The organism is Thioclava sp. GXIMD4215, from assembly GCF_045291555.1.
Classification (GTDB): Bacteria; Pseudomonadota; Alphaproteobacteria; order Rhodobacterales; family Rhodobacteraceae; genus Thioclava; species Thioclava litoralis.
Genome location: NZ_CP149517.1, coordinates 57,672 through 114,318, shown reverse-complemented (window position 1 = coordinate 114,318; position 56,647 = coordinate 57,672). Strand labels below are relative to the sequence as shown.

At 61.0% G+C, this 56,647-nt stretch carries 52 protein-coding genes, 1 tRNA gene and 2 pseudogenes (1 of these 55 running past the window's edge); 39 read left to right on the top strand and 16 right to left on the bottom strand.

The annotated features are described in order from the left end of the window. The first annotated feature begins 348 nt into the window (after window positions 1-348). The 9 genes from WDB86_RS17085 to WDB86_RS17045 all read left to right on the top strand — a co-directional run bounded on the left by WDB86_RS17085 (window position 349) and on the right by WDB86_RS17045 (window position 13,207). On the top strand, window positions 349-1,845 hold the full coding sequence (locus WDB86_RS17085; protein ID WP_406737104.1) for an amidase: 1,497 nt from the start codon (window positions 349-351) through the stop codon (window positions 1,843-1,845). A gap of 9 nt (window positions 1,846-1,854) precedes the next feature. After that, window positions 1,855-3,210, top strand: a complete 1,356-nt coding sequence (locus tag WDB86_RS17080) for a C69 family dipeptidase (RefSeq protein ID WP_341486101.1) — start codon at window positions 1,855-1,857, stop codon at window positions 3,208-3,210. A gap of 20 nt (window positions 3,211-3,230) precedes the next feature. Next, on the top strand, window positions 3,231-4,337 hold the full coding sequence (locus tag WDB86_RS17075; protein ID WP_406737103.1) for a phosphotransferase: 1,107 nt from the start codon (window positions 3,231-3,233) through the stop codon (window positions 4,335-4,337). 143 nt (window positions 4,338-4,480) lie between these two features. Next, window positions 4,481-6,667: an excinuclease ABC subunit UvrB gene (gene uvrB / locus WDB86_RS17070; protein ID WP_341486099.1), complete on the top strand. Its 2,187-nt coding sequence runs from the start codon at window positions 4,481-4,483 to the stop codon at window positions 6,665-6,667. 183 nt (window positions 6,668-6,850) lie between these two features. Continuing rightward, window positions 6,851-8,161 carry an MFS transporter gene (locus WDB86_RS17065; protein WP_339110053.1) on the top strand — a complete coding sequence of 437 codons (1,311 nt, stop codon included), beginning with the start codon at window positions 6,851-6,853 and terminating at the stop codon, window positions 8,159-8,161. Window positions 8,162-8,342: 181 nt separating this feature from the next. After that, complete coding sequence (locus tag WDB86_RS17060) at window positions 8,343-9,599, top strand: NAD(P)/FAD-dependent oxidoreductase (protein ID WP_406737102.1); 1,257 nt, start codon at window positions 8,343-8,345, stop codon at window positions 9,597-9,599. A gap of 209 nt (window positions 9,600-9,808) precedes the next feature. Next, window positions 9,809-10,462, top strand: a complete 654-nt coding sequence (locus WDB86_RS17055; RefSeq protein WP_330629470.1) for an ATP-binding cassette domain-containing protein — start codon at window positions 9,809-9,811, stop codon at window positions 10,460-10,462. Then, a complete protein-coding gene (locus WDB86_RS17050; RefSeq protein WP_341486097.1) occupies window positions 10,446-12,254 on the top strand; it encodes a capsule biosynthesis protein in 1,809 nt (602 codons plus the stop codon). Before WDB86_RS17055 ends, WDB86_RS17050 begins: the two co-directional genes overlap by 17 nt. A gap of 146 nt (window positions 12,255-12,400) precedes the next feature. Beyond that, window positions 12,401-13,207, top strand: coding sequence for an SseB family protein (locus WDB86_RS17045; RefSeq protein ID WP_330629472.1), 807 nt, complete (start codon window positions 12,401-12,403; stop codon window positions 13,205-13,207). A gap of 84 nt (window positions 13,208-13,291) precedes the next feature. Here the strand turns inward: WDB86_RS17045 and WDB86_RS17040 are convergent, their stop codons facing one another. The 3 genes from WDB86_RS17040 to WDB86_RS17030 all read right to left on the bottom strand — a co-directional run bounded on the left by WDB86_RS17040 (window position 13,292) and on the right by WDB86_RS17030 (window position 16,974). Then, window positions 13,292-14,227, bottom strand: a complete 936-nt coding sequence (locus WDB86_RS17040) for an MYG1 family protein (RefSeq protein ID WP_341486096.1) — start codon at window positions 14,225-14,227, stop codon at window positions 13,292-13,294. Window positions 14,228-14,326: 99 nt separating this feature from the next. Further along, entirely contained in the window at window positions 14,327-15,628 is a 1,302-nt protein-coding gene (locus WDB86_RS17035) for an FAD-binding oxidoreductase (protein WP_341486095.1), read from the bottom strand. Continuing rightward, on the bottom strand, window positions 15,628-16,974 hold the full coding sequence (locus tag WDB86_RS17030; protein WP_330629475.1) for a glutamine synthetase family protein: 1,347 nt from the start codon (window positions 16,972-16,974) through the stop codon (window positions 15,628-15,630). The genes WDB86_RS17035 and WDB86_RS17030 overlap by 1 nt, the downstream gene beginning before the upstream one ends. A gap of 79 nt (window positions 16,975-17,053) precedes the next feature. Between WDB86_RS17030 and WDB86_RS17025 the strand changes: the two genes are divergently transcribed. Continuing rightward, entirely contained in the window at window positions 17,054-17,752 is a 699-nt protein-coding gene (locus WDB86_RS17025; RefSeq protein WP_339109972.1) for a GntR family transcriptional regulator, read from the top strand. A 40-nt stretch (window positions 17,753-17,792) separates the two neighbouring features. On the opposite strand, the gene WDB86_RS17020 is transcribed toward WDB86_RS17025, so the two are convergent. The 5 genes from WDB86_RS17020 to WDB86_RS17000 form a co-directional block, all read right to left on the bottom strand. Continuing rightward, window positions 17,793-19,715, bottom strand: a complete 1,923-nt coding sequence (locus WDB86_RS17020; RefSeq protein ID WP_341486094.1) for a methyl-accepting chemotaxis protein — start codon at window positions 19,713-19,715, stop codon at window positions 17,793-17,795. Window positions 19,716-20,316: 601 nt separating this feature from the next. Continuing rightward, the gene (locus tag WDB86_RS17015) at window positions 20,317-20,571 is read right to left on the bottom strand and encodes a DUF6455 family protein (RefSeq protein ID WP_330629478.1); all 255 of its coding nucleotides are present in this window, start codon (window positions 20,569-20,571) and stop codon (window positions 20,317-20,319) included. A gap of 58 nt (window positions 20,572-20,629) precedes the next feature. Then, complete coding sequence (locus WDB86_RS17010; protein WP_339109973.1) at window positions 20,630-20,938, bottom strand: DUF6455 family protein; 309 nt, start codon at window positions 20,936-20,938, stop codon at window positions 20,630-20,632. A 102-nt stretch (window positions 20,939-21,040) separates the two neighbouring features. Continuing rightward, entirely contained in the window at window positions 21,041-22,300 is a 1,260-nt protein-coding gene (locus tag WDB86_RS17005; RefSeq protein ID WP_339109974.1) for a DUF2254 domain-containing protein, read from the bottom strand. Between the two features lie 75 nt (window positions 22,301-22,375). Next, window positions 22,376-23,149: a M48 family metallopeptidase gene (locus tag WDB86_RS17000; RefSeq protein WP_339109975.1), complete on the bottom strand. Its 774-nt coding sequence runs from the start codon at window positions 23,147-23,149 to the stop codon at window positions 22,376-22,378. Between the two features lie 149 nt (window positions 23,150-23,298). Between WDB86_RS17000 and WDB86_RS16995 the strand changes: the two genes are divergently transcribed. From WDB86_RS16995 to WDB86_RS16970, 6 genes are all read left to right on the top strand, one after another. After that, window positions 23,299-23,574, top strand: a complete 276-nt coding sequence (locus tag WDB86_RS16995; RefSeq protein WP_330629482.1) for a hypothetical protein — start codon at window positions 23,299-23,301, stop codon at window positions 23,572-23,574. A 94-nt stretch (window positions 23,575-23,668) separates the two neighbouring features. Continuing rightward, the gene (locus WDB86_RS16990) at window positions 23,669-25,162 is read left to right on the top strand and encodes an ABC transporter substrate-binding protein (protein WP_341486092.1); all 1,494 of its coding nucleotides are present in this window, start codon (window positions 23,669-23,671) and stop codon (window positions 25,160-25,162) included. Window positions 25,163-25,193: 31 nt separating this feature from the next. Further along, window positions 25,194-26,144, top strand: coding sequence for an ABC transporter permease (locus WDB86_RS16985; RefSeq protein ID WP_341486091.1), 951 nt, complete (start codon window positions 25,194-25,196; stop codon window positions 26,142-26,144). Further along, complete coding sequence (locus WDB86_RS16980) at window positions 26,141-26,938, top strand: ABC transporter permease (protein WP_341486090.1); 798 nt, start codon at window positions 26,141-26,143, stop codon at window positions 26,936-26,938. Before WDB86_RS16985 ends, WDB86_RS16980 begins: the two co-directional genes overlap by 4 nt. After that, window positions 26,938-27,747 (top strand): ABC transporter ATP-binding protein, encoded by an 810-nt coding sequence (locus WDB86_RS16975; protein WP_341486089.1) that lies wholly within the window; start codon window positions 26,938-26,940, stop codon window positions 27,745-27,747. Before WDB86_RS16980 ends, WDB86_RS16975 begins: the two co-directional genes overlap by 1 nt. Continuing rightward, window positions 27,744-28,496 carry an ABC transporter ATP-binding protein gene (locus WDB86_RS16970; RefSeq protein ID WP_330629487.1) on the top strand — a complete coding sequence of 251 codons (753 nt, stop codon included), beginning with the start codon at window positions 27,744-27,746 and terminating at the stop codon, window positions 28,494-28,496. Before WDB86_RS16975 ends, WDB86_RS16970 begins: the two co-directional genes overlap by 4 nt. 192 nt (window positions 28,497-28,688) lie before the next feature. Here WDB86_RS16970 and WDB86_RS16965 read toward each other — a convergent pair whose 3' ends face one another. Both WDB86_RS16965 and WDB86_RS16960 read right to left on the bottom strand, forming a co-directional pair. Next, on the bottom strand, window positions 28,689-29,789 hold the full coding sequence (locus WDB86_RS16965; protein ID WP_341486088.1) for a ParB/RepB/Spo0J family partition protein: 1,101 nt from the start codon (window positions 29,787-29,789) through the stop codon (window positions 28,689-28,691). Window positions 29,790-29,791: 2 nt separating this feature from the next. Then, the gene (locus WDB86_RS16960; RefSeq protein ID WP_330629489.1) at window positions 29,792-31,207 is read right to left on the bottom strand and encodes an AAA family ATPase; all 1,416 of its coding nucleotides are present in this window, start codon (window positions 31,205-31,207) and stop codon (window positions 29,792-29,794) included. A 577-nt stretch (window positions 31,208-31,784) separates the two neighbouring features. Here WDB86_RS16960 and WDB86_RS16955 point away from each other — a divergent pair. The 4 genes from WDB86_RS16955 to WDB86_RS16940 all read left to right on the top strand — a co-directional run bounded on the left by WDB86_RS16955 (window position 31,785) and on the right by WDB86_RS16940 (window position 36,410). Further along, a complete protein-coding gene (locus WDB86_RS16955) occupies window positions 31,785-32,984 on the top strand; it encodes a replication initiation protein (protein WP_341486087.1) in 1,200 nt (399 codons plus the stop codon). A gap of 1 nt (window position 32,985) precedes the next feature. Then, window positions 32,986-34,221: an AGE family epimerase/isomerase gene (locus tag WDB86_RS16950; RefSeq protein ID WP_341486086.1), complete on the top strand. Its 1,236-nt coding sequence runs from the start codon at window positions 32,986-32,988 to the stop codon at window positions 34,219-34,221. 199 nt (window positions 34,222-34,420) lie between these two features. Beyond that, window positions 34,421-35,383 carry a 2-hydroxyacid dehydrogenase gene (locus WDB86_RS16945; RefSeq protein WP_339109980.1) on the top strand — a complete coding sequence of 321 codons (963 nt, stop codon included), beginning with the start codon at window positions 34,421-34,423 and terminating at the stop codon, window positions 35,381-35,383. Further along, window positions 35,370-36,410 carry a DUF475 domain-containing protein gene (locus WDB86_RS16940; RefSeq protein ID WP_330629641.1) on the top strand — a complete coding sequence of 347 codons (1,041 nt, stop codon included), beginning with the start codon at window positions 35,370-35,372 and terminating at the stop codon, window positions 36,408-36,410. The genes WDB86_RS16945 and WDB86_RS16940 overlap by 14 nt, the downstream gene beginning before the upstream one ends. 19 nt (window positions 36,411-36,429) lie before the next feature. Here the strand turns inward: WDB86_RS16940 and WDB86_RS16935 are convergent, their stop codons facing one another. After that, a complete protein-coding gene (locus tag WDB86_RS16935; protein ID WP_330629493.1) occupies window positions 36,430-37,044 on the bottom strand; it encodes a trimeric intracellular cation channel family protein in 615 nt (204 codons plus the stop codon). A gap of 256 nt (window positions 37,045-37,300) precedes the next feature. On the opposite strand from WDB86_RS16935, the gene WDB86_RS16930 reads away from it, so the two are divergent. Beyond that, window positions 37,301-37,663 carry a cupin domain-containing protein gene (locus WDB86_RS16930; protein ID WP_330629494.1) on the top strand — a complete coding sequence of 121 codons (363 nt, stop codon included), beginning with the start codon at window positions 37,301-37,303 and terminating at the stop codon, window positions 37,661-37,663. A gap of 98 nt (window positions 37,664-37,761) precedes the next feature. Here WDB86_RS16930 and WDB86_RS16925 read toward each other — a convergent pair whose 3' ends face one another. Then, window positions 37,762-38,949: an NAD(P)/FAD-dependent oxidoreductase gene (locus tag WDB86_RS16925; protein ID WP_341486085.1), complete on the bottom strand. Its 1,188-nt coding sequence runs from the start codon at window positions 38,947-38,949 to the stop codon at window positions 37,762-37,764. Window positions 38,950-39,054: 105 nt separating this feature from the next. Here WDB86_RS16925 and WDB86_RS16920 point away from each other — a divergent pair. Next, window positions 39,055-39,129, top strand: a tRNA-Gln gene (locus tag WDB86_RS16920). A gap of 634 nt (window positions 39,130-39,763) precedes the next feature. Beyond that, a complete protein-coding gene (locus tag WDB86_RS16915) occupies window positions 39,764-39,964 on the top strand; it encodes a hypothetical protein (protein WP_406737101.1) in 201 nt (66 codons plus the stop codon). A gap of 400 nt (window positions 39,965-40,364) precedes the next feature. Here the strand turns inward: WDB86_RS16915 and WDB86_RS16910 are convergent, their stop codons facing one another. After that, the gene (locus tag WDB86_RS16910) at window positions 40,365-40,940 is read right to left on the bottom strand and encodes a hypothetical protein (RefSeq protein ID WP_341486083.1); all 576 of its coding nucleotides are present in this window, start codon (window positions 40,938-40,940) and stop codon (window positions 40,365-40,367) included. A gap of 344 nt (window positions 40,941-41,284) precedes the next feature. Between WDB86_RS16910 and WDB86_RS16905 the strand changes: the two genes are divergently transcribed. From WDB86_RS16905 to WDB86_RS16885, 5 genes are all read left to right on the top strand, one after another. Then, window positions 41,285-41,671 (top strand): hypothetical protein, encoded by a 387-nt coding sequence (locus WDB86_RS16905; RefSeq protein ID WP_341486082.1) that lies wholly within the window; start codon window positions 41,285-41,287, stop codon window positions 41,669-41,671. After that, window positions 41,668-42,624: a TniB family NTP-binding protein gene (locus tag WDB86_RS16900; protein WP_341486081.1), complete on the top strand. Its 957-nt coding sequence runs from the start codon at window positions 41,668-41,670 to the stop codon at window positions 42,622-42,624. Before WDB86_RS16905 ends, WDB86_RS16900 begins: the two co-directional genes overlap by 4 nt. Further along, a complete protein-coding gene (locus WDB86_RS16895; protein WP_341486080.1) occupies window positions 42,621-43,676 on the top strand; it encodes a TniQ family protein in 1,056 nt (351 codons plus the stop codon). The genes WDB86_RS16900 and WDB86_RS16895 overlap by 4 nt, the downstream gene beginning before the upstream one ends. Next, window positions 43,628-44,416 carry a hypothetical protein gene (locus WDB86_RS16890; protein WP_341486079.1) on the top strand — a complete coding sequence of 263 codons (789 nt, stop codon included), beginning with the start codon at window positions 43,628-43,630 and terminating at the stop codon, window positions 44,414-44,416. The genes WDB86_RS16895 and WDB86_RS16890 overlap by 49 nt, the downstream gene beginning before the upstream one ends. Before the next feature lie 108 nt (window positions 44,417-44,524). Continuing rightward, complete coding sequence (locus tag WDB86_RS16885; RefSeq protein WP_341486078.1) at window positions 44,525-45,277, top strand: glutaredoxin family protein; 753 nt, start codon at window positions 44,525-44,527, stop codon at window positions 45,275-45,277. A 39-nt stretch (window positions 45,278-45,316) separates the two neighbouring features. Here the strand turns inward: WDB86_RS16885 and WDB86_RS16880 are convergent, their stop codons facing one another. Further along, window positions 45,317-45,484 carry a hypothetical protein gene (locus WDB86_RS16880; RefSeq protein ID WP_341486077.1) on the bottom strand — a complete coding sequence of 56 codons (168 nt, stop codon included), beginning with the start codon at window positions 45,482-45,484 and terminating at the stop codon, window positions 45,317-45,319. Window positions 45,485-45,914: 430 nt separating this feature from the next. Here WDB86_RS16880 and WDB86_RS16875 point away from each other — a divergent pair, with 430 nt between their 5' ends. Genes WDB86_RS16875 through WDB86_RS16860 form a run of 4 tightly spaced genes read left to right on the top strand, consistent with a single transcriptional unit; the run spans window position 45,915 to window position 49,616 of the window. Next, on the top strand, window positions 45,915-46,103 hold the full coding sequence (locus WDB86_RS16875) for a hypothetical protein (protein ID WP_341486076.1): 189 nt from the start codon (window positions 45,915-45,917) through the stop codon (window positions 46,101-46,103). 9 nt (window positions 46,104-46,112) lie between these two features. Beyond that, on the top strand, window positions 46,113-46,526 hold the full coding sequence (locus tag WDB86_RS16870) for a gluconate 2-dehydrogenase subunit 3 family protein (RefSeq protein ID WP_341486075.1): 414 nt from the start codon (window positions 46,113-46,115) through the stop codon (window positions 46,524-46,526). Window positions 46,527-46,543: 17 nt separating this feature from the next. Beyond that, window positions 46,544-48,307: a GMC family oxidoreductase gene (locus WDB86_RS16865; RefSeq protein ID WP_341486074.1), complete on the top strand. Its 1,764-nt coding sequence runs from the start codon at window positions 46,544-46,546 to the stop codon at window positions 48,305-48,307. 10 nt (window positions 48,308-48,317) lie between these two features. Further along, complete coding sequence (locus tag WDB86_RS16860; protein ID WP_341486073.1) at window positions 48,318-49,616, top strand: c-type cytochrome; 1,299 nt, start codon at window positions 48,318-48,320, stop codon at window positions 49,614-49,616. A gap of 35 nt (window positions 49,617-49,651) precedes the next feature. On the opposite strand, the gene WDB86_RS16855 is transcribed toward WDB86_RS16860, so the two are convergent. Then, window positions 49,652-50,653: a LacI family DNA-binding transcriptional regulator gene (locus WDB86_RS16855; protein WP_341486072.1), complete on the bottom strand. Its 1,002-nt coding sequence runs from the start codon at window positions 50,651-50,653 to the stop codon at window positions 49,652-49,654. Between the two features lie 144 nt (window positions 50,654-50,797). Then, window positions 50,798-50,977, bottom strand: coding sequence for a hypothetical protein (locus tag WDB86_RS16850; protein WP_341486071.1), 180 nt, complete (start codon window positions 50,975-50,977; stop codon window positions 50,798-50,800). Window positions 50,978-51,136: 159 nt separating this feature from the next. Between WDB86_RS16850 and WDB86_RS16845 the strand changes: the two are divergent. The 7 genes and pseudogenes from WDB86_RS16845 to WDB86_RS16815 form a co-directional block, all read left to right on the top strand. Next, window positions 51,137-51,454, top strand: a pseudogene (locus WDB86_RS16845) (IS110 family transposase); the annotation flags it as partial. 82 nt (window positions 51,455-51,536) lie between these two features. Next, window positions 51,537-52,597, top strand: a pseudogene (locus WDB86_RS16840) (IS110 family transposase). Between the two features lie 527 nt (window positions 52,598-53,124). Then, window positions 53,125-54,027, top strand: coding sequence for a MurR/RpiR family transcriptional regulator (locus tag WDB86_RS16835; RefSeq protein ID WP_341486070.1), 903 nt, complete (start codon window positions 53,125-53,127; stop codon window positions 54,025-54,027). Window positions 54,028-54,044: 17 nt separating this feature from the next. Beyond that, window positions 54,045-54,827 carry an ABC transporter substrate-binding protein gene (locus tag WDB86_RS16830; protein WP_341486069.1) on the top strand — a complete coding sequence of 261 codons (783 nt, stop codon included), beginning with the start codon at window positions 54,045-54,047 and terminating at the stop codon, window positions 54,825-54,827. Between the two features lie 70 nt (window positions 54,828-54,897). After that, complete coding sequence (locus WDB86_RS16825; RefSeq protein ID WP_341486068.1) at window positions 54,898-55,611, top strand: ABC transporter permease; 714 nt, start codon at window positions 54,898-54,900, stop codon at window positions 55,609-55,611. Further along, a complete protein-coding gene (locus tag WDB86_RS16820; protein WP_341486067.1) occupies window positions 55,608-56,330 on the top strand; it encodes an ABC transporter permease subunit in 723 nt (240 codons plus the stop codon). Before WDB86_RS16825 ends, WDB86_RS16820 begins: the two co-directional genes overlap by 4 nt. A gap of 2 nt (window positions 56,331-56,332) precedes the next feature. Further along, window positions 56,333-56,647: the 5' portion of an amino acid ABC transporter ATP-binding protein gene (locus tag WDB86_RS16815; protein ID WP_341486066.1), read on the top strand. It continues 444 nt past the right edge of the window; only the first 315 of its 759 coding nucleotides appear in the window; it begins with the start codon at window positions 56,333-56,335; the stop codon falls past the right edge of the window.

The following is a 56,647-nucleotide window of genomic DNA, read 5'->3' as shown; positions in this document are numbered from 1 at the left end:
ATATATGATAATCAAGATTATTATTTAGGCAGATTTATTCAGGGAATATTTTGCCATAGGCCTCCATAATACACCTTATAAATTCAATCTATTCGGCAATCTTTTCAGTACCTTAACAAAAAATCTCTCACTGATGCCAAATCTGCAGGCCGTGGCAGAACCGTTCTGTAAAACAGGCCAAAATTTTTGACATTGATTATTGTCGACAATTTTGTAGCGTCGATAGAGAGACAGGATCGGGGGCAGAACAATCGCTCCCTCTCCGCATATCCCCCATGCCACTGGCACCTGTACCTCCCCGCTCAGGGGCTGGCAGGGCCTGCTTGCCACCAAGCGCCGGAGACCCGCATGACCGACACAATAGACGCCTCCCTTACAATGAGTTGGGACGAATGGTACGCCCATGACGGGCTGGGGCTGGCCCAGCTTATCCGTGCGGGCGATGTCACCGCCGAAGAGGTCGCCGCTCAGGCGGCCCGCGCGATCCGTGCGGTCAATCCCGAAATCTGTGGCGTTGTCGAGGTCTTTGACGATGCCGTGGCCGATAGCGCGGGACATGGCACCAATACCCAAGGCCCCTTCGCTGGGCTGCCCTTCCTGATGAAGGATCTGGGGCCGACCGTCGCGGGGCGGCTGCAGGAACAGGGCTCGCTTTACCTGAAAGGCAACCGGCCCGAGAAAGACGCCTTTCTGACCACGAAGATCAAACAGGCGGGGCTGAATATCATCGGGCGCAGCACAACGCCGGAATTCGGCTGCTGTAGCTCGGCCGAGAACCCTGCCGTCTATGTCACCCGCAATCCTTGGGACACGGGCTTCACCAGCTGCGGGTCTTCTGCGGGGTCTTCGGTGATGGTGGGCGCGGGCGTTTTACCGCTTGCGCATGGCACTGACGGGGGTGGCTCGATCCGGATTCCCGCGGGCTGCTGCGGGGCGATCGGGCTGAAATCCTCACGCGGGACCTTCTCGATTGCGCCCGCCAATTCCGATTTCTCCTCGGTGGTCTCGACGCAAGGCTGCATCTCGCGCACGGTGCGCGACACCGCCGCCTTTGTGGACAGCTGCCGTGGCGGAGCGCCGGGGGAATTCATGCCCTTCTGGCACCCCGAGACGCCCTTCCTTGAACAGATCCAGAATGACCCGCGGCGGCTGAAGATTGCTGTCTCGCATGAATGGGGGCCCTATGCGGCCACGCCCCATATTGCAGCCGAACTCACCCGCGTGGCGGAGTTCTTCGAGAGCCTCGGCCATTATGTGGAATTCGTCACGCCCAAGGTGGATTTCGAAAAAGCCTATGCCGCCCAGACCACCTGCTATATCTCGAATTTCGCGCAGGTGGTGAATAACCTCTTGCGGATGAAGGGGTTGGACACCCCCCCCGAAGACCTTTTCGAGCCGATGAACATCCGCATCTGGGAACAGGGCAAGGATATCAGCTATACGACCCGCGCCGATATGCAGCTGGATTTCAACGAAACCGCCCGAGCCTTCGGCGCAGCCTTTCAGGAATGGGACATCCTGCTGACCCCCACCACCGCGCGCGAGACCCCCACCATCGGCACCACCGAATATCTGACCACCACCGATAACCCTTCGGCACTTGACTGGTTCGAGAACCTCTGGGGGTTCTTCGCCTATACGCCGCTCAACAATCTCTGCGGCACCCCCGGTATGTCGCTGCCGCTGGCCGTTCATGCCAATGGGTTGCCCTTGGGGATGCAGATCCATGCCGCCCAAGGCAATGACGGGTTGCTTTTGCAATTGGCCGCTCAGGTCGAGCGCGCGATCGAAGGCAAGTGGAATCAGGGCCGCCTGCCGCAGGTCCATGTGACCAAGCTCGGCTGAGGGGACCCCATGTGCGACACAATACTGGTTCTGGGCAGCCTCACCCAAGACGGGCGCAGCTATTTTGCCAAGAACTCGGACCGCGCGCCGAATGAGGCACAATATCTGACGAAGGTGGAGGCCGCAAGCCATGCCTCTGATGCCCGCGTCCAAGCCACCTATATCGACCTGCCGCAGGTCGGGCACACCTATGCCTGTATCGGCTCGCGCCCGTGGTGGATCTGGGGGTTCGAGCATGGCGTCAACGAACATGGGCTGACCATCGGCAATGAGGCCGTCTGGTCGCGACTGGCGGCAGATCAGGGGCCGAACCTTCTGGGCATGGATCTCCTGCGCCTCACGCTGGAACGCGCCCGTGATGCCGATGAGGGGCTGAAGGTGCTGACCGGCCTGATCGAGACCTATGGTCAGGGGGGCCATGCCGCTTTGACCCGCGAGATGGTCTATCACAACGCCTTCCTGCTGGCCGATGGCCGCTCAGGCTGGGTGGTGGAAAGCGCGGGCCGCCATTGGGTGGCCCGCAAGGTCACGCAATGGGCCGCCATTTCCAATGTCTATTCGATCGGGCGCGATTATGACCTGATCTCGGATCAGGCCGAGGCTTTTGCCACTGAACAGGGCTGGCATCCGGCAGGCACGCCCTTTGACTGGGCGCGCGCCTATACCGATAGCACCCGCGCCAATCTGCCCGCCTGCCATGCGCGGCTTGCCATGTCGCGCGCCAAAGTGGCGGGCCTGCCCAAGGGCCGGATCGGGCTGACCGAGATGATCGACGTGCTACGCGATCATGGCGGCGATCCGGACCGGCATCCGGCGGCGGGCGGTCAGGCCTGTGTCTGCATGCATGGGGTCAGCGCCAGTTCCGGTTCGGAAACCGCCGCTTCGATGATCGTGGCCCTGCCAGCCACGCCGCAGACCCCGCGCGAGATCTGGGTCAGCCTTGCCTCGCCCTGCCTGTCGGGCTTCATTCCGGTCTGGCTCGATACCGATCTGCCCAAAGGCTGGAGCCAGCCCGCCCACCATACCGACCCCGATCAATGGTGGGATATCGAGCGCCTGCAACGGCTGATCGACCCCGATTATACCAGCCTCGCCCGAGGCTTGCGAGCGCAGTTCAACGGCATGACCCATAAGGCGAGGGCCGAGCTTTCCCTTGCCAGCAAAGCCGATGCCGCCACCCGTAACGCCGTATCCCAACGCGCGGCCCGCAGCTATCGCGAGATCGTCGATGCGGGATTGCAGGACCGCGCCGACCGCCCGCGAAGCCCCGACCCGCGCGGAGACTATCTGGCGGACATCAATCGCGCCATCCCCCGCACCAGCCGCGATGCACGCGAAGACCTTGCCTTGCACGCCAGCCCCTAGACCTCAGGACGGAGCCCGCCTTGCCCAACCCCGATCCCTGCCTCCCCCCTGTTTCCGGCCCGCTTCCCGCTTTGCCTGCGACAGGCGCGCCGGAAAGGATCGACCTCGGGTCGCTCTCGACCCGCTGTCAGACGGTCGGGCCGGAACACGCCGCCCGTCTGGCGCAGGAGCTCTGGGGCCTATCCGGCGATATCACGCGGCTGGACACCGAAAAGGACGATACATTCGCGCTCCGCCAACAGGATCGCAAACTGATCTTCAAGATCGCCAATCCGGCAGAGCCGCCCGCCGAACTCGACCTTCAGATCCAGACGCTCGCCCATCTGAACCGCCACGCCCCCGATCTGCCTGTGCCGCGGATTGTGCCCGCGCTGAATGGTGCCGCGCTTGTGGCTTTGCCGCTGGCCGACGGGATAAGGCATGCGCGGATGATGACCTATCTTGAGGGCGATCTGCTCGACACTCTGCCCCCGCTTGGCCCCGAACAATACCGGATTGGCGAAATGAACGCCAAGCTACGGCTGGCCATGACCGATTTCCGCCACCCCTTTGCCGCCCGCCAGCTGGCATGGGATATCCGGCACCTGCCGAGGCTGGCAGAGCTTCTGGACCACGTGCCTGACCAGAGTCAGCGAAGTGCCCTGACCCGTGCCTTTCGCCAGATCCTGTCCCTGCGCGACGACATCGAGGCCCTGCCGCGGCAAATCCTGCATAATGATTTCAGCCGCTCGAACCTGCTGGTTGACCGCCGCAAGGCGCAACCAATCACCGGCATCATCGATTTCGGCGATGTGGTCGAAACGGCTGTGGCCATCGACCTGTCGACCGCCATGCTCAACCAGCTGCCTCGCGATGCCGCCGAACAGGGACAGGACGGGATGTTTGCCGGACCGACCCGCCTTTTCGAGGGCCATATTGCCCATGCCCCGCTTTCCAAGGCCGAGCGCCGCCTGTTGCCGCATCTGGTCTTCGCCCGCGTCGTGACCCGCGCGCTGCTCACGCTCTGGCGGGCCGGTCAGTTCCCCGAAAACCGTGCCTATATCCTGCGCAATACCGCGCAGGGCTGGGCGCAGCTTGACTGGTATCTCAGCCAGAATCCGGCGGCGCTCTCTGCCCGTCTGCTGTAAGATCGCCCCGCCCTGCCCGCTGCGGGCGGCGGCTGGAAAAAACGAGGAAATATCGTGAACATTTTTCCCCTGATCGGGCTTATCCACTTGAAAGCCCCGCCGCCTATGCCACATCTATGGGCGTCCCCGATAGGTAGAGGTTCATGCCCCATAACAACACCAATCTGCCCACCGAACGCCCCGATGTGCTGACCAAGCCCAAGCTGGAAGGCGGTCGGCGCTTTGTCATGCATTCGGAATTCTCGCCCGCAGGCGACCAGCCCACGGCCATTGCCGAGCTGTCTCAGGGCGTGCGGGACAACGAGCGCGATCAGGTGCTGCTGGGGGCGACGGGCACGGGCAAGACCTTCACCATGGCCAAGATCATCGAGGAGACCCAGCGTCCCGCGATCATCCTTGCGCCCAACAAGACGCTGGCCGCCCAGCTTTATGGCGAGTTCAAGGGCTTCTTCCCCGAGAATGCCGTCGAATATTTCGTGTCCTATTACGACTACTACCAGCCCGAGGCCTATGTGCCGCGCTCGGACACCTATATCGAGAAAGAATCCCAGATCAACGAACAGATCGACCGGATGCGCCACTCGGCCACGCGGGCGCTTCTAGAGCGTGACGATGTGATCATCGTGGCCTCGGTCTCCTGTATCTATGGTATCGGTTCGGTCGAAACCTATTCCGCCATGACGCAGGATCTGAAGGTGGGCGAGCTTTACGAGCAGCGCAAATTCCTCGCCGATCTGGTGGCGCAGCAGTATAAACGCCTTGATGCGGCCTTCGTGCGCGGGTCCTTCCGCGTGAAGGGCGATACGGTTGATCTTTGGCCGGCCCACCTTGAGGACCGCGCTTGGCGCTTTGCCTTCTTTGGCGAAGAGCTTGAGGCGATCACCGAATTCGACCCGCTGACGGGGGCGAAATCCGACAGTTTCGACCAGATCCGGATTTACGCCAATAGCCACTACGTCACCCCGCGCCCGACGCTGAACCAAGCGACCAAGGGCATCAAGAAAGAACTCGGGTTGCGGCTGAAGCAGCTCAATGACGAGGGCAAGCTTCTGGAGGCCCAGCGGCTGGAACAGCGCACCAATTTCGACCTCGAGATGCTGGAAGCCACGGGCGTCTGTAACGGGATCGAGAATTACTCGCGCTATCTCACGGGCCGCGCGCCTGGCGAGCCGCCGCCCACTTTGTTCGAGTTCATCCCCGATAATGCGATTGTCTTTGCCGATGAAAGCCATGTCACCGTGCCGCAGATCGGCGGCATGTATCGCGGCGACTACCGGCGCAAATTCACGCTGGCCGAACATGGCTTCCGCCTGCCGTCCTGCATGGATAACCGGCCCCTCAAGTTCGAGGAATGGGACGCCATGCGCCCGCAGTCGGTCTTTGTCTCGGCCACCCCCGGCAAATGGGAGATGGAGCAGACGGGCGGTATCTTTGCCGAACAGGTGATCCGCCCGACGGGTCTTCTGGATCCGGTGATCGAGATCCGCCCTGTCGAGACTCAGGTTGATGACGTGCTGGATGAGATCCGTCTGGTCGCCGCCAAGGGGCTGCGCACCCTAGTCACCACGCTGACCAAACGTATGGCCGAGGATCTGACTGAATATCTGCACGAACAGGGTGTGCGGGTGCGCTATATGCATAGCGATATCGACACGATTGAACGCATCGAGATCCTGCGTGACCTCCGCCTTGGGGCCTTTGACGTGCTGATCGGGATCAACCTTCTGCGCGAGGGTCTGGATATTCCCGAATGCGGGTTGGTGGCGATCCTCGATGCCGATAAGGAAGGCTTCCTGCGCTCCACCACCTCGCTGATCCAGACGGTGGGCCGTGCGGCGCGGAACGCCGATGGCCGCGTGATCATGTATGCCGATAAGATCACCGGCTCGATGCAGGCCGCCATCGACGAGACCGACCGCCGCCGTGCCAAGCAGATCGCCTATAACGAGGAACATGGCATCACCCCGCAAACCGTGCGCAAGAATGTCGAGGATGTGCTGGCGGGGCTTTATCAGGGCGATACCGATATGTCGCGTGTCACCGCCAAGGTCGATAAGGTCAAACCTGGGGCGAACCTTCAGGCGCATCTGGACAGCCTGCGCGCCGAGATGCGCAAGGCCGCCGAGAACCTCGAATTCGAGGAAGCCGCCCGCCTGCGCGACGAGGTCAAGCGGCTTGAGGCGGTAGAGCTGGCCGTCTCGGATGACCCGATGGCGCGGCAATCGGCGGTGGAAGAGGCCTCTGACGCTGCGGTCAATTCGCGTGGCAGATCCACCGCAGGCCGCCCCGGCCAGCGCGGCGGCAACGTCCAGCGGCGCAAAAAACGCTAACCTCCCTATCTCCGACACGAACACCGCGCAGGGCAATCTTGCGCGGAGGGCTCCCCTTTGCCGCGAGAAGGCGCGCAACGGACGGCAATATTGTGCGCATGCTCACAAAATAGCGGGTTACAGAGACTCTTTTATTCCGATAACCCGCCAAGGTTAGCAATTTTGCAAACAATACACACTGGAATAAGAAATAAAATGTCGGACATATCCTCAGCCAATGGCTTCGCCGACGCAAAAGCCCCCGCCAGAAACTCGGCGGGCAAGGTTTTGCTGGCCAGCCTGATCGGGACCACGATCGAATTCTTCGATTTCTACGTCTATGCCACCGCCGCCGTGCTGGTCTTCCCCACGCTATTCTTCCCCAATGAAGACGGCATGACCGCTCTGCTGGCCTCTTTCGCGACCTTCTCCATCGCGTTCTTCGCACGGCCTATGGGCGCGGTCGTGTTCGGCCATTTCGGCGACCGGATCGGACGCAAGGCCACGCTGGTGGCGGCGTTGCTGACGATGGGCGTCTCGACCGTCGTCATCGGGCTTTTGCCGACCTATGCGCAGATCGGGGTCGCCGCGCCGCTTCTGCTGGCGCTGTGCCGCTTTGGCCAGGGCTTCGGTCTGGGCGGCGAATGGGGCGGGGCGGTGCTGATGGCCACCGAAAACGCCCCCGAGGGCAAGAAGAACTGGTATGGTATGTTCCCGCAACTGGGCGCGCCGGTGGGTCTGTTCCTGTCCTCCGGCCTGTTCTGGCTGCTTTTGCAATTCATGCCGAAAGAACAGTTGCTTGGCTGGGGTTGGCGCATTCCCTTCGTCGCCTCCATCGCGCTGGTGGTGATCGGGATGTGGGTGCGCCTGTCGATCACCGAGACCCCCGCATTCCAGGAGGCGATCGAGAAGGACGAACGTGTGGCGGTGCCGGTGTTCGAACTCTTTGCCAATCACAAACTGTCGATCTTCCTTGGCACATTCGTGGCGATGGTGACCTTCGTGCTGTTCTATATCGGCACGGCCTATCTGCTGTCCTATAACGTGAAAGTGCTGGAAATCCCCTTCACGGACGCTTTGGTGATGCAGCTCTGGGGCGCCATCATCTTCGGGTTGGCGATCCCTGTTGCAGGGCTTGCGGCCGAGCGTTTCGGTCGCCGCGAGGTGCTGATTGTCACCACCATCCTGATCGCCGCCTTCTCCTTCCTCGTGCCGGTTCTGATGGTGGCCAATGAAGGCGCGATCCTCTTGTTCGTCACGCTGTCGATGATGCTGATGGGCCTGACCTACGGCCTGATCGGCACCGCATTGGCCGCCCCGTTCCCGACCCGCGTGCGCTATAGCGGCTCGTCGATCACCTTCAACTTTGCCGGCATCGTAGGCGCCTCGCTTGCCCCCTATGCCGCAACATGGCTGCAGGCCAATTACGGGCTGGCCTATGTGGGCTACTATATGGGGGCTGCGGCGCTGATCACGCTGGCCTGTATCTTCGCGATTGGCCGCGAGAAGATCTAGGACCAACCGCCCTATCTGTCCGAACTGCCCCGGCCAATGGCCGGGGTTTTTCGTTGAACTGCTCCCGAATTGGGCAGGCTCGGCCCGGTCTCCGGCACAGCCATGCGAAACCGCCGATCCGGCTCGACATTGGCGAAGACCCTGCCCAATCTGCACCGGAACACAGCCGAAAGCCTGCCCCATGCCGATGTCATCGCTCTGGTCCGCCACCGCCCCCGCAGGGCCAGCACTGCCCGCCCTGCAAGAGAGCCTGCACAGCGATGTGCTGGTGATCGGCGGCGGCTTGCAGGGCCTGTCCACCGCCCTGCATCTGGCCGAAGCGGGCACGGCGGTAACCCTTCTCGAAGCGGCAGATCCCGGTGAGGGCGGCTCGGGGCGCAATGGCGGGCAGGTCATTCCCGGCCTGAAGGACGACCCCGACACGCTGGACCGCCTCTTCGGGCCGGAAGCGACAGAGTTTGCCGGATCGACCGCGACCATGCTCTTCGATCTGGTCGCGCGGCTCGGGCTGGACTGCGATGCCGAGCGCACCGGCTGGATTCAGGCGGCAGACAAACAGGTGCTTCTTCCGGCGCTGGAACGGCGCATGTCCGAATGGCAGGCCCGCGGGGCCGATGTCGGTTGGCTCGACGCCAAGGCGATGGCCGCGCATACCGGCAGCCACCGGTTCAAGGGCGGCTGGATAGACCGGCGCGCCGGCCAGCTGCACCCGCTGAAACTGGTGCGCGCCCTGACCGCTGCGGCCTTGGCCGCAGGCGTGCAGATCTATGCCCGTTCGCCGGTGTGCAGCATGGCACGGCAGGGCCGCCACTGGGTCGCCACCCTGCCCGAGGGCGCGCAGGTCACAGCCGAGCGCGTGCTGCTGGCCACCAACCGCTACACCCCGCCGGATCTGCATCGCGGGCTAAGCCGCGCGACACTGCCCGCGCATAGTTTCCAGATCGCGACACGACCGCTCAGCACGTCAGAGCGCGCCCGTATCCTGCCCCGCCGCACCCCCGTCTCTGAAGCGCGGCGGGTCGGCACCTATTTCCGGCTGGGGCCGGAAAACCGGTTGCTGCTGGGCGGACGCGGCGATTTCACCGCCCCCGAGGGCCCGCGGCGCTTCCGCATGATCGAAGCCGAGATCCGCCGCCTCTATGGTGCGGGCCTGACGATGGAGCATTACTGGTACGGGCGTATCGCGATGACCCCCGACCACCGGATACGGCTTGTGACCCCTGCCCCCGGTCTTTTTGCGGCCACGGGTTTCAACGGGCGCGGGGTAGCGCTGGCCACGGCGCTAGGCCAACGCATTGCCGAACATTTCCTGACCGGACGCCCGATGCCACTGCCGGTCCAGACCCAAATGACCCAGATGCCCCTCTACGGGCTGCATCCCCTCTATGGCACCCTCGCCCTCCATTATTACCGCCTGCGCGATGCACTGGACCGCTAGGCAAACCGAATCGCTCGCGCGGCGCAAAATGCAAAGATCCGCGTCGTCGTTGCCTCTGCGTGAACAATAGCAAAATTACACCGCATATATTTCGGCCAACCCGACATAATCTTGCCCGATTGTGATCTTAGGAGCTTTGTTAACGACGATAAGCTAGTTGTAAGACGAGCCGACCGTCGCAGAGCGTCACAACCAGGGGTGGGAGGGAAATGCTCGAGTTTGAAAATGTCAGCAAGTCCTTCTGGACGGGCAAGCAGCGCAAAGTCATCCTTGATCGCGCCAGCTTCCGTGTGGAGCTGGGCAATTCGCTTGGCATCCTTGCCCCCAACGGCACCGGCAAGACCACCATTATCAACATGATGGCCGGTCTGGAAAAGCCCGACGAAGGCACGATTCGCAAAACCTGCCGCGTGTCCTTTCCGCTGGGATTCATGGGCGGCGTGGTCACCAAACACACCGCCCGCGAAAACGCGCGGTTCATCGCGCAGCTCTACGGTCTCGACCCCGATTACGTCGAGGCCTTCTGCCGCTGGCTTTGCGGCATTGCCGAATATTTCGATATGCCGGTCGGCACCTATAGTCAGGGCATGAAAGCGCGGTTCACCTTCTCGCTGCTGCTGGCTCTGGAATTCGATATTTACCTGATTGACGAGGGAATGCCCTCGACCACCGATGTGGTGTTCAACCGCAAGGCAGGGTCCATCCTGCGCGAAAGGTTGCAACGCTCGACGGTGATCGTCGTCTCGCACCAAGCCGAGACATTAGAGAAATTCTGTCGGACGGCTGCCGTGCTCCGCGATGGCCAACTTTATATGTTCGACACTCTGGAAGAAGCGAAGCGGATGTATGACTACACAGCCTAGGACCACCAAATATCGCATCCGCCGTCACGCGCTTCAGGCCAAAGCCACGCCGGTCGCAGCCCCCGCAGGAACGCCCGACGCCGCCCTAACCAGTGCGCCCCAAACCGACGCGACCCTGTCGCGGGATGCCGCGCAAGCCGGAACCGTTGCCGCGCAACCGGCCAAACCGCAGCCGGAGCGGCCCCGCAATGCCGCTTTGGGCGCGATGGAGGAAAAGGACGCAGCCAAGGATCCGGCCGCCATTTTCGAACAGCATGATGACGGGTTCGGCGATATGAAATTTGCCGATGCCCAGCGGATGCAGCAGGAAGCCGAGGCCGAGCAGGTTCTCGGCAAGGACGAGCTGACGCTGGAGGAAGAGATCGAGGCCATCCGCAAGGAAGGCCTGACCGGTCGTCAGCTACGCCTTGCCCGCCGTATGGCGCAAAAGCACAATATCGCGGCGACCTCGGATTTCGAGGCGGTGCTGCTGCTGCGTCGCAAGGGCATCGACCCGCTGGACCGCTCCAATATCCTGTCGCTGGTCAAACCGGGCAAAACCGAAAACCTGCCCGCCGTGCCGCCCAAACGCAGCCTGACCAAAACGAATGCGATGGCCGTCGCCACCGCGACACCCTCGCCCGCCGATATGATGACCGAGGAACATCGCGCCAGCGAGATCCTCGCCATCCAGCGCGATATCACCCGCAGGCGGCGGCGCAAGCTGATATTGCTGGCCACACGGCTGGCGTTTTTCGTCCTGCTGCCAACGGTGGTTGCGGCCTATTACTATTTCGTCATGGCCACGCCCACCTATGCCACCAAGACCGAATTCGTGATCCAGAAAGCCGATGGCGTCGCCTCCAGCGGGATCAGCAGCCTGTTCTCGGGCACGCAGCTGGCCACAAATCAGGATAGCGTCACGGTCCAGAGCTTCCTGCAATCGCTGGAAGCCATGAAGCGCCTCGACGCGGAACAGGGGTTCAAAAAGCACTTCCAGCAGGCATTCATCGACCCGCTGCAACGTCTTCCCACCCCCGCCAGCGATAACGAGGCCTATGCGCTTTACAAGAAGGTCGTCAAAATCGGCTATGATCCTTCGGAGGGGGTGATCAAGATGGAGGTCATCGCCGCCGATCCGGAAACCTCGGCCCGCTTTGCCAAGGCGCTGATCTCCTATGCCGAAGAACAGGTGGACCAGTTGACCTCCCGCCTGCGCGGCGACCAGATGCAGGGCGCGCGCGACAGCTATGATGATGCCGAGGCCAAGGTTCTGGCAGCACAACAGAAAGTGCTGGAGCTGCAGGAGAAACAGGGGGTGCTTGACCCCGTCTCCGAAAGCAGTCTGGTGATGGGGCAGGTGTCGGCCTTCGAAACGCAGCTCCAGCAGAAGCGGCTCGAACTGGGCCAGTTGCAAGACAACCCCAGCCCCAATGCCGCGCGCGTGGCCGGTGTCCAAGGCGATATCAGCCGCCTCGAAGCCCTGATCGCCAATCTGCGCAAGCAACTGACGCAGAAGACCTCCTCCACCGCCTCGCTCGCCGCCGTGACCGGTGATCTGCGTATCGCAGAGGCGGATCTGGCCACCCGTCAGGGCCTTCTGGCACAGGCAGCCCAGCAGATGGAAACCGCAAGGCTCGAAGCCAATAAACAGGTGCGCTATCTGGAAATGGGCGTGCGCCCCATCGCTCCGGATGCCCCGACATATCCCCGCGCGTTCGAGGATACGGTGGTGGCCTTCCTGATCTTTGCGGGGATCTATATGATGCTCTCTCTCACAGCCTCGGTGCTGCGCGAGCAAGTCTCAAGCTGACCCTCCCCGCCTGCGCAAAATGCCAAAATGCCACAAGCCCGCAGGTCCACAAGACCTTCGGGCTTGCCATACTCCAACGCGCGCAATAGGGCTTTGGGCCGAAGCCGCCCGCCTTGCCTGCGGCCCGCCTCTCGGAAGGATTCCAGATGACCCCCTATGACCGCGCCCATGCCGCTATGACCGCCGAACCGGAAAACGATGCCCTGCGTCTGGCCGTTTACGACCGCCTTGCCGATGCCGAACTCTTCCTGCTGCTGGAAGACGAGGTCGAGGGGCAGGACATCCGCCCGCAGGTCTTCGAAGCCGAGGACGGGGCCTTCGTGCTTGCCTTCGATACCGAAGAACGCATGGCCGACTTCTGCGACGGCCCGATGCCCTATGCCGCCCTGCCCGGCCGGATCATCGCGCAGAATCTCGTGGGAGAAAATATCGGCCTCGGCATCAATCTGGGCGTGGCCCCCTCGGCCATGCTCCTGCCGCCCGAAGCCCTCGACTGGCTCAGCGAAACGCTGACCCATAGCCCGTCCCATATAACAGGCCGCCCCGTCAGCTTCGAGGCCCCCGCCCTTCCGCCCGCCATCCTCGGGCTACTGCTTCCGGCCTTCGAAGCCAAATTCGACCAACTGATCGGCGCGGCCACCCACGCGCTTCTGGGCGGCGTCACCTATGAAGACGGTCATAAAGGCCATGTTCTGGCCCTGCTGGGCACCCCTGAAAGCGCGCGTCCGGCCATCGCCAAAGCGATGGGCGAGGCGCTGACATTCTCCGGCCTTGATGCGGGCGAGCTGGATGTCACCTTCCTCGACGAGGACAGCGAGGCCGCCCAACGCCTGCTGGCCAAGGCGCTCGTGCTGCACCTCCCCGAGCATGAGCATGAGGAAGCTCCCGCCGCGCCGCAGGAAAAACCCAAAGGCCCCGGCATGGACCCGTCCAAACCGCCCATTCTGCGATAGGACGGCCTGCGCCCACCCGTTCCAACTGCTCTAAATATCCCGGGGTGAATTGGGGCCGTCAGGCCCCAAGAGGGGCAGCGCCCCTCACACGACCCCGCGCGCCAAAGCGTCGTCCACCGCCAGCCGCGCCATCTCCATGACCGCCTCGCGCGAATTGGCGGCGGCGATGAACCGCCCGTTATGGCAGAATTTCGCGCCCTTGACGCCCGAGGCCTCTTCCAGCGCCACACCGTTCAGCCCCGCCCAAGCGGCAGGCAGATCGGCTCGGTTCTCGAACCCCTCGTCAAATTTGCGGATCGTGCCCAAGGTCCAGTCTTCCGGACCGCGCGGCGTCACGACAAACCAAAGCTGGTCAGCCCCCGCCTTCACCACTGCCGGACGGAACGGCATGCCCGTCGGCAGTTCCAGAATACGCCCCTCACCGGCGGCGACAATGGCCTCTGCCACCATGCCCGCCGCCCGCAGCTTCGCCGCAGAGCGCGCCACCCGCGCTTCCAGAAAGGCGCGCGCAATGCCTACAGCCTGCCAGAATGTGCGGATTTCCCCCTCGGGGTCCTTATCGTCAAAGACCGGACGCAGGGTCTCGATCAGCCCCGGCAGGGTCATCGCCTGAAGCGCCCCCGCCTCGCCAGGGGACAGTTTGCCATTATCGACCAGATCAACCGGCTGCACGAAGCTGCGGTCCACGCCGTCATGCACCTCGTCCAGATGGGCCTCCGGCACGCCGGAGCTGCGCAGATAATCGCGCCCGAATTGTGCCCAGACCAGCCCGAAAGAACTCAGCGGCGCACCGTCCTCGCGCACAGGGGCCTCGCGCTGATGGTGATCGTAGATATTGCGGGCCGGATCGAAATCGCCGCCCACATCGTAAATCACACGGCCCTCTGCCGGCACCAGCCATTGCGGATCACGCGTGCGCACCAGTTCGGCCTGAGGGAAAAGCCGTGTCAGAACGACTGTCGAAAACACTTCATCGGCATGGAAACCGCCCGAATGGGTCACAAGATGGGTGATGGTCATGGCGCGCGACCTCCAATAAACAACAATGGCCGCAAATAGGCAGGGCTTGCGTCGAAACACAAGCCCTGCCCGCAGCCGATCTCAAAGCCGGTCGTCCGGTCAAAGCCCCAGACGGTCGCGCAATTCGTAATACCACGAACCGATCACCGAATAGGGCACGCGGAAGGTCCGCCCGCCGGGGAAGGGGATCCAGCGCAGCTTGGCGAAGACGTCAAAGCGCGAGGCATCCCCGTCGATCGCTTCCGACAGAATCCGCCCGAACGTATGCGATCCCGTCACGCCGTGGCCCGAATAGCCATGCGCGTAATAGGTCGCATTCCCCAGCCGTCCCATCTGCGGCACGCGCGAGAAGGACAGCGCGAAATTGCCCGACCACGCATAGTCGATCTTCACATCGGAAAGCTGCGGGAAGACCTTCATCATATTGCCCCAAAGCTTGGCCTTGATGTCCTTCGGGTCGGTCCCGCCATAAACGGTGCCACCCCCGAACAACAGCCGCTTGTCGGCAGACATACGATAGTAATCAAGGATATAGCGCACATCCTCGATACAGGTATCGGCGGGCATAAGCTCGGCCGCGCGGGCCTCGCCCAAGGGCTCGGTCGCCATCACCTGCGTCGAGACCGGCATCACGCGGTTTTCCAGATCGGGCACCACATGGCCCAGATAGGCATTGCCGCACAACACCAGAATGCGGCAGGTGATCTGCCCCTTTTCGGTCTTGATCACCGGACGTGCCGCCTGCGTGTCCACCGATACCACCGGAGACATCTCGTAGATCGTGCCGCCATTGGCCTCGATGGCCGCCGCCTCACCCAAGCACAGGTTCAGCGGATGCATATGCCCGCCCGTGGGGTCGATCATCCCGCCCACATAAAGATCGGTCGCGGCATGCTCGCGGATTTCCGCCTTGGTCAGCATCCGCTGGTCGCACAGACCATAGCTCTCCCAAAGCTGCTTTTTCTCCTCAAGCTCGCGCATATGCATGTCGTTGAAGGCGGCAAACACATTGCCATCCTTCAGATCGCATTGAATGCCATAGGTCGAGACGCGCTCGCGGATGATCTTGCCACCCTCGGTCACCAGCCCCGCCACAAAGCGCGCGGTGTCCTTACCATAGGATTTACCGATCTTCTGCAGGCTGGCGTTCAGCCCGTTGACGATCTGCCCGCCATTGCGCCCAGACGCGCCCCAGCCGATGCGCGCGCCCTCGACGACCGTTACCTGATAGCCCTTCTCGGCCAGATGCAGCGCGGTCGAAAGCCCCGAAAAGCCTGCGCCGACGACGCAGACATCGGCCTCCTGCGCCCCTTCCAGCTGCGGGCGCAGCGGTGCGGGGTTGGCGGAAGCCGCATAATAGCTGCCCGTATGGGCACCCGTTCCGGCGTAAGAAACAGACATCAGACTGCCTCCAGATAGCTGTGGAATTCGAAATCGGTCACATGGCGGGTGAAGCGGCGCAGCTCCTGCTGCTTGCACTGCACGAACATCCGCTTGAGACGTTTGGAGTAGATCTGCTCGATATGCGGCCCGCGGGCAAAGGCGTCAATAGCCGAGGCCCAATCCAGCGACAGATGGTCCAGATCCAGCGAATAGGCATCGCCCTCGATCGGTTCCGGCGGCTGCCATTCGCCCTCGATCCCCAGAAGCGCGCCCCCCAGGATAGAGGCCAGCACCAGATAGGGGTTGGCATCGGCGCCTGCCACACGATGCTCGATCCGGCGGGCCTTATGGTGACCGCCCGGAATACGGATCGCGGCGGTGCGGTTCTCATAGCCCCAAGCCACCGAGGAGGGCGCGTGGCTTCCGGGCAGCAGACGGCGGAAGGAGTTCTCATGCGGTGCGAAGACCAGAGCATTCTCCTGCATGGTGCGCAACAGCCCCGCGACCGCATGGCGCAAGAGGGGCGTGCCCTCCTCACCGCCATTGTCAAAGGCGTTATTGCCGTCCTTGTCCTGCAGCGAGAAATGCACATGCATCCCCGAACCGGCGCGGTCGCCGTAGGGTTTCGCCATGAAGGTCGCGGCAAAGCCGTGCTTGCGGGTGATCCCGCGCACCAGCCGTTTGAACAGCACCGCATCATCGGCAGCCCGAAGCGGGTCATCGACATGCATCATGTTGATTTCAAACTGCCCTGCCCCGTTTTCCGAAATCGCGGTATCGGCGGGGATATTCTGCGCGCGGCAGGCGTCATAGATCTCGTTCAACAGCTCGTCAAAGTGCTGCAATTCGTCCAGCGACAGCGCGCCATCGCTATCCAGCCGCTTGCCGGTCACCGGCGAACAGGGCGGCTGCGGCGTGGCCTCGGAGGGGTCCACAATGTAGAATTCCAGCTCGGTCGCCACCACCGGCGTCAGCCCCAGCGCCTTGAAACGGTCGCAGACGCTTGCCAGCGCGCGGCGCGGATCGCCCATGAAAGGCGTGCCATCCTCATTGGCCATCCATAGCTGCGCGAAGGCCGCCGGACGCGAGGTCCAGCTGATCAGGCTCAACGGCCGCCCCGTAAAATCACCGATCCCGTCGGCATCGCCCGTATCGAAGACCAGCTCCGACCCTTCGATATCCTCCCCCCAGATATCCATCCCCAGCAAGGACAAGGGCATCCGCAAAGAGCCGTTCTTGACCTTGTCGACATGTTCAATCGGCAGGCGTTTCCCCCGCATGACCCCGTTCAGGTCGCAGATACAGGCAAAGACGGTCTCGACATCCGTCTCGTTTTCCAGGTCGTGTTTGACGCGGCTTGTCATGATTGCTCCCGCAAAAATGTGATAGCATTTTTTTCATTGTGATAGCATTATGAGAGTCTGTCAACTCGTCGTGGTGACCATGAGCAAAGAAACATGTATTCCAGATCTGCCTCCCTATGCCGGTGATACGGTGCAGGACCATTGTTACCGGAGGCTCCGCCATGCGGTGATGCTGGGGCTGATCGCCCCCGGCACGCAGCTGACCCTGCGCGGGCTGGCCGAGCAGATGAAACTCAGCCCGACCCCGATCCGCGAGGCCGTGCGCCGTCTCAGTTCCGAACGCGGCATCGAAGTGCTGGGCAACCGCCGCCTGCAAATCCCGCAGATGACGGCGGGGCGTTTTGAAGAGCTGATCGCGCTGCGGGTCATGCTTGAAACCCATGCCGCCCTGCGGGCGCTGCCGCATATCACGGACCGGCAGATCGACCAGATGGAGGCGCTTGACCGCGAGATGGATCTGGCCATCCAGCGTCAGGATCTGGACGAGCTGACACGGCTCAATCAAGTGTTCCACCGGATGCTTTATTGCGCCAACCCCGATCATGCGGCCCAACCGATGATCGAAAGCCTGTGGCTACAGCTCGGGCCGTTCCAGCGCCATGTGCTTGGCGGCATCACCGACCACTACAAGATCGACCGCCATAAAGAGATGCTGGCCGCCCTGCGCGCCCGCGCAAGCGAGGCCCTCAGTACCGCGCTGCGTGCCGATATCACAGATGGCTCGATTCGCGTCGGGCGCAGGGCCTTGGGCCTGCCCGAAACAGGTCCAACCTCATGAAAAAGGCCGCGAATTCGCGGCCTTTCCTCGGGTTTCCATCTTATGCCACGCGCTGTTCGCTTTCCTCTTCCGGCTCGATACGGAAGACCGAAACCTCTTCTTTCAGCGAACGGGTCTCGGCAGAAAGCGCCCTGACCGCCGCCGAATTTTCCTCGAACATGGCCGCGTTCTGCTGGGTCACCTGATCAAGCTGGTTGATCGCATTGGTGATCTCGGACACGCCCGCGGCCTGCTCGGAGGCCCCGGCCTCGATCGAACGCACCATACCATCCACCTCGCGGATAAGCGCCTCGATCTGGGTCAACGCCTCGGAAGAGCGGTTAGTCTGTTCGACCCCGCTGCGCACCTGCACTTCGGAGGTGGACAGCAACTGCGAGATATCGCGCGCGGCCTCCGACGACCGCTGCGCCAGCGCCCGCACCTCGGAGGCCACCACCGCAAAGCCGCGCCCCGCCTCGCCCGCACGGGCCGCTTCCACCCCCGCATTCAGCGCCAGAAGATTGGTCTGGAACGCGATATCGTCGATCACCGAGGTGATCCGGTTGATCTGCTCGGAGCTTCTCTCGATCTCGGCCATCGCCTCCACGGTGCCCTGCACGATATGGTGGCCATCGGTCGCGGTCTGCAAGGTGCGCGACACGGCCGAGGTCGCATTGCGGGCATTTTCCAGCGCGTTCGAGACCGAAGACGACATTTCGTTCATCGCCGCTGCCGTTTCCTCCAGCGATGCCGCCTGAGTCTCGGTGCGCCGCCCCAGTTCGGACGAAGCACGGTCGATCTGCACCGTCTCGGCCTCAAGCCGGATCGCGCTTTCGCGAATCGCTCCGGCCATGCGGGCCATATTCTTGATGGCCGCGTTGAAATCGCGCCGCAGCCCCTCGTAGGACTCGGGGAACGCCTGATGGATCGCAACCGTCAGATCCCCATCCGACATCCCTGCCAGAGCCTGCCCGAGCTGGCCCACCACCCGTTCCTGCTCTTCCATCTGGCGGCGACGTTCGGCATCGGCGGCGCGGCGCTGCGCCTCGTTTTCCTCGCGCAACCGGTCCTCTTTCTCGCGCGCTTCGCGTTCGGCGACCGCCTGCATCTCGCGCAGCTCCGTCTGCTTGCGCATCGCCTCTTCCTCGGCGCGATGACGCTCGGCCTCGGCCTGCGCCTGCAACCTGTCCAGATCGGCCTTCTCGATCAGCGCAATCCGGAATCCCTCGATCGCCCGCGCCATCGCGCCAATCTCGGTCTGGGAGGTTATATAGGGCACCGGCGTTTCGGTATCGCCCGCGCCCATCGCTTCCATCCGGCCCTTGATCCGGGTGATCTGGCGCACCGTATCCCGCGCCAGCAGCCCCGAGATCACCGCAAGTATTGCCAGACTGACCCCCATCGTGACCAGGCTCATTGTGCGCAGATGGGACAGGGACGCCGCAATATCGGAGACATAGGATCCGGTCCCGACGATCCAGTTCCAATCGGGGAACAGCGTGACATAGCCCAACTTGCTTTCCACCGCCCCCGTATCGGGATTGTTGAAATAATAGACCAGCGAACCACCGCCTTGTGTCTGGGCAATCTTGCCCATCTCCACAAAGATCTTCTGCCCTTTGACATCCTCATAGGCAGCCTGGTCCTTGCCGATCCATTCCGGCTTATGCGGATGGGCCTGATAGACCATATCGGTATCGAAAACGAAAAAATATCCGCTGCCTTCAAAATGCAGGGCCGTCAGTTCCTCGCGACCGGTCTCGCGCGCCTGATCGGGGGTCATTTTCCCTTGTTCGACCTGTTTCTGCAGATGTTCCAGAATACTGACCGCCGTCTGGGTCACATCGCGCAGGTGCTGCTCGCGCATATGATAGGCATTATCGACAGAAAACTTCAGCAAAAGTTCAGACGTCCCGAACAGGGCTAAAGCGGCAAGCAGAACGATCCCGTAAAGGCGCGCCCGCAGTGATTTGAACCAAGCCAATTTGTTACATCCCGTGTGTAATCCGATTGGAAAGGTTATCGCCTGATAAACTTAATATAAGCCGAACACCGGAATGGTCACAAAATAACACATTGTAATATTTGTATTTATTGAATCCGCCCACCACTATGCCGCGAAAACAGGCAGCGCCAGAAGGCCCCGTTTCCCCACGGAGTTGCAGAATCACCATGCGTCAACACAGCGGCAGATCTTGAGGCGAAGGGAGAAAAGGAAACGGCGGCTTCCAGGGAGGAGGAGAGGAAGCCGCCGCGTAGTCCCGAGGCTCAGGGAGGAGGAGGAGCCTCAAGAATTCCTTGAGACCTTTCTAGCCTGTCCTGACGCGAATGAATACTTCGGAATGAGCATGGCAGCACTTCGCCACGCGCATGGCCCAAGCCGATGCGCGCTGCGATACACCTCTCGAAGAGGCAGGCAATCTATGGCTAGCTCACACCGACACGGATCTGCCCGACGGGAAGACCCCAAACACCTTGCCATGTTCCACCCCCGCTATACTGCCCTTGCAAAGACACTGCGGCACCGGACCATGTTCACCGAGCGCATACTTGAAGGCCGAAGAACAAAAGGCAAGCATTATTTATCAGTTTCGCAATATTGTTAGATTACGCGCGTTCTTGCAGAAATTCGGAGGGGCTTCGGGATGTGCCGGATAATAGGACAGCTCCGACAGGCAGTCGCAGGCATGCGAACAGGTTCTGCACAGATCGACCATCCGGTCGAACTCGTGGCGCGGCAGCGCCTGACGGTGCAGCAGGTCGGTGACATCCATCCCCGCCCGCCGCGCCATCCCGCGCAGCAACCAAAAATGCAGACTGTTCTCTTGATCAATGATCATCAAATTCTTTCTGGAAATAAAAAGGCCCCGAGGCGGGGCCAAGGCAGGTGTCTTGCCGCTATTCCGCCGCGATCGGTCGGTCATCGGTGTCGATAAGGCGCCGCAAACGCGACATCAGCAGGCGGTTATTGCAATAATCGGGGGCCTGCGCCACGACGCCCTCGCGGTCTTCCGGCGCCTCCTGTGCGGCCAGAAACCCCTGACATGCCTGCGGATTCGCGCATTTCGTGCAGCGCGTGACCGTCTCGCTCCATCCCGTATCCGACATCAGGCCCTTGGCTTTGGCCTGCGTGAAATCCACCCCCACGACATCGCCCATACGGGAGACAAGCGCGGCATGTTTGTTCAGCGTTCTAGGATCGGTCATCAGCGCCCCCATACATAAAGGGCCGCTTTGGCCCCATGCCGCCAAAGGTGCACCACCGGCATCGGTTAAACTTTGATATGGATCAACCGGCGCTTCGCAACCCTACGTTACATTTCCCAACGCCGCCGCGCGGGCGCGAATGGACGCCGCATCTTCGGGCAGGGCCATCTGCTGTTCCGACAGCGCCGCCGCCCGTTGCGCCATCGCACGGGCCGGCACCACAAAACGGCGGTCGGTCATGCAAAGCCCCGCCAGCACATCCTGCAAACGCGTTGCCACCTCGATCTGGGCCGCCCCGTCGCGCCCGATCGCATCGAACGCATTGCGGATCAGCCCCTCGGGATCCAGTTCGCGGGCCATGACCCGCAGGCAGCGCACCTCCTGCGGCGCGGGGCGATGGCGGGCCCAATCCACCAGCACCACCATCAACCGCCCCAGAATATCAATCGCCGTGCCCGGATCATTGACCGCAGGCGACAGCGCCCGCGACGCAATCTCGGACATGGCGCGCAGCCCGAATTCGGGGTCCTGCTCATAGGAACGCGCATGGCCGATGCTGAACCCCGCGCGCATCTTGTCCTCCGCCGCGCGCCGCGCCTGCGCATCCTCCAGCAGCGCATCGCACCGCAAAAGCACCGTTCCCGGATGCGCGAAGGTGCCCGGTTGCGCCAGTATCCAGATCCGGCAATCCATCATCTGGGCGATCTGCTGCAGATAATCGGGGTCCACATGCTGCACATGCCCTGCCCCTTCGGCCATCACCGGCCAGCTTCCCACGGGCGGCTCCTGCCAGTCGGCGCAGCCCAGCACCGGATCCTCGGCACGCCGCATCAACGCCTGTCGCGTGGCCTCCTCCACCCGCGAGGCGGTGTCCTCGAGGCGCCCGAACTCGCTCAGGTGCTGGATCCAGCGCAGCAGCATGATGACAATCACCGCCACCACCGCAATGGTCACCGCAAACAGCACCAGCCGACCGGAATCGCCATAAATACCGGTTTCCAGAGTGATGATCCCCACCAGCGCATAGACAAAGGCCCCGATGAAAGAGGCCAGCACATGCTGGGTCAGCCGGTCCGATTGCAGCAGCGTGATCGCCCGAGGCGTCGCCGATCCCTGCGCGGCACTGAAGGCCGAGACCATGATCGACAGCGAGAAGGTCGACACCGTCAGCATCGACGAGGCGATGATCTCCAGCAGGCTCTCGATGGCATTGGCACTGACGCTGAACCCCAGATCCTCGGGCACCAGCCGCCCGATGGCCGCAGCCCCCAAGGCGGTCAGAACCCCCAGAACCCCGAAGGCGCTGACCCGCACCCAGATCCGCTCGAACACCCGTTTGATATGCCAGCGCCAACGCGACATGCCGCCTCCTTCATCGCGCATGTCCCCATGCCATGCAGTGCGGATCTAGCGCATCAGCCCCGCCTGCCAAGCCTGTCAGACCTTGGACGCCACACGCTTTTTCTCGATTGCCCGCATCGTGGCGCGCACATTGGCCATGCGCGCGCGGTTCGAGGGATGGCTGCTGAAGATATCCTGCTCGGGGTCCGAGATGCGCTTGAAGAACTGCGCCCCGCGGATCGGGCTGTAGCCCGCGCGATAGGCCAGAACCGTGCCCAGACTATCGGCCTTCATCTCGTAATCCTTGGCCCGCGTCAGCGCGCCCATCTCTGCCCCCAGATGCTGCGCCTGCCGCACCTGACGGTTCGAGGCCCCCTGCGAGGCGATGATCGTGCCCATCAGCACGGCCCCCGTCTCGGAATCATCGGCCTTGAGCGCCAGATGCCCCAGAATATGATGCGCCGCCTCATGGCCCATCACAAAGGCCAGCTCGTCCTGATTGATCGCCTGCGAGATCAGCGTCAGGTTGAAGGCCAGAACGGGGCGGCCCTGCTCGTCAAGGGTCTGGAACGCATTCGGCTCGGGATCGGGGCGGTCATCCACCATGATCCGGAAATCGCAGCTATGGGTCTGGGCCAGCTGGTGATGGCGGCAGTAATCCTCGATCACCGGCTCCATCCGATGCGCGGCGGCCATGAAGTTCTTTGCCGCGGCCTCGGGTGACAGAAGCTGGGTGCTCTGGGTGAAGTTCATCGCTTCCCCGTCGCGCCCCGCAGCCCCGCTGGTTGCCATCGGATCGGTCGCACAGCCCGCCAGTGCCAGAAACGCAGGCACCACAAGAGCCGAAACACACAAGACCGAAATTCGCATAATGGGCAGGTCCTTTCCAAAGGGGCATCCGTTCAGCCTAGCCCCCTTCCCCATAGGTGGGAAGAGCCTGTGCGATCAATTTTCAAGGCAGTGTAAACAAGGCACGATTTGCTCTGGCGGGCGGCAGGAATATCTGCCAGACTTTCCTTATGTTCACCATCGAGCACGAATTTGACGCCACCGTGATCACCCTCGTTGACGAGGGCGATGACCCACGGGATTACCTGCAGGAAGACATCAAGATTGAATCCTTCGAGGATTGTGTTGTTGTCGAGCAGCTAGACGAACAGACGGACACGGTCCAACGGGTCGTGTTCTCTCATGCACAGCTTCGCGAACTGGCGGCCTCCCTCAACCTGCCGGAGGGCGTCTATCGCATGAAGCAGATCGATACCACCGAGGGCGACACCGCCTCCGAAGACTGACCCCTGCGCGCCGCGCGCTTTCTGTTTTCTATGGTTTCTTGCCCTGAAAAAGGGCATTCAGAAACCAGCCGGACCGGTTAGAACAGGAACGCCCATGTTTTCAACGCTCAAACGCGCCCTCGCTGTCTCGCTTTGCCTTGCAGGCCTGACCTCGCCCGCCTTGGCCCGATCCGGCACGGATGTCACCTTCGTGCAGGCGGTCGAGCCGCAGGGCCTTGACCCCACCTCTGGCTCGCCCGTCGCAGCGGGACAGGTCACATGGGAAAACGTCTTCGAGGGGCTCGTCGCGATCGACCGGAACGGCCAGATCCAGCCGCAACTGGCCAGAAGCTGGCAGATTTCGGAAGACGGGCTGACCTACCGTTTCGCGCTCCAGCCCGATGTGCAGTTCCACAACGGCGCCCCCTTCAGCAGTGCCAGCGCGAAATTCACACTCGACCGGCTGCTCTCGGATCAGTCTACCAACGGGCAGAAGGCGCTGTTTTCGGCCATCGAGACGGTCGAGGCCCCCGATCCGCAGACCCTTGTGCTGCATCTGTCCCACCCCGATTCAGACCTGCTCTACTGGCTGGGCTTTCCCGCAGCCGTCATGGTCGACCCCGCCTCTGCCGCCAGCAATGCCACGCAGCCTGTGGGCACCGGCCCGTTCAAGGTCGATGAATGGCGCAAGGGCGACCGCGTCCTGATGTCGGCATGGGACGGCTATTGGGGCACCAAGCCCGCCCTGTCGCATGTCACCGCACGGTTCATCGCGGACCCGCAGGCGCAATCCGCGGCGCTGCAATCGGGACAGGTCGATATCATCTCCGAATTTGCCGCGCCTGAGCTTTTCGACCGTTTCACCAAGGATGCCCGCTTTACCACCCATGTCGGCAGCGGCGAGATGGAGGTGGTGGCCGGCATGAACAATGCCCGCAAACCCTTCGATGACCTGCGCGTGCGTCAGGCGCTACAGATGTCGATTGACCGCTCCATGCTGATCGAGGCGGTGAAGTCGGGCTATGGCACGCCCATCGGCACGCATTTCTCGCCCGCCAGCCCCTATTACGAGGATCTGACCGGCGAATATCCCTATGATCCGGCCCGCGCCCGACAGCTTCTGGCCGAGGCAGGCTATCCCGATGGTTTTGCCTTCACCTTCAAGGTGCCCACCCGCAGCTATGCCCAGCGATCTGCCGAAATTCTTCAGGCCTTTTTCCAGCAGATCGGTGTGACCGCAACGATCGAGCCCTCGACCTTCCCTGCCACATGGATTCAGGATGTCTTCAAGGACAGCAATTACGACATGACCATTATCGGCCATGCCGAGCCGATGGATATCGGCATCTATGCGCGCTCGCCCTATTACTTCAACTATCACAGCGAGGCCTTCAGCGCCGCGCTTTCCGCAATCTCGCAAGCGCGGGACGAGGCCGCACGTGCCGCCGGTTACCACAAGGCGCAAGAGATCCTCGCTCATGACCTGCCCGCGCTTTTCCTCTATTCCGACCCCAAGCTGGGGGTGTGGAAGGCCGGACTGACGGGGGTCTGGGAAAATGGTCCCGTGCCCGCCAATGACATGACGGATGTGCGCTGGACCAGCGACTAACAGATTTTTCCGTAATTTCAGGAAAATGCGAATGCCTTGGGTTAAAACGGTTTTCAAACGTCTTGCGGGGCTGGCCCTGACGGTTCTGGCGGCCTCGGTGGTGATTTTTCTGGCGGTTTCGCTGGCGCCCGGAGACCCCGCACAGATCATGCTGGGCACCTCGGCCCAGCCCGATACCCTTGCCGCCTTGCGCCGCCAGCTTGGCCTCGACCAGCCGCTCGTCTGGCAATATCTGCACTGGCTGGGGGGCATTGTGACGGGCGATCTGGGGCGCTCCTATACCTATGGCACGCCAGTGGCCACGCTGATCGGCCAGAAGCTTCTGGTGACGCTGCCGCTGACGGCGCTGGCCACCGCCCTCGCCCTTGCCATCGCCCTGCCCCTTGGGGTCTGGTCGGCGGATCGCCCGAATGGCCCTGTCGATATTCTGGGCCAGATCCTCAGCCAGTTCGGCATCGCCATCCCGAATTTCTGGATCGGCCTGCTGCTGATCCTCGGGCTGGCGCTTGGCATGGGCTGGTTTCCGTCCGGTGGCTTCGAGGGATGGGACACGGGGCCCTCGGCGCTGCTGTCCCTGATCCTGCCCGCCATCGCACTGGCCCTGCCGCAGGCCGCCGTTCTTACCCGCGTCACCCGTACCGCCGTGCTCGATATCACAGGTCAGGACTTCATCCGTACCGCCCGCGCCAAGGGCCTGTCGCGCCAGCGCGCCCTGTGGCAGCACGTGCTGCCCAATGCGCTGGTGCCGGTGGTGACCATGCTGGGGCTGCAAATTCCTTTTCTCATCTCGGGCGCGGTGCTGGTGGAAAATGTCTTCAACCTGCCCGGCATCGGCAGTCTGGCCTATCAGGCACTGGCGCAGCGGGATCTGATCGTGGTGCAAAATACCGTGCTGCTCTTTGCCACCCTCACCCTTGTGTCGAACGCGCTTGTCGATCTGGCCTATCTCGCGCTTGATCCGCGCCTGCGGAGCCGGTCATGAGCCGCCTCTCCCTTGCCCTTGGCGGCACGCTGACCGCAGGCTTTGCCGCCACCGCCCTCCTGTCCCGCCTCTGGACCCCGCAGGACCCGACCGCGATGAACCTCCTCGCCCGCCTGAAAGCGCCGCTGGAACACGGGCTTCTGGGCACGGACCAGATCGGGCGCGATGTCGCCTCGATCCTGATGGCGGGCGCGTGGACCTCGCTGGGCACAGCCTGCCTTGCCACCCTCGCGGGGGGGCTGGTGGGCACCGCCCTTGGCACACTGGCCGAGGGCCGCATCGCGCGCGCGGTCATGGCCGCCAACGCCATCCTCTTCGCCTTTCCGCCGGTGCTGTCGGCGATCCTTCTGGGCGCGGTCCTCGGCCCCGGAGGCCCCACCGCCATTCTGGCCATCGCGCTCTTCATGATCCCCGTTTTTGCCCGCATCACCCGCGCCGAGGCCCTGCGCGTCTGGACACAGGACTATATCCTTGCCGCGCGCATGGCCGGAAAATCGCGCGCCCGTATCACCCTCGACCATGTGCTGCCCAATATTTCGGGCCAGATCATCGCGGAACTCTCGATCCAGACAGGGCTGGCCATTCTGGCCGAGGCGGGGCTGAGCTTTCTGGGCATGGGCAGCCCGCCCCCGACCCCAAGCTGGGGCCGGATGCTGTCCGACGCCCAGACCTATCTCACGCAAGCCCCGCATCTGGTGCTGGCACCGGGGCTTGCCATCGCGCTTACGGTGCTGGGGCTCAACCTGCTGGGCGACGGCATCCGCCACCGGCTTGATGCAAAAGGGCGGGCGTGATGCTCCATATCGACAACCTGTCCATCCGCTTTGGCGAGATCTGCGCCACACACCGGATCTCGCTCTCGGTCGCCAAAGGCGAAACCCTTGGCATTGTCGGGGAATCGGGCTCGGGAAAATCCATGCTGGCTCTGGCAACCATCGGCCTGTTGCCCGCCAAAGCCCGCGCGACGGGGCGCATCCTGTTTGACGGCACCGACCTTCTGGGCCTGCCCGACAAGGCCCTTGATGCCTATCGCGGCGCACGTATCGGCATGATCTTTCAGGAACCGATGAGCGCGCTCAATCCCGCCATGACCATCGGGCGGCAGATCACCGAAGGCATGCGCCTGAGCGGCCTGTCCCGCGCCGCCGCCCGCAGCCATGCGCTCGGGCTGCTCGACCGCGTGCAGATCCCGCAAAGCCGCGCCCGCAGCTATCCGCATGAACTGTCCGGAGGGCAGCGCCAGCGCGTCTGCATCGCCATCGCCCTTGCCCGCCAGCCGGACCTGCTGATCGCGGACGAACCGACCACCGCGCTGGACACCACCGTGCAGGCCGACATCCTCGACCTGCTGGACAGCCTGCGCCGCGAATTCGGCCTGACCATGCTCTTCATCTCGCATGATCTGGGCGTTATCAACCGCATAGCCGACCGCGTGATGGTGATGTATCGCGGCACCCATGTCGAAACCGGCCCCACCGCGCAGGTGCTGCACGCCCCCGCACAAGACTATACAAAACGCCTGATCGCCGCCCTGCCCCGCCGCCAGCCCCCCCGCCAGCCCCAGCCCCGCCGCACCGCGGCCCCGCAAAGCCCCGCCTCATGACCCTGCTGCGCCTGCATCGCCTGACCCGCCATTACGGCGAGACGCCCGCGCTCAGCGCAGTGGACCTGCAGCTTGCGCAGGGCGAGATCCTCGGGCTGGTGGGGGCGTCCGGCTCGGGCAAATCGACGCTGGCGCGAATCGTCATGGCGCTCGATTCCCCCAGCTCGGGCGAGGTGCATCTGGCGGGCCGCAATCTCTTCGCCCTGCCGCCCAAGGCCCTCAGGGCCGCGCGCGCCGATATGCAGATGGTCTTCCAGGACCCCTATAGCTCGCTTGATCCGCGCCGCAAGATCGGCACCAGCGTGGCCGAACCGCTGCATCTGCGTCCCCTGCCCCGCGCCGAACGCAATGCCCGCATCGCGCAGGCCCTGACCGAGGTCGGGCTGGCCCCCGAAGATGCCGAGAAATACCCCCACCAGTTTTCCGGTGGCCAGCGGCAGCGCATCGCCATTGCCCGCGCCCTGATCCTGCGTCCGAAACTGCTGGTCGCGGACGAACCCACCTCGGCCCTCGATCTGGCCGTGCAGGCCCAGATCCTCGACCTGCTGCGCCACCTGCGCGACAGCCACGGCCTTGCGATCCTGCTGGTCACCCATAACCTTGCTGTGGTGGAGGCGCTCTGCGACCGCGTGGCGGTGATGCAGGCGGGGCGCATCGTGGAAACCGGCCCGACCGCACAGGTGCTGGAGGCCCCGACCCACCCCTATACGCAACGGCTCATGGCCGCAGAACTGCCCCTAACGCCCTGATCCTGTGCCGGATCGGAGCCGTTTTCGGGCCGGTTCGGCACCCCAAAGCCCTCACAAGCACCCGTTTACAGGAGCACCGTAAACGGGTGCCAAATGGCCAGCCCCACGCCATAGGTGCCCATATGCAGGAACCAGAAAGCAAAAGGGCCGCCCCTCCGGCAGCCCCCTGAAGCACCCGTTTACAGGACGGATCTATTGCGGGCTTTCCAGCCAGTAGGCCAGCTTCGCCAGCAGCGCATCGACCATTTCTCCATCCACTGGCCCGCCTTCGATCCGGATCGACCAGCCCGATTGCTCCGGCACAGAGCGCAGCGTGACCCCGCTTGTCAGCTTGCGCACCTCCCGCGCCTTCTCGGCCCGTGGCGTAGGCTTTTTCGGGCGGCCTCCGCGCGCAGGGTCGGCCTCGACCGGCTCAAGCTGGGCCAGCGCCTCCTGCACCATCTCCGCCTCGTCCGCGGCACTCTCCGGCTCTCTCTGCGCCAGCAGATCGCGCAGCCGCGCCTCCGCCCCGCCGCGCAATGCCGCGGCCAGTTTCAGCCCGTCACGCTCCTTCATCATCTCGGGGAAGCGCAGCATATCGCCCAGCTCTTCGAAGATCAGCGCGAAAGACCGGATTTTCGACCGCTTGCCTTTCGATGCCATCGGAAACAGCGCATCCACCGCCGCCTCCACATTGATAAACGCGCCCTGCTGGCTGGCAATCACGGCAATCCGGCCCCGTTCGAAATGGCTGAGATTGGCGCGGATCTCGTTTTCCTCGATCATCGCGGCAAAGGTGCCGCCCATCGCCTCGGGGTCGCGCAAGACGGCACGGATCGTTGCGTATTGCGGCTTGTCGGTCAGCTCCTGCAACGCCTGCACAGCGCGCAAACGGCGATAGCCCGACAACAGCCCATAGCGGAAACCACGCCCGTCCTCGGCCAGCGGATAGACCTCGACCGGCAGGCGCAACCCGTTGGCGGCAATCGACATCTGCAATTCCTGCATGTCTTCCGCATCCAGCACGACACGGTCGCGCACCAGCGCATCCGCATCAATCTCGGCCAGCGGAATCTCCAGCATCACCAGTCCGGCTTCGGTCTTCTGGCGGAAGCTTTCCGCATCGTTACGGTCGCGCGCGGCCCGTTCACGATCCTCTGCCGGACGCGGATCATAGGAACTGGCCGTCTCCGCCGCGACCTGCGCGATCGGGGCCGCCGTAAAGGCCCGCGAGGAGGTTTCGCGGCGAAACTCGTCTTCCAGACGGCTCAGATCATCAGCACTCGGCGCGATCAGTTTTCTCCGTTTAGCCATGCTCAGCCCTCCTCACTCTGGCCCGCCAGTTCGGCCTCATTCAGCTTCATATCACGCCACCAGGTGCCAAGGATCACCTCCTTCACCTCGGCCCAGGTGCGGTCGAATGTTTCCCGTCCGCGAATATAGGTATCGCGGTTGAAGTCGCGGTAATCGATCTCGTAGATCCCCGAAACCTGCTCGCCCGCCTGCCCGACCATAGCCGTCACTTCCTGACGGTAGGTCGTCATGAAATCCCCGAAATAGGCCTGCACCACATTGGCCAGATCGGTCTGCTGCGCCGCATCGAAACGGGTCACAATCGCCCGCACGGCATCCCATTCGAAGCCGATCTCCGGCAAACCATCCGCCCGCCGCTGACGGTTTTCACCATCCTCGATAGAGGCAAAGGTCGAATAGATCATATCGAAAAACCGGCCCGTAGAGTCGAATTCAAGGAAAGACGCCCCAAGCGGCACCAGCAGAATATCCGCCGCCGCAAGCGCATTGATCGTAAGGTACCCAAGTGCGGGAGGCGTATCGAGAAAGACCAGATCGTAGTCATCCAGAATGCCGCCGTCGCTCAGGGCATTTGACAGGGCATCCCACAGCGGCCAGCTCCGCAGCTGCATCCGCCAGACGGGGACCTGAAATTCGGCCCAATACAGATTGAGTTGCGCCCCGATCAGATCGATATTGGGCCAATGCGTCTTCTGGATAAGGTTTCGCGGCGAAACCTCCAGCGCCTCTTTCAGGGTTTCGTCCAAGGCGTAGGTCGGTTGGCCACCGGCTTCACGGATACGATTTTCGGCTTGTAATGCAGTGGCATAGTCTCGGGCCAGCAGCGGGAAGGCGGTCTGCCATTCATCGGCCACCTGACCGCCCATCACCGAAGTCATCGAGCCCTGGCTATCAAGGTCGATGACCAGCACCTTATAGCCGTCCAGCGCGGCGGACATCGCCAGATGCGCGGCAGTCGTGGTTTTGCCGACGCCGCCCTTGAAATTGGCAACCGCCACGACCTTCGCCGGCAAACCTTCCGGTCTCCACGGTTTATACTGCCGGTTCTGCGCGCCTTCTTCCGCGAAATGCTCGCGCAGGATCAGGATATCTTCCAGCGTGAACCATTTGGAACCACTGTCCCCGTCGCCCTGTGGCAGTTCGGGATTGGCCTTCAGCACGCGGCGCAGATGGGCGGGCGCGACAGGAATAAGATATTTACAGATTTCCCAGATCGAAAACTTCCGCAGGCGCTTTTTGCCATCGGGGGCATAGCCGCGCCGCGCCAGATCATCGCGCCCGCGCGAGGCGAAGGCCGCGGCACGGGCGAAACGGGCGGTGTCGATGCTCGCCGAGAGCTTCTCGGCGGCTTCTTCGGGGTCTATATTGAAATACGGGGGCAGATCGGTACGGCTGCCATTTCCAGATTTGCTTGCCATGAAACCTCAGCATGTTCGCTGTTTCTCGCGATATCACGGCAACTATCGCACATGCAGCGCGCAATGGGAATCATCTTGGCCGGAATATTCCTGAAATCGAGGATTTAGAGAACATACGAACGGGTGTTTTGAATCTTTATTGTAATATTTAGAATCTTTACGGCGGCTATTCTGAAATAAAAACATACTGTTAGATGATGTCTGGCACCTATCTACGGGAGGAACGGATACCGGATACGGGGGGCAGGGTACCCGATTCCGGTGGGAAAGGGTCCGATTCTCGGGGATGTGCGCGGTTTTGGCAGATTCCGGTTGCAAATCGGGACTCTGGCTGTGGATAACTGCCCGATTTTGAAAGGTACCGATTCACGGGAGCGGGCCTTCGGGCCGGATTTCTCCTGTAAGCGGGTACCTCAAACCGGCGGGTTTCGCCTTGGGTGCCCGTTTACGGGAGGTGAAAGAGGTGCCAGGAAATCTGTTGTCATGGGGTACCTTTTCGGCAAATAATCGGCTAGATCGCAAGGCTTGCGGGCGAATCTCTGCCCGCTTTCACAAGGCATAAAAAAGGCCGGGCAGGATGAACGAGCTGGATGATATCCCTAAGGACCATTTGAGTGGGTCCTTGCGCCGCGGCGCAGTCAAGAAACATGTGGCGGCGATCCATGTGTCGGGCAAGCTGACGCTCTTGCAGCGCAAACTGTCCAATGTATTGCTGCTCAACGCCTATGACACGCTGATCAGCCAGCAGGTGCACCGCATTGACGCGCGCACCCTGTGCCTGATGATCGGCTATAATTCCAACGACATGGACACGCTGAAGCAGTCGTTGCGTGGGCTGGCCGAGACGGTGGCCGAGTGGGATATGCTCGATAGCGAGGGCAAGCAGGAATGGGGCATCAGCTCGCTTCTGTCCTATGCCAAGCTGAAGGGCGGTGTCTGCGAATATGCCTATTCGCCTGCCTTGGCCGAAAAGCTGAATGATCCCAAGGTCTTCGCGCTGATCAACCTGAATATCCAGCGCCGGTTCACCTCTGGCCATGCCTTGGCGCTTTACGAGAATTGCTATCGTTTCGTGCGCACGGGATCGACCGGTTGGTGGAGCCTTGATCTGTTCCGGCGGCTGATGGGCGTGGCCGATAGCGATTATTACGAGGTGTTCAAACATCTGAACGCCAAGATCATCAAGCCTGCCGTAGCCGAGGTAAACAAGTCCTCCAACATCATGGTGACGCCGGAATTCAAGAAGATGGGCCGGTCGGTGACCGAGATCCGTTTCCGCATCGGGGAGAACCCGCAGCTGGCGATCCTTGATCTGGATGACGGGGAGGGGCTGCGCAAAACTCCGGTTTATGCGCGTCTCTTGGCTTTGGGCGTGTCGGACCGGCTGGCGCGGCAATGGATCACCGAGCATGGCGAGGACTATGTGCGCCAGAAGGTGGATTACGTGGCGGGGCAGGGGGCTGTGAAGAATGCCATCGGCTATCTGAGTGCCGCGTTGAAGGATGATTACCGGCCCGAACGCTCGGATAAGGTTTCGCCGCGAAACCCCGCCCCCGATCCGGCGCTGGCCGAGCGGGTGAAGCAGTTGACGGTGATCCGCGATCTGGCCGCAAGCCGCACGCCCACCCAGCGCGATGCCGATAAGCGGCTGTTTTTGTCGCGTCTTGAAGGCAGCGAGCGCGATGATTTCGAGCGTCACGGCTGGATGTCGGCGCTGAATGCGGCGGCTATTGCGGCCTTCTGGCGGGAATTGTCGCCCGATGCATTCGAGGTGTGAGATGGACCCTGTTGCCCCGCGCGAGATGCTGGAGGTTGACGATACGTGGCTTGAAAACCCGCATCATCACGCATGGTTACGCGAGGATGCCGAGCGGCAGCTGCGGTTTTTTCTGGCCTCGTTGAAGGGGCGCGGGCGGTTTGCGGTGCTGGACCATGCGGGGCAGCCGATCCCCGGCCCGCAAGAGCTGCACACCACCACGCGGCTGATCCATTCCTATAGTCTGGGCCTGTCGCTGGGCTTTACCGAAGGCGCCGATATGGTGGATGCCGGTATGGGGTTTGTGTGGCGCGCGCACCGAGACGCCAAGCGCGGCGGGTTTTTCCATGCGGTGCGCTCGGGCGTGGCGGATGGTACGAAGAAGGCCTATGGCCATATGTTCGTGCTGCTGGCGGCGGCTTCGGCCAAGCGGGCAGGGCATCCCGAGGCGGACCGGCTTCTGGCCGATGTGGCCGAGGTTCTGGAGCAGCGTTTCTGGGATGAGGGCGCGCGGCTGTTTGTCGAGGATTGGTCGGAAGACTGGGCACATTTGGACAAATATCGCGGTATGAATGCCAATATGCATGCCACCGAGGCGCATCTGGCGGCCTATGAGGCCACGGGCGAGGCGCTGTTTCTGGTGCGGGCGGGGCGGCTGATCGATGTGTTTATCCGCCGCATTGCTCCCCGATATAACTGGCGGATTCCAGAGCATTATTCCGAGCGTTGGGAGGTGGATCGCGGCTATGAGGGCGATCCGGTGTTCCGGCCTGCAGGCACGACGCCCGGGCATTCGGTGGAATGGGCGCGGCTGGTCTTGCAATATTGGGATCTGCGCGGGCGGGTCGATGAGGATTTGCCCGAGGCGGCGCGGTGTCTGGTGGAAGAGGCGCTCCGGCTGGCATGGGGGCGCAGGGGCGGTTTTGTCTATACGCTGGATTTCGACGGGCAGGTGGACCGTAACGCCCGCTATTGGTGGCCGGTATGTGAAGGGATCGGGGCGATATCGGCGCTCCTGAAAACGGGTACCTTTGCGGGCGAGGAGTGGTATCGCAGGCTATGGGCCTTTGCGGAGGCGCATCTGGTGGATCAGGCGCGTGGCGGTTGGTATCCGGAACTTGGGGCGGATGATCGTCCCGTGGAGGGGCAGTTCAAGGGCAAGCCCGATATCTATCATGCGCTACAGGCCGATCTGCTCCCCTTGGCCAAGGGGGTCTCGCGGTTGCAGGACGGGCTGGAGGCCCGCCTGAAGGGCTAGGTCTCTTGGATTGCTAATTGTAATCAATGTGTTACCTTTAACCTCTGGGGCTTTGGGCGCCGTTTTGGGGCATTGTTGCGGTGGGGTGTTTCCCAAGGAGGGGTGCCGGCAGGGGCTTTGCGCCCTATCATGATGTGCAAGCCGCCTTGGGCCGGGCGGCGCAGGCCTCGGGCCGCAGCAATGGAAGGGGAAGACACGCATGAACGACACAAGGGTGATGGTGCTGCGGCCTTTGCGTCCGCAGGCAATGGCACGGCTTGAGGCGGGATATCGGGTGCTGCGTGCCGATCTGGCCACGGATCGCGCGGCGTTTCTGGCGCGCGAGGGCGCGGGCTGTGCGGCCTTGGTGACCGACGGGCATTGCAAGGTCACGCCCGATATTCTGGCGGCGCTGCCGGATCTGCGGATTGTGGCCTGTTCTTCGGCGGGGTTTGACGGGTTCGATCTGGAGGGCTTGGCACGGCGCGGGATTGCGCTGACCAATTCCAGCCCTGCGCTTTGCGATGATGTGGCCGATTGCGCGATCATGCTGATGCTCGGGGCCGCGCGTGGTCTGGTGGCGGGCGAGGCTTGGGTGCGCGAGGGGATCTGGGCGCGTCAGGGTCCGATGCCGCTGGGGCGCAGTCTGAAAGGCAAGGTGCTGGGGCTTGTCGGGCTTGGCACGATCGGTCTGGCGATCGCGGAGCGGGCGCAGGCGATGAAGATGGACCTGCGCTACTGGAACCGGCGCAAGAAGGCGGTGCCCTATACCTATGTGCCCGTGCTGACCGATCTGGCCGCACAGGCCGATGTGCTGGTGGTGATTGTCGCCGGTGGTGCGGGCACGCGGCATCTGGTCGACGATGCGGTGATCGAGGCGCTGGGGCCGGAGGGGCTGCTGATCAATGTGGCGCGCGGATCGGTGGTGGATGAGGCGGCGCTGGTTGCGGCATTGCGCGACGGGCGGTTGGGCCATGCGGGGCTTGATGTCTACGAGAATGAACCAGATCCTAACCCCGATCTGGTAGCGTTGCCCAATGTGACGCTCTATCCGCACCATGCCTCGGGCACCGAAGAAACACGCGATGCGATGGCGGGGCTTGTGGTCGATAATCTGAATGCGCATTTCTCTGGCGCAGAACTGGTCAGTCCGGTCGATCTGGGCCGATATGTGGAGACTTGATGTGCTGAAATATTTTTACTGGCCCTTCGCGATAACGGTGCTGGCGCTGGCAGGGGCCTTCGGCTTGGGGCTGCATTATAGCGCCACGCTGTCGGGGGCGTTCGGGTTCCTGCTGATCGGGGCGATTCTGGCCGTGCTGGAGATTTCGCTGTCTTTCGACAATGCGATCGTCAATGCCAACAAGCTGGAACAGATGTCCGAAAAATGGCGCAGGCGGTTTCTGACCTGGGGGATCGTGATTGCGGTCTTCGGGATGCGGGTGGTGTTTCCGCTGCTGATCGTCGTGGTGGCGGCGGGGATCGGCCCGCTTGAGGCGGTGCATCTGGCCGCCACGGAGCCTGCGCGCTATGCGGCGATCATCCACGGGGCGCATCTGCAGATTGCCGCTTTTGGCGGCGCGTTCCTGATGATGGTGGCGCTGAGCTATTTTGTCGATGCCGAGAAGGATGTTGACTGGATCACCGGAATCGAGCGCGGGTTGCGCCGGTTCGGGGCGGTGAAGGGCACGGAAATCGTGCTGGTCCTGCTGGTGATGATGGGCTTTTCCACCGCGTTGCCCGAAGCCTCGCAGGATGAGTTCCTGTTTGCGGCGGTGTTTGGCCTTGCGACCTTCCTCTGTGTCGAGCTGCTGGGGGCCTATCTGGACCGGCGCGAGGCGGCGGGCATGGTGGCCAAGGGCGGTTTGGGGGCGTTTCTCTATCTCGAGGTGCTGGATGCCAGCTTCAGTTTTGACGGGGTGATCGGGGCCTTCGCGCTGACCCAGAACCTGTTCCTGATCGCGATCGGGCTGGGGATCGGGGCGATGTATGTGCGCGCGATGACCCTGATGCTGGTCGAGCAGGGCACTCTGACCGAGTTCCGCTATCTTGAACACGGGGCGTTCTGGTCGATTCTCGTGCTGTCGGTGATCATGTTCGTGCAGACCCTGATGCCGATCCCCGAGCTGGTGACGGGGCTGCTGGGGGCAGGGTTTATCGGTTTGGCGCTGCTGTCTTCGGTGCGCTATAACCGGCGGGTGCGGGCCTGAGCCCCCCCGAGGGGGGCGCTTAGCCGCGATAGGAGGGCAGCGACAATCCGCGGGCAATGGCCAGTGCGCGCAGGATAAAGCCGAAGACGGCGGCCAGCGGCCCCGCGATGGCGAAGGGGCAACCGGCCAATGTCAGCACCACAAACCCCGCCGAGGCGGCGGCGGCGGCGGTGACATAGATTTCGGGGCGGATGATGATGGAGGGCTGGGCCGCCAGCACATCGCGGAAAATGCCGCCCGCACAGGCGGTGATCACCCCCATGACCGCCGCTGTCAGCGGAGAGACCCCGAAGGCAAGCGCCTTTGCCGCGCCATAGACCGAATAGGCCGCCAGCCCGACCGCATCGAACCAGTCGATCGCGCGTTCGTTCCAAAACCGTTTGGGCGTCTTCCAGACCGCGAAACTGACCACCAGACAGGTGGTCAGCACCCATGAATTATGCACCCAGAAGACCGGTGCGTTGATCAGAAGATCGCGCAATGTGCCGCCGCCGATTCCCGTGATGGACGCGAAAAAGGCAAAGGTTACAAGCGTTTGCTTGGCTTTTGCCGCAGCAAGTGCGCCCGAGGCGGCAAAAACGGCAATACCGGCAATATCCAGCCAGAACAGGGCGGAAGAGGCGAGCGGTGTCATAACGGGCTCCGATAGGGTGGCGGGCACTTCGGGCTGGCATGTAATCCGGAATCTGGTGTTTTTAAATAGCCTATTTGTTGCTCTTTTGCGGTTACTTTATGGGCAAAATTTCGTGCGTCTGGTCTGTGGCGTATTTCGGGGGCGCGTCGTGGTCTGCCTTCGCAGGTTGCGTGCCGCGCGGGCGGAGTGGAATCGCGCTTGCGTCGTCCGGCGGCCTCATCGACACTGCGGTATCTTTTCCGGTTTCAGGACACTTATGATGATCGATTTTCAAAGCTTTCCCGATGCGCTGACCACGGATTTGGGCGCGTTCAGCCCGCTGGAAGGGGCGCTGACCGAGGGGATGAGCGAGGCCGCCAAAACGCTCTGGAGCAGTGCGGACGGACGGGTGGAGCTGGGCCTTTGGGCGTGCACTGCGGGCCAGTTCGAGCTGGAGATGGAGGGCGGGTCGGAATTCTGCCATTTTCTGCAGGGCCGCCTGAGGGTGGTCCAGCCCGATGGTCGCCATACCGAATATGGTCCGGGCGATGCGCTGATGATGCCCTTGGGGTGGCGTGGCCGCTGGGAGGTTCTGGAGCCGATCCGCAAGATCTACATGTATGATTACAAGCAGGCCTGATGGTCGGGCGGGGCCGGCAGGCTGCGGTCTGGCGGACGGGAGACCGCAGCCTGCGGCCCGTCCCCCGTCCTTCGTCCTCCGTTCGCGCGGAAGCCGGTCTAGGCCTTGCCTGCGGCAAAGCCCGAGGCCCAGGCCCACTGGAAGTTGTAACCGCCCAGCCAGCCGGTGACATCGACCACTTCCCCGATAAAGAAGAGGCCGGGTTGGGATTTGGCTTCCATGGTTTTGGCGTCGAGGTCTTTGGTGGAGACCCCGCCAAGCGTGACTTCCGCCGTGCGGTAGCCCTCGGAGCCCACCGGTTTGATCTGCCATTGATGGACATAGGTGGCGAGGTGTTCGAGTTTGGCGTTATTTTGGTCGGCCAGACGGCCTTGCAGGCCCGACTCGGCCACCGCCAGCGCCGCGATCTTCTCAGGGAGCCATCGGGCCAGCGCGTTATGCAGCGCCATGCGCCCTTTCTCCTGACGTTGATCCGCGAGCAGTCGGGCGATGTTCTGGCCCGGCAGGAGGTCGAGGGTGAGCGGGTCTCCGTCGCGCCAGTAGCTCGAGATCTGCAGGATGGCGGGGCCCGAGAGGCCGCGATGGGTGAAGAGCAGATCCTCGTCGAAGCGGGTCTTATTGTGCTGGATGGTGACGGGGGTGGCGGTGCCGGCCAGCGGTTTGGTTTTCACCAGCTCCTGTTCCGCGAAGGTGAGCGGTACGAGGGCAGGGCGGGTTTCGGTGAGCGAGAGGCCGAATTGCTCGGCGATCTTGTAGCCGATGCCGGTGGCGCCCATTTTGGGGATGGATTTGCCGCCCGTGGCGATGACGAGTTTGGGGGCTGTCAGGAGGCCTTGCGAGGTGGTGACGTGGAAGTCGGTGCCCTCGCGGGTGATGGTCTCGACGGTGGTGTCGAGGCTGAGCGTGCCACCGGCCTCGCGCAGGTCGCGGGTGAGCATGTCGACGATCTGCGAGGCCTTGCCGTCACAGAAGAGCTGGCCTTTGTGTTTCTCATGCCAAGCGATGCCCGCGCGGTCGAGGCGTGTGATGAAGTCCTGCGGGCTGTAGCGCGAGAGTGCCGAGAGGGCAAAGCGCGGGTTTTGTGACAGGAATCGGTCGCGGGCGGTCAGATGGTCGAGCTCGCGATTCGTGAAATTGCACCGGCCACCGCCGGAGATTCGGATTTTTTCCCCCGGTCTTGCGGTATGATCGATCAGGCAGACCGACCTTCCGCTACGTCCGGTTTCGATTGCGGCCATCAGGCCTGCGGCGCCAGCGCCAATGATTATTGCGTCAAATCTCATCATGCGATCTTCCCTGCACGAAAGTTTGGGCGGCGACAAATCTTTTCTGATTTTTCCTCTTGCACCCTCCGAGCGGCTTGGCTAAAAGCCCCCTCACTGACAGAGAGTTGGGGCGTAGCCAAGTGGTAAGGCACCGGTTTTTGGTACCGCGCACCGTAGGTTCGAATCCTACCGCCCCAGCCAACTCCTTCCTAAAATTGTGGCGTTCTCCCAAAATTGGAACTTATTCGCCCTAAGTTGGCAACTTGTTCGGGGAAAACTGATATCTGGTCATCGGGAATAGCTTTAGGCGACCTTTGCTCGCCCTGCGGTTCATGATCACCGTTGGTGGTGGGCAGTCCGAATTCGTGAAGCTGACGTTTTGCCAAATTATCTTTTGACCAAGGGCATGCACTCACGAAGGTTGCCAGAGGTCGCAAGATAATCAACGCAGTGCAGCATGCGGCCAGAAGGGCGGGGAGCAGACCTTCGCCGCAGGCGAGCAATGATCACCTGGCCAAGATGGAAGCCGCCATTCGTAGTGGAATGGATGTTATGGAACCGGAAAAAAGAAGGGCCGGAGTCGCGGGTAGGTTGCGTTCATTAAGCTCTACACTGCGTCGATGCTGAACATAGGAGCGTTCACAAAACGATGGCCTGCGCACACTCTAGCGCTTCTTCTATCCCAAAGGCTTATGGCGTGTGAAATTCACGTGCTTCATTTGCTTTGTGTGATCCGGTCGAAGTGGGCGCAGATTCAACTACGCCATGTGATGCACTATTAACCTTCTGTTTATTTTTTCCTGCTATCAACAAGGGCGCTCAGATGGAGGCGCTCATGAATTTTATTGCCATTGCCATTGCCATTGCCATTGCCAGTGTCATGCTTCTGCTACTTGCAGTCGCCAAGGGGCTATTCCCGAACGTATTCTACTTTCTACCACTCGGCGGGAGCACAGTATCAGAGATGGGAATTGTTTTTGGACTGGCAGTCGCGGTAGCAACCATTGCTGATCTAAGGCGTCAAGACGATGAGTAAGCACAGGATCACGATCACAGTCGATCAAGACATAGACGAATGGCTTCAAGCTGGCTCAAAAAACTACGGGCGTTCCCTATCTGAGTTAGTTCGCATCTGCCTCCGGGAATTCAGACAAGAACATCCAGACCGATTTTCGACCATGGATAAGGCTCGATCCAAGTCAGAAGAAGCACGGCGAGTCCGATGGCGGGACGTGCCGAAGTCGTGATTGTTGCGGGCCAACGTAGATAAAGCAGATTTTCGTTGCGCCACAAGGTGAGCCCAGAGCCAACATTCACCGCGAACAGGTGTTATGGAACCGGAAAGAGACGGGGCAGGAGTCGCGCGAAACGGGTGCGTCCCGCAGCCAACGAAAATGGCAGCTCTGCGGAGAAAAGCTGCCATGAATGACCAAATCTTAAGTGTAGTATTCAACACATCGCTGGATATGAGCAGAAACGAACTCTTCAGCGTCATCATCATCGGGCTCTTCGTATCCCAATGACGTAACAAGCCCCCAATATCCGGGTCCGACAAAATCCAAGTCTTTGCGCCATACCATAGATGAAAGAAGGCCGCCTTGCCCTTTGCCAAGCTCTTTCTCCATCTCAATGTGAGACGACCTGCTAACGTAACCAAGTATCCAGCCGAATTCATCGCGATCCGGGCTCAGCTTATAATCATAGCCAAATTCTTGCATAATCTCAGCATAAAAGACGTGATTTCGCCCTTCCACAAGCATTTCAATCAATCGCTTTTTCACTGCGAGAACTGTTTCATTACGCTCCTCAATCATCTGATAAAGGCTCCTCGCACGCACAAATTGTTCTCCAGCAATCGAAATCCCTTTCAGTTTACCGTCACGAAGCCAGTTTTTGATAGTTCGCGGGGTCCGATTGAAGATCTCGGCGGCAAAAGAAATCGGTATAATCGCCAGTTTTGGCTGATCTTGAAGCGCCGTCAGGTAAGTAGTTGCATCATCAAAAGTCTTCATCACATCCTGATTGCTTATTTCCTACTTCTGGAAATAAGCAATCAGGATGTGATGGTCAACTACTTTTACTGCCATCATGCAAAATATCTATTCTCATAAGCGCTCGCGCAGAACAGGTAAGCCAACAACGAACGGGTATTATGTCGCCTACTGCGGGCCTTCATTATCTAAACTTTCGGCGTGATGTCACGAATGGCAGCTTAGGAGAAGCCGCGCTGCAGCAGCACAGAACCTGGCGAATGACCGCTAATGGGATGTACCGGCTGCTTCACCCAGCAGGTTAGGCTGAGGTCGGCTGCAGTGTCGAGAATTTCCGTGGTGTCGGGCTGGATGAATGGATTGCCGTGGGGCGTATCCTGCGCCCGCGATACGCGGCACAGGCCGCGCTCCATCAACACATTATCGCGGAGGCGCTGGAGGCGATGCGTGCTAGGGCCAATGACGCCATACGTATCATGGGGGTCCTACCGCAGCAGGCGACGACCGAGGAGATCGAGCGGCTGGAAAAAGAACTCTATCTGGGCCTCTCCGTTATCGAGGAAGATGTGCCCGATCTGGGTGACTTCGATCAGGTAGAAGACGGGATCGGATACATCATCGATGCGCCTGAGGAGGCCTTTGATGCCCCATTGCAGGCCGATGATCCTGACGTGTCGGTGATCGACGATCCCGCCGAAGACGGCCCGCAGGACGACGATCCGGACTGGTGGCAGCGGGGAGATGACCTATGAAGCTTCTCTCGCATCCGGATGAGGTCGATCTGCAGATCCAGTCCCTGCGCAGGGACATATTCATCGACCACTCTGACGCGCAGCGCATCGCGCGTCAGATAGAGGCTTCCCTGCGCGCGTTTCGCGCAGGGAAAGAACTCGGGCATGCGGCGGATGTTCGAGGTGTTGTTATCCTTGGCAGGAGCGGCACCGGAAAGACCGCAAGTGTACATCGCGCCCTCGCCAGTCTGGGCCTGCCAGCCTCGAAAGTCGGGGCGTATCCCCGCGCCCAGATCTATGTCTCGCTGCGCGACGATGTGACCCTGCGCAAGCTGCGGGGTCTGATTTCTCTGGAATATGGCTGGACGCCCAAGGCGCGTGATTCTGCCGAGGATATATGGCAATATGTGGTGGAGTATATCGAGCGGCTTTCGACCGAAATCATCGTGCTGGATGAGATCCAGCATGTGCGCGCGGCAGGCGAGAAAGACCGGCAATCGATGCGCGATGCCCTCAAATCCCTCGTGCAGCCCCAAAGAGGGCAGGTGCTGCCTGTCCTCATCGGCACGCCGGCCTTCGCCGAGCTTTTGAACTCGGACCAGCAGTTCAGGCGCCGGTTCAATGTTGTTCATATGACGGATCTCGATCCGGCGGTCGATGCGTCCCGGGCGATCCGGATTGTGGCGCGCTATTGCGAAGAAGTGGGGATCGGGATGGATAAGAGTGTGACGAGTCGTGATTTTGCGCGGCGGCTTCTGCATGCGTCCTATTACGCGCTAAGGGAGCTATGCGAGATCAGCCTCCAAGCCGTGAAAGCCGCGCTGGTGGCGGGCAATGAACGGCTGGAACTTGCGCATTTCCAAACGACGCATTCCGAGCGCTTCGATTGCCTTCCCGAGATGAACCCCTTTGTCGCGCAGGACTACCTTGCGATCCCGACCGATCTTGGCGATGGACCGGAGGGCTGGGAATGACGGAGTTGAGCCCCAGGCTGCGCTGTCTGCCGATCACCTTGCCCGCCCGGATGGACGAGCCGGCATTCTCTGTGCTTTCCCGTAATGCGGCGGTCAATGCCTCCCGAACCATCGCCGAGTTCTGTACTGCGATGGGCTTGCAAAAACCTGCGATCTGCGCAGGAGACCCTGCGCAGATCACAAGCCTTGCGGGGCTGATCGGGGCGGATGCGGGTGCCTTGATCCACGCCAGTCCGCAGCGCGAAAGCGCGAAGCTGACTGTGCTCAGAGGACAGCCCTTGCTCACGCGGTCCATCCGCAAGTCCGATCTTGCGATATGCCCTGTTTGCTGGCTGGAAACTGCTGGCAATGGCTCTGATGCGTTTCCGCCATTGAAATGGCAATGGCTGCCACGGTTCCTCACGACCTGCCAGACGCATGGGGTGGCCCTTGTTGAGGTGCCCTACGCGGATCATACGACCTGCTATGATCATATATTGCGTTTGCAGCTGGAGCCGCGCTGGCTGTACGGGTTGGAAGATATGATTGTTCAGCGGAAGGTGTCGACCTTCGACGCGGCGGCTCAGGCGCAGCTATCGGGGGATGGGCCGATGATCCCTTGGTTGCCCGAGGTACAGATCGATATCCTCAAACGATGGTGTCTGGGGCTGGGCGGGTTCATGGCGGGGGGAATGATCCGTCCGGATGCAGCGGCGGAGGCGCAGAAGCGGGACTATGTCGACCTGGGCTTCGCCGTGACATTGGCCGGCAAGGGCCGGATACTGGATGAGGTTGATGCGGCCCTTGGTCGACATTCCATGCGGCTGGCAAAAAGCTGGATACATTCTTGGGCGCTGCAGGCGATCGCGGCCCAAGAGCGCGCGCCGTTTCGCGATATTATGCTGTACCTTATCGGTAACCAGATCCATTATGGCTTGGCGCATCGCGTCCGCTACGCATCGCCCGACGCTCAAGTGGAAGCCTGTATTGAACGGTTGGCGAGACGGAATGATCGTTCGAAAAAATGGGTCAGGAAGGTCTTGCGGCAAGCCAGCATGTTAAAGTGCTCGTAAGTAGTCTCAATTCGGAAAAAAGCGCGGAGTATCTGGGGGTCGGCGTCGCGATGTTCTATGCGATCGTGGCGGAGGGCCTGTTAAAGCCGGTAAAAACTGAGACGCTGAAGATGCCCCATTATGCGAAGGCGGGTCTGGACCGCCTCCTCGCTTCGGTCGAGGCGGCAGTTGTCGCGAAAGCGGAGAACACTTCGCGCGGCATCAGCCTGTCGCATGCGGCTTTTACCCTGCGTTGCCCTGCGGGCCAGATTCTGCAATTTCTGACATCCGGCCAGCTGCCAAGCAGTTATTATGAACGCGAGTCTGCGCATCTGGGTCAACTGCGGATTATGAAATCCGAAGTTTTGGAGGCCATTCAGAGACAGGATAATGCAGACCTGACTCTTGAGGAGGCGCGCCTAAAGCTGGGTCTGGATGCGCGACAGATGCGGGCAATCATCGGCGCAGGGCTTTTGTCGACGAATGTTAAGAAAAGCTATGCGCAGGGCCGGAACCCTGAGCGGGTAGCGCAGGACGATTTGGAGGCCTTTCTGGCCTGTTATGTCACTCCAAAAGTCTTGGCCAAGTGGTTGAAGCTGCCTGTCCGACAGGTGAGTGCTCGGATCAAGGCGCTGAAAATTCAGCCGGATCCGGCTGGAAATGGCGCAAGGATCTATCGGCGAGAGGTGATTGGTCAGCTGCGTATAGCGAGGCAGGGCATGGTCTCGGTCTGTCGTGCCCGCTCGAGCGGATCGATGTAGCGAAGGGTTTTGCCGCCATTTCCAGCTTTGTCGGAAGTTTCATGGAACTGGTGGCTGGCCCTGCGCCGTTGGGTTTTCGGTATCAAATCGACGTCGAAAGGAGACAACATGACAGGCAAGACCGCTGTGCTCTACCGGATGGTGATGCCTGAGCATACCTGTCCATTCGGGCTGAAGTCGAAGGATCTGCTGGAGCGGCATGGCTTCGAGGTGGAAGATCACCATCTGAAGAGCAGGGAAGAGACCGAGGCGTTCAAACGCGATCATCAGGTGAAAACGACGCCCCAGACCTTCATCGATGGCCAGCGGATCGGTGGGCATGATGATCTGCGGGTCTTTCTCGGGATTGACCCGCCGAAGGAAGAGCAGAGCGATACAAGCTATCGTCCTGTCATCGCGATCTTCTCGGTCTGTGCGCTTCTGGCGCTGGGGCTCGCATGGCATCAATACGGAACCGTGCTGGTCTGGGCCAGTCTGCAATGGTTCCTGTCGCTCTCCATGTTTGTGCTGGCGATCCAGAAGCTTCAGGATGTCGAGCGGTTCTCGACCATGTTCCTCAATTACGATCTTCTGGCACAGCGCTGGGTGCCCTATTCAAGGATCTATCCCTATGGCGAGGCACTGGCCGGTATCCTGATGACGGCAGGGGTGCTGAATTGGATTTCGGCCCCCGTCGCCCTGTTCATCGGGAGTGTCGGGGCGGTGAGTGTGGTCAAGGCGGTCTATATAGACAAGCGGGAATTGAAATGCGCCTGTGTCGGCGGCAGTTCGAATGTGCCGCTCGGCTTTGTTTCTCTCACCGAGAACCTGCTGATGATCGTGATGGGCCTGTGGATGGGGCTGGCCGCGCTCGTTACCTGAGGCGGCCACCATTGCGCGCGCCAGTGATCGCGTGAGGTTCTATCTCTCGGCCATTGCCTCCATCGCAGCCGAATAGCGCCCGCCTGAAATCGCTGCAGGATCGAAGGTCCGCGACAGGAGGGCCAGATCCTCTGCCTTCAGCGCAAGTGATGCCGCCGCGGAATTCTGCTCGAGATGCGCGATGCGCTTGGCCCCCGGGATGGGCACGATATGGGTGCCTTGGGCTAAGACCCATGCCAGCGCGACCTGCGCGGCGGTCGCGGGCGGGGTAGGGGGATGCGATAGGGTGGCCCAGTGGCGTGGTCTGGTATTCCGCGCGCGAAGACCTCTACCATGATTTTTGAGCCACCCTCACGCCTTCCCGAAAAAATACAGTTGCTAGGTCTACCTCACCATAACACCTTGACGCATTCGCGTCAGAAACATGTCTTTCGGATCGCGCATTAGGGATCATAAGTAAGCTTTGAAACGGTCGCTACACGACCTGATTTCTACCCTGCCACAATTGAGAGCCAGGAAAGATGCAAAGACGCCAGCTACTTAAAGCGGGGCTTGTGATGATTGGGACGGCAACGCTTGCCGCCGTGTTTCGTCCCATTGGCGCCGCCGCCAAAGTTTTTCCGGAGGCCATAACTGGTTGGCCGAACAGACCGCGCCGCCTCAGCCCGTGGATATCACCAAGCGGGTGTTTCTGAACGATGACGAAGTGACGCAGTTGACGGCGATTTTCGACCGGCTGATCCCGGCCGATGACCTGAGCCCCAGCGCATCGCAGACCAGAGGTGTGGTGTTTTTAGACCACCAACTGGGCGGCGCCTATGGTTAGGGCGATTGGATGTATAAGTCCGGTCCGCTGCGCACGGGCACCGAGCAGCAAGGCACGCAGCTGGACCCGCTGGCGCCGGCGCAGATCTATCGTACGGGCTTGGCCGAGATGGATGCCCATTGCCGCGAACTGCACGGCAAGCCCTTTGCCGAGCTGGAGGCCGCAGAGCAGGATAGTTACCTGAGCGCGATGGAAGAAGGCCGCCATAGCTATCCGACCATCAAATCCGAACGGCTTTTTGCGCTGATGCTGGCCAATGCCCTAGAAGGTTTCTTTGCCGATCCGATCTATGGCGGCAACAAAGATATGGCCGGCTGGAAGATGATCGGTTTTCCGGGTGCGCGTTACGATTACCGCGATGTGGCTGAGAAGAAAGGCCGCCGGCTGGATATTCCGCCGGTCAGCCTTGCTGGTCGCCTTTAAGTTTCAAGGATTTTCTAATGGATTATACTCGTCCCAAAGCCGACGCGGTGATCGTCGGTCTTGGCTGGGCCGGATCGCTCATGGCTGAGGAATTGACCCGCGCGGGTCTGAATGTTGTCGCAATCGAGCGTGGCCCGTGGGAAACCACCGCGGCCAATTTCCCGCCGGGTATTGCCGCGGATGAACTGCGCTATGGCGTGCGCCGCGAGATCACGAAACCTCCGCGCGTCGAGACGCTGACCTTCCGCAACACGCCCGGCCAGACGGCCCTTCCAGGGCGCGACTGGAATATCTGGCAGATGGGCTACTCGGTGGGCGGTGCGGGCAAGCACTGGGCGGCGAATTCCTGGCGTTTCAACCCGTCGGATTTTGAAATGGCAACGCGCAAGCGCGAGCGCTATGCCGATATGGAGCTGGCCGAGGGGCTGATCGTGCAGGATTGGGGCATCAGCTATGACGAGCTGGAGCCTTTCTATGACCGGTTCGAGAAAATCGGCGGCATCTCGGGGCAGGCGGGCAATCTGCAGGGGCAGATCATGCCGGGCGGCAACCCGTTCGAAGGGGCGCGCAGCGACGCCTATCCGACGCCGCCACTGGTGCGCTCGCATTGGAACGATCTGTTCGCCAAGACGACCACGGCGATGGGCTATCATCCCTTCCCGATTCCGGCCGGAACGATTGGCGCGGCCTATCGCAATGCGCTCGGGATCGAACTGGCACCCTGCACCTATTGCGGGTTCTATGGCTGCGGGAACTTCTCGAAATCCTCGCCCAATATCTGCGTGATCCCGGCGCTGATGGACCGGCCGAATTTCACCCTGCTGACCGAATGCACGGTGATGACCGTCGACAAGGCCCGCGATGGCAAGACGGTCACTGGCGTGACCTTCAAGGACAGCGACGGCAATATCGGCCAGCAACCCGCCGATATCGTTTGCGTTTCGGCCTATCAGCTGGACAACGTGCGGCTTTTGGCGCTTTCGCAGATCGGGACGCAATACGACCCGACGACCGGCGAAGGCACTTTGGGGCGGGCGTATAATTACCAAACCATGTCCTATGGCTTCATGTATTTCGACGATGAATACATGAACCCCTTCATCTCGACCGGGGCGCTGTCGACCCAGATCGACGATTTCAACGGCGACAACTTCGACCATTCCGGGCTGGGCTTTTTGGGCGGGGCGGGGATTCAGGCGCTGTCGGATCAGGGAACGCCCATCGGTATGGCCGACCGAGTGCCGCCGGGCACCAAGAAATGGGGCTCTGAATGGAAGGCCGCCTTCCAAAAGAGCTATCAGAACTATGCGAAAATTCAGGGGCAGGGCACGTCCTATTCGCATCGCGATAGCTATCTGTCCCTTGATCCGACCTATAAAGATGCGAATGGGCAGCCGCTTCTGCGCATGACCTTCGATTACAACGAGAATGACCGCAAGATGTCCTCGTTCATCCGCGGCAAGATCGAGGAGATCTGCAAGGCCACCGGCGCGTCGAGCTATGAGACGATCTCGTTCCCTGATCGTCCTAACTCGCCCTTCACCGGCTATGACAGCTCGCACACGATCGGCGGCGCGGTGATGGGGCTGGATCCGGCGACCTCGGTGCTCAACCGCTATCAGCAGCATTGGGATGCGCACAATCTGTTCGTGCTAGGGGCCTCCTCCTATCCCAATAACGGCGGCTATAACCCGACCGAGACGCTGAGCGCACTGACGCTATGGACCGCGCGCCACATCATCAATGACTACCTGAAGGCCCCCGGGTCGATGGTGCGCTGAGGAGGATGCCATGAAGAAGACGTTTATCGGCGCTCTTGGCGCATTGGCCGTGGTGGGGGCGGGCGCGTTCTTTGCGATCACCATCCTACCGCAGACCCGCAGCTATCCGTTGACCCAGACCCCGGCCGAAGGCGAGGCATTGGCCGCCAAGGTGGCGCGCGGCGAATATATCGCGCGTGCCTCCGATTGCGTGGCCTGCCATACCGCGCCCGAGGGCGGGGCGCCGTTCGCGGGCGGCTACCGGATGGACACGCCCTTCGGCGCGATCTTGTCGTCCAACATCACCTCCGACCCAGAAACCGGGATCGGCAACTGGACGGAGGAACGCTTTAACGCGGCTGTCCGTCATGGGATCGGGCGGCACGGCTTCCTGTATCCGGCGATGCCCTATACCGCCTATGCGAAGATGACCGATGCGGATATCGATGATCTATGGGCCTATATGCAGACGGTGCCGGCGGTGCAGAATGCGGTGGTCGAAAACCAACTGCCCTTCCCCTACAATCAGCGCTGGTTGCTGTCGGGGTGGAACCTGCTGTTCTTCCACGCAGATGTTTTTGCGCCGGATCAGGCGCAGTCCGAACAGATCAACCGCGGGGCCTATCTCGTCGAGGGGCCGGGCCATTGCGCGGCCTGTCACACGGCGAAAAACGCGCTTGGCGGCGATGGGCCTGCCGCCTTGGCGGGCGGGACCTTGGGCGGCTGGCATGCACCCGACCTGACGGGCAATCCGCATACCGGCCTTGGCCGCTGGAGCGCGCAGGACATTGCGACCTATCTTAAAACCGGGGCCAATGATCATTCGGTGTCCTCGGGCCCGATGACCGAGGCGATCGAAAATTCGACGCAATATCTGACGGATGAGGATCTGGCCGCGATCGCCGCCTATCTCAAGGCGCTGCCGGCGAAGGGTCCGCAGCCGCCAGCGGCGCTAGCAAGCGATGATCCGGTGATGGTCTTGGGGGCTAAGGTCTATTCGGCGCAATGCGAGGCCTGCCATGTACCCTCGGGCAGCGGCATCCCGAATATGATCCCGGCGCTATTGGGCAATGCTGCGCTTAATGCAGAGGATCCGGTCAACCTCATCCGCACCGTGCTGACCGGCGCGCCGGGGGTGATGACCCATGAAAACCAGACGGCGGCGGGTATGCCGCGCTTTGACTGGAAAATGCCCGATGACAATATCGCCGCGGTGCTGACCTATCTGCGCAATGCAGGCGGCAACGCAGCCGCCCCCGTGACGCCGCAGATGGTGGCCAAGGCGCGGCAGGATCTGGGCGCCGGGCCCTGGATCGGCGCAGCGCATTGAACCAAAGCGCCTCGGGGAGACATCCTCGGGGCGCTTTATCCAAGGTTTTCGCGAAACAGCAACCGCGCCATCGGCGGCCGGGCCAGCGCGAAATAGGGGGCAAGATCAGCCCAGGCCCGCGTGGCCAACTTTAGCGCCCAGATTGCTTGGGCCTCTGGTTCCTGATCGATCGAGAATTGCAAAAGATCGGCGCTGATGCAATCCGTGATCTCGGGCGTCTGCTCATGCCCGATCCAGACGGGGCGGCGCGGCACATCCCGCAAGATGTCGCGCATCACGATGGGGCAATATTCGGTCGTATAGATCCCGGCGATATCGCGCATCAGCAGCAGTTCGCGCAGTGCGCTGCGGGTGCGTTCGGGGTTTTCGCGGGTGGTGATCACATGCACATCGCGCGGCGCGCCCATCGACAAAAACCCGGCGACCCGTTCATCATGCGCGCGGCGCCGATCGGTCGCCTTCAGGACCAGAACATCCCCACCCTGCGGCAATCCACGATACAAAAGCCGCCCTGCCATCTGCCCTGCTGAAAAATTGTCGATCCCACTGTGGGGCAGCCCGTCATCGACGCGGGTGGTCAGGGTCACCACCTCCTCACCGCGATGCGCCGCGCGGCTAAGGCTTTGGGCGAATTCATCTTTGCCATCGGCGGCGATGATCAGCGCGTCGCGGCGCGCATGCGGATAGCTGATGGTGCGGATCCAGTCATCCGGGCGATTTTGCGGCAAGAATGTCCGGTGCAAGGTCAAGACCTTGGCCAGATCATGTGAAAGCTGGCGAAACGCCGCGTCCAGCTGCTGCCAGAAGGGCGTGGCGTTTTGCGGCATGACGATCTCGATCCGGCGATGCTGCGCCAGCGCGGGCAGTATGCGACGGATGTCCAATTGCCCCGCCGCCGCAAGTACCTTGGCGCGGGCCGCGGGCGAGACTGTGCCTCGCTCATTGAGCACACGATCAACGGTGCTGACGCTCACCCCCGCCAACTCGGCGATTTCCTTGAAGCCTGATTTGGGAATGCGGGGAAGGGATTTGTTCATGGCGGCGGTCCTGTGAACCAGACGCCCCTCTCCCCAAGACGTGTGGCTGTTTGCTGTGGGTATCAGTGGCACAAGCCACTGCCTAGGTAAAGGTGGCTGAAGGTCTGAATTGGCGGCGGATTTTTTGCGCGAACTGACACCTATCTAACCGGCGGCTGCAACCGCCGTGGAGATCACGCCATAATTGAAAATCACGACGCTGCGCGCGTGGCCGGAAAGCGCGTGCTCGACCTGATCGAGGATCGCCTTCGGGCGCGCGTCCGCGTCACCATCGAGGCGAGTTTCGAAGAAGAACGCGACGCCTTTATCGTTCGTTGCCGCCATAGCCTCAGCCACGGTGCGCAGACTGGACACCGCTATAGGCGCCGGGACTGCCAGCTCACCGGCACGTTTGGCGTCTAGACGGTCTTGATGATGTAACCGCCCCCCGACGTCATCTCTGTGCCAAGGTGGGATCACAACAATTCATTCTGGGAGGCGGTTATGTCGGAGATTACCACTGTGGGACTCGATCTGGCGAGGAATGTGTTCCAAGTACACGGCGCTGATGCTCGTGGTCAGGTCGTGCTTAGAAAGAAGCTGCGACGTGCGCAGGTGTTGGATTTCTTTGCGACGCTTCAGCCTTGCGCTGTGGCGATGGAGGCTTGCGGAGGCGCGCATTTCTGGGGTCGGGAGCTGGCCAAGCTCGGCCATGACGTCCGGCTTATTCCGCCTGCCTACGTGAAGCCGTTCGTCAAGCGTCAGAAAAATGATGCGAACGATGCCGAGGCGATCTGCGAAGAAGCACAACGACCGAACATGTGAACTGATGCGGTGGATGCCCCCACCAACGGCATCTCATATGCCATGATGGTTCTGTTAGAGCCACGCGGAGGGTATACCGATGACAACAAATATCAGCATGCTAGCGATCGACCTTGCGAAGAGTAGCTTTCAAGTCTGCGCCGTCGGGCCGTCGGGCCGTCGGGGACGGTTTTATATAACCGAAGTCTGTCGCGAACGCGTCTGGCGACGCTTCTCGCCGAGCAGCCCGCGTGCATCGTTGCGATGGAGGCCTGTGCCACGTCGCATTACTGGGGCCGGGTGGCACAATGGCACGGCCACGAGGTTCGGCTTGTCCCAGCGGCCTATGTGAAGCCGTTTGTGAAGCGGCAGAAGAACGATAAGGCGGACGCGGAGGCCATTGCGGAAGCGGCCTCACGTCCGACTATGCGTTTCGTGGCGGTCAAGAGCGCCGACACCCAAGGGCGCGCGGTCGCATTCCGGACGCATCAATGTCTGGTTCGGCAGCGCACGCAGCTCATCAATGCGCTCCGAGGACATCTGGCCGAGTTCGGCCTCGTGGCGCCAAAGGGACCAGCGAGCCTGAAAGTACTGAAGAACGCGCTGGAAAGCGAGGCCACGGACCTTCCAAACCCGGTTCGGGATATGGGAGAGATTTATCTTGGCCAAATCGCACGGCTCACCGAGGTGATCGAACAGCTAGCGGTCGAACTCGAGACGGCATCGAAGACGGATGTACAGCTGCGAAGATTGTGTACCATCCCAGGGATTGGCCCGGTCACCGCTGGCGCGGTTTCGGCGTTCGCTCCGGACCTTGACACATTCGATAGCGGGCGAAACTTCGCAGCATCGCTCGGGCTGGTACCCCGGCAGAGGTCCACCGGTGGCAAGGCCAAGCTGGGTTCGGTCAGTAAAATGGGTCAGACCGACATCCGCCGCCTTCTGATTGTCGGCACCATCAGCTTGATCCGATGGGTGGTTCGTAAGGGCGGCAGTGCGAACCGCTGGTTGGCCGCACTGATGGCGCGCAAGCCCAGGATGGTCGCGGCGCTGCCGATGTTCTTCGAACCGGTGGCAGTCCATCGGCAGCCGCTGGCGAACAAGATGGCTCGCATGATCTGGGCCCTGACAGTGAAGAAAGAGAATTATCGTATGGCGTGATCTGACCCCGATCAGGGTTCGGACACGACATGGCCGCAAGGCCAGGGTGAGCGATCGACGAGGAGTAGGCGACAAGGACTTCGAAGTTCAAGGCGGGAGATTCAGTGCCGGGGCCAGATGTCAGGCATGGCCGCTTGCAGCTCTCTGAACCGATGTGAACCCAGCCTTCCGAACAGCATGACCTACCCGTTGCGTCATGCAAGGCCACATTCAGAGACCTGACACACGTCCGATCGAAGACCCCGCCGACGAACTGAAGATTTTGTTTGCCAAATAGGGGGCATCCACACACGCTGCTCGGCCCTTGGACGGGCCGAGATCAAGACGGTCGCATGAGGCCAGCGGGGTAAGGGGCTAACGCGTCCTCACGTCTGAGCTGCGCAACAACGCCTATTCAGTGAGAAAATGCTTAAATTTTAATCCAGACCTCGAGCTCTACAAGTTAATTTCCCACCTATCCTAGAAATCATTTGGAAGACTGGAAGCTATGAAATATTTCTTTCACAACGGAAGTTGAGAAAGAAACTATGCAGAAAGAGTGCTCTGAATACCCCGGTGAGACTTTGAAGTTTCGGCTCGCGCGTCTCGCGGAGAGCGGGTCAAAGGCGGATAAGGCTTTAGCGACCTATATGCTTGGGGCGCTTCAGGATCTTCCCTTTGAAACGGCCTCAAGCCTTGCAGAAAAGGCTCACATGAGCGAGGCGACAGTCAGCCGCTTCTGCCGTACCTTGGGTTATCAGGGGTTTAGGGCGTTAAAAGAAGATCTGAAAAGCCTTTCATCAGATTATCCTTGGCTGCTCAGTGATCGTTTGGGGGAATTGCAACGCGCCACTCGTGAAAATGAAAGTTTTCTTTCACGCGGGTTGGAACTTGAGATCGCAGCTTTAGTGAAAGTCTACGAATTTGCTGCCACCGAGCAGTGGCGTGAAGTTGTAGCGCGACTAAGTACCAGCCAGAAGGTTTTTGTTTGTGGGTTTCAAACTGAACGCGGTCTGGCGCAGTATTTCGCCAATCAACTGCACTATGTCCGTGAGGGTGTTGTGTTGCTTGACGTCGCCGGCGGTAATTTTTCGGAAATGCTTTTGGCTGCTGATGAGGGGTGCCTGGTCCTATTCGAAGCACGGCGGTATTCGAAACAAGCGCGGCTCTTGGCCGAGGAAGCTGCGAACGCCGGGATGAAGGTTACGCTGATTACGGATCTCTTCTGTGATTGGGGAGGTGACTTCGCAAGTGAGGTTTTCGCCATTCCGACGCAAATCAACCAGTTCTGGGATTCCAGTGCGCTAATGGCCAGTTTCGGGAATCTTTTGATCAACGAGGTTTGCGCCACGCTGGGCGCAGATGTACTGCCCCGACTCAATAGGATCGCTGGGCTTTATGGCAAGTTCGTGGGCCATGTGGGCCACGATACCGACAAACTGAAAAAATAGACCAACAGGAGAGCGTTATGACTGTTTTCAAGCGCCTGCGCATCACCGCAGGGGCCTTGGCTTTTGCATGCCTTGCATCTGCCGCTATGGCTGAAGATCTACGCATTGCCACTGAGGGGGCCTATCCTCCTTTCAACTATGTCGAACCCTCGGGCGAAATCAAAGGTTTCGATGTCGAAATCGCCAATGCGTTGTGCAAAAAGCTGAATGCTAACTGCACAATCGTTGCGCAGGATTGGGATGGTATCATTCCCGGTCTTCTTGCAAAAAAATACGACCTTATTGTCGCATCAATGTTCATCACCGAAGAACGCAAAAAGCAAATTGCTTTTAGCGACCCGTATTATGCTTCGGCAATGACCCTCGTTGCACCTAAAGGTGCCGGACTAACTGATCTGACGGATAAAGGACTTTCTGGAAAGACCATCGGTGCTCAGGCAGGCGCAACGCAGGCGGATTACTTGCAAGCTACTTTTCCATCGGCTGATATCCGGCTTTATCCCAATCAGGACGAGGTCAATCTCGATCTAGCCTCCGGTCGTCTGGATCTGGAGGTCGGGGATATGGTTCCGATGGCCGAGTGGTTGCACAATACCGCCGACGGCGCCTGTTGCGAAATGGTGGGTGAGCCGATCCGTGATCCGGCTTTTGTGGGCGAAGGTGTCGGGATTGGCCTGCGTAAGGAGGATGATACGCTACGGCAAAGGATCAACGCGGCTCTAAAGGAAATGCGTGAAGATGGCACCTACCAAGCCATCAACGATAAGTATTTCGACATCGACATCTACACCCTGAAATAACCTGTTGATCCGGCGTGTTCGACCTGAAGCAAGCCTTCGGGTCGGCAACGCTGGTCTGGAAGGACTTCTCATGTTGGAGCTTTTCTCCTGGGGCAACAGCGGCTGGGGTGATGAACTGTTTTCTGGCCTCAAGATTACCGTAGCGCTTGCCTTGACGACTTTGCCATTTGGGCTTGCGATCGGTTTCATTGTGGCGTCTGGCTCTCTGGCGCCTCGCCGCCCCGCTCAAATGTTCGCCAACGGATATACGACGATGATGCGTGGCTTGCCGGAACTTCTCACTCTGTTTCTTGTGTATAACGGTGTGGGTATGGGACTGAACTCACTGCTATCATGGGCGATCCCAAACGCCCCAAGCATTATTATCAGTCCTTTCGTCGCGGGCGTGGTCGCGCTAGCACTTGTCTTTGGTGCCTTCGCAGCTGAAGTGCTGCGCGGTGCTTTTCAATCACTGGACCGCGGACAGATTGAAGCTGCTATGGCGATAGGAATGCGCCCTTACCAGATTTTCCTACGCGTCAAACTCCCCCAAATCTGGCGGTTTGCCTTGCCGGGGATTGGTAATCTCTGGATCAGCCTGCTGAAGGACACCTCTTTGGTTTCGGTGATCTCACTCAATGATATCATGCGAGTGACCAAGGTCGCGGTGGGCGTGACCAAGCAGCCTTTCACTTTTTATCTTGCGGCGTGCTGTCTGTATTGGCTGATGTGTATTCTGTCTGAGATTGCCCTTGGCCGGATGGAAAAGCGCGCGTCACGCGGTGTGCGGGGGAGCGTCACATGAACCCTTTGGACATTTTGCAAAGCTATTGGCCGCTGTTCCTGTCTGGTGCATTTACGACGCTTAAGCTGACCTTTATGGGAGTTGGGATTGCCGCCGCTTTGGCACCCATACTTGCTCTCATGCGGGTCAGGTGTAACCCGATTGTGCAGGCCCCGATACGGCTCTACATCTCGTTCGTGCGTGGCACCCCTATTTTGGCTCAGCTCTTCTTGATCTATTATGGAGCTGGTGAATTTCGTCCGTGGCTTCAGCAAGTTGGATTATGGGCGTTTCTGCGCGAACCTTTCAACTGTGCGTTGTTGGCTTTTGTGCTCAATTCTCTGGCCTATCAGACCGAGATCCTACGTGGTGGCATTCAGGGAGTGAATCTCGGTGAGGTCGAGGCAGCCAAGGCGATAGGGATGCCTTACCGCACGCAGCTTCGTCGAGTTATCCTGCCGCACGCTTATCGTATCGCTTGGCCTGCTTTGGGCAACGAAGTCATCTTGATGATCAAGGCATCGGCCTTGGCCTCGGTGGTGACGGTCTTTGATCTTATGGGGCAGACCCGGACCATATTCTCCAGAGGATATGACTTCTCAGCCTATCTTTGGGCCGGGTTAATCTATCTAGCGATCACAGCGATGTTCGTATGGCTTTGGCGTGTCGCTGAAAACAGGCTGAGCCCGCAAGTTTCGTTGCGCAAACGTGCGCATGATATGTTTGAAAAAGGAGCCTGATCATGCCTGGCACCCAATCCGTAATCTTGCATGCGCAGGATATACATAAGTCTTTTGGTACGCTGAAGGTTCTGAATGGAATCTCCTTAAAAGCGCACAGCCATGACGTCATCTCGATTCTCGGCTCCTCCGGATCTGGGAAATCGACTTTCCTGCGCTGTCTAAATATGCTCGAGCCGCCAACAAGCGGTAGGGTTTTCGTCCACGGTGAGGAGCTTAATATACGGAATGGGCGCCCGATTGATCCTAAGCAGGTAGAACGCGTGCGGATGCGCTTGGGTATGGTTTTTCAGCAGTTCAATCTCTGGTCACATCGC

Bases quoted from the DNA above. Each gene is read 5' to 3' on its own strand.
- WDB86_RS17085 (WP_406737104.1), top strand. From the start codon at position 349: ATGACCGACACAATAGACGCCTCCCTTACAATGAGTTGGGACGAATGG.
- WDB86_RS17080 (WP_341486101.1), top strand. From the start codon at position 1,855: ATGTGCGACACAATACTGGTTCTGGGCAGCCTCACCCAAGACGGGCGC.
- uvrB (WP_341486099.1), top strand. From the start codon at position 4,481: ATGCCCCATAACAACACCAATCTGCCCACCGAACGCCCCGATGTGCTG.
- WDB86_RS17060 (WP_406737102.1), top strand. From the start codon at position 8,343: ATGCCGATGTCATCGCTCTGGTCCGCCACCGCCCCCGCAGGGCCAGCA.
- WDB86_RS17055 (WP_330629470.1), top strand. From the start codon at position 9,809: ATGCTCGAGTTTGAAAATGTCAGCAAGTCCTTCTGGACGGGCAAGCAG.
- WDB86_RS17050 (WP_341486097.1), top strand. From the start codon at position 10,446: ATGACTACACAGCCTAGGACCACCAAATATCGCATCCGCCGTCACGCG.
- WDB86_RS17045 (WP_330629472.1), top strand. From the start codon at position 12,401: ATGACCCCCTATGACCGCGCCCATGCCGCTATGACCGCCGAACCGGAA.
- WDB86_RS17040 (WP_341486096.1), bottom strand. From the start codon at position 14,227: ATGACCATCACCCATCTTGTGACCCATTCGGGCGGTTTCCATGCCGAT.
- WDB86_RS17035 (WP_341486095.1), bottom strand. From the start codon at position 15,628: ATGTCTGTTTCTTACGCCGGAACGGGTGCCCATACGGGCAGCTATTAT.
- WDB86_RS17030 (WP_330629475.1), bottom strand. From the start codon at position 16,974: ATGACAAGCCGCGTCAAACACGACCTGGAAAACGAGACGGATGTCGAG.
- WDB86_RS17025 (WP_339109972.1), top strand. From the start codon at position 17,054: ATGAGCAAAGAAACATGTATTCCAGATCTGCCTCCCTATGCCGGTGAT.
- WDB86_RS17015 (WP_330629478.1), bottom strand. From the start codon at position 20,571: ATGATCATTGATCAAGAGAACAGTCTGCATTTTTGGTTGCTGCGCGGG.
- WDB86_RS17010 (WP_339109973.1), bottom strand. From the start codon at position 20,938: ATGACCGATCCTAGAACGCTGAACAAACATGCCGCGCTTGTCTCCCGT.
- WDB86_RS17005 (WP_339109974.1), bottom strand. From the start codon at position 22,300: ATGTCGCGTTGGCGCTGGCATATCAAACGGGTGTTCGAGCGGATCTGG.
- WDB86_RS17000 (WP_339109975.1), bottom strand. From the start codon at position 23,149: ATGCGAATTTCGGTCTTGTGTGTTTCGGCTCTTGTGGTGCCTGCGTTT.
- WDB86_RS16995 (WP_330629482.1), top strand. From the start codon at position 23,299: ATGTTCACCATCGAGCACGAATTTGACGCCACCGTGATCACCCTCGTT.
- WDB86_RS16990 (WP_341486092.1), top strand. From the start codon at position 23,669: ATGTTTTCAACGCTCAAACGCGCCCTCGCTGTCTCGCTTTGCCTTGCA.
- WDB86_RS16985 (WP_341486091.1), top strand. From the start codon at position 25,194: ATGCCTTGGGTTAAAACGGTTTTCAAACGTCTTGCGGGGCTGGCCCTG.
- WDB86_RS16980 (WP_341486090.1), top strand. From the start codon at position 26,141: ATGAGCCGCCTCTCCCTTGCCCTTGGCGGCACGCTGACCGCAGGCTTT.
- WDB86_RS16975 (WP_341486089.1), top strand. From the start codon at position 26,938: ATGCTCCATATCGACAACCTGTCCATCCGCTTTGGCGAGATCTGCGCC.
- WDB86_RS16970 (WP_330629487.1), top strand. From the start codon at position 27,744: ATGACCCTGCTGCGCCTGCATCGCCTGACCCGCCATTACGGCGAGACG.
- WDB86_RS16965 (WP_341486088.1), bottom strand. From the start codon at position 29,789: ATGGCTAAACGGAGAAAACTGATCGCGCCGAGTGCTGATGATCTGAGC.
- WDB86_RS16960 (WP_330629489.1), bottom strand. From the start codon at position 31,207: ATGGCAAGCAAATCTGGAAATGGCAGCCGTACCGATCTGCCCCCGTAT.
- WDB86_RS16955 (WP_341486087.1), top strand. From the start codon at position 31,785: ATGAACGAGCTGGATGATATCCCTAAGGACCATTTGAGTGGGTCCTTG.
- WDB86_RS16950 (WP_341486086.1), top strand. From the start codon at position 32,986: ATGGACCCTGTTGCCCCGCGCGAGATGCTGGAGGTTGACGATACGTGG.
- WDB86_RS16945 (WP_339109980.1), top strand. From the start codon at position 34,421: ATGAACGACACAAGGGTGATGGTGCTGCGGCCTTTGCGTCCGCAGGCA.
- WDB86_RS16940 (WP_330629641.1), top strand. From the start codon at position 35,370: ATGTGGAGACTTGATGTGCTGAAATATTTTTACTGGCCCTTCGCGATA.
- WDB86_RS16935 (WP_330629493.1), bottom strand. From the start codon at position 37,044: ATGACACCGCTCGCCTCTTCCGCCCTGTTCTGGCTGGATATTGCCGGT.
- WDB86_RS16930 (WP_330629494.1), top strand. From the start codon at position 37,301: ATGATGATCGATTTTCAAAGCTTTCCCGATGCGCTGACCACGGATTTG.
- WDB86_RS16925 (WP_341486085.1), bottom strand. From the start codon at position 38,949: ATGATGAGATTTGACGCAATAATCATTGGCGCTGGCGCCGCAGGCCTG.
- WDB86_RS16915 (WP_406737101.1), top strand. From the start codon at position 39,764: ATGAATTTTATTGCCATTGCCATTGCCATTGCCATTGCCAGTGTCATG.
- WDB86_RS16910 (WP_341486083.1), bottom strand. From the start codon at position 40,940: ATGAAGACTTTTGATGATGCAACTACTTACCTGACGGCGCTTCAAGAT.
- WDB86_RS16900 (WP_341486081.1), top strand. From the start codon at position 41,668: ATGAAGCTTCTCTCGCATCCGGATGAGGTCGATCTGCAGATCCAGTCC.
- WDB86_RS16895 (WP_341486080.1), top strand. From the start codon at position 42,621: ATGACGGAGTTGAGCCCCAGGCTGCGCTGTCTGCCGATCACCTTGCCC.
- WDB86_RS16890 (WP_341486079.1), top strand. From the start codon at position 43,628: ATGGGTCAGGAAGGTCTTGCGGCAAGCCAGCATGTTAAAGTGCTCGTA.
- WDB86_RS16885 (WP_341486078.1), top strand. From the start codon at position 44,525: ATGACAGGCAAGACCGCTGTGCTCTACCGGATGGTGATGCCTGAGCAT.
- WDB86_RS16870 (WP_341486075.1), top strand. From the start codon at position 46,113: ATGTATAAGTCCGGTCCGCTGCGCACGGGCACCGAGCAGCAAGGCACG.
- WDB86_RS16865 (WP_341486074.1), top strand. From the start codon at position 46,544: ATGGATTATACTCGTCCCAAAGCCGACGCGGTGATCGTCGGTCTTGGC.
- WDB86_RS16860 (WP_341486073.1), top strand. From the start codon at position 48,318: ATGAAGAAGACGTTTATCGGCGCTCTTGGCGCATTGGCCGTGGTGGGG.
- WDB86_RS16855 (WP_341486072.1), bottom strand. From the start codon at position 50,653: ATGAACAAATCCCTTCCCCGCATTCCCAAATCAGGCTTCAAGGAAATC.
- WDB86_RS16850 (WP_341486071.1), bottom strand. From the start codon at position 50,977: ATGGCGGCAACGAACGATAAAGGCGTCGCGTTCTTCTTCGAAACTCGC.
- WDB86_RS16835 (WP_341486070.1), top strand. From the start codon at position 53,125: ATGCAGAAAGAGTGCTCTGAATACCCCGGTGAGACTTTGAAGTTTCGG.
- WDB86_RS16830 (WP_341486069.1), top strand. From the start codon at position 54,045: ATGACTGTTTTCAAGCGCCTGCGCATCACCGCAGGGGCCTTGGCTTTT.
- WDB86_RS16825 (WP_341486068.1), top strand. From the start codon at position 54,898: ATGTTGGAGCTTTTCTCCTGGGGCAACAGCGGCTGGGGTGATGAACTG.
- WDB86_RS16820 (WP_341486067.1), top strand. From the start codon at position 55,608: ATGAACCCTTTGGACATTTTGCAAAGCTATTGGCCGCTGTTCCTGTCT.